The sequence below is a fragment of the Escherichia sp. KTE172 genome (assembly GCF_000408845.1).
GTDB classification, from domain to species: domain Bacteria; phylum Pseudomonadota; class Gammaproteobacteria; order Enterobacterales; family Enterobacteriaceae; genus Escherichia; species Escherichia coli.
The window spans coordinates 380,605-438,275 of sequence record NZ_KE137316.1 but is presented as its reverse complement, the minus strand read 5'-3'; the positions used below and the strand labels follow the sequence as shown (position 1 = coordinate 438,275).

The 57,671-nt window shown below is 47.8% G+C and carries 48 protein-coding genes and 2 pseudogenes (2 of these 50 only partly in view); 38 read left to right on the top strand and 12 right to left on the bottom strand.

Annotation, left to right across the window (positions count from 1 at the left end; all coding sequences use genetic code 11):
• The 3 genes from ydeA to ptrR all read right to left on the bottom strand — a co-directional run.
• On the bottom strand, positions 1-660 hold the 5' portion of the coding sequence (ydeA, locus tag G434_RS21550) for an L-arabinose MFS transporter (RefSeq protein WP_000210785.1). It extends 531 nt beyond the left edge of the window; only the first 660 of its 1,191 coding nucleotides appear in the window; the start codon lies at positions 658-660; the stop codon falls past the left edge of the window.
• A 149-nt stretch (positions 661-809) separates the two neighbouring features.
• Positions 810-1,925 carry a putative protein YneK gene (gene yneK / locus G434_RS21555; protein ID WP_000258569.1) on the bottom strand — a complete coding sequence of 372 codons (1,116 nt, stop codon included), beginning with the start codon at positions 1,923-1,925 and terminating at the stop codon, positions 810-812.
• A gap of 83 nt (positions 1,926-2,008) precedes the next feature.
• A complete protein-coding gene (gene ptrR / locus G434_RS21560) occupies positions 2,009-2,884 on the bottom strand; it encodes a putrescine utilization regulator PtrR (RefSeq protein WP_000366511.1) in 876 nt (291 codons plus the stop codon).
• A gap of 100 nt (positions 2,885-2,984) precedes the next feature.
• On the opposite strand from ptrR, the gene sad reads away from it, so the two are divergent.
• From sad to G434_RS21590, 6 genes are all read left to right on the top strand, one after another.
• Entirely contained in the window at positions 2,985-4,373 is a 1,389-nt protein-coding gene (gene sad / locus G434_RS21565) for a succinate-semialdehyde dehydrogenase (RefSeq protein ID WP_000156616.1), read from the top strand.
• 63 nt (positions 4,374-4,436) lie between these two features.
• A complete protein-coding gene (gene glsB / locus G434_RS21570) occupies positions 4,437-5,363 on the top strand; it encodes a glutaminase B (protein WP_000257423.1) in 927 nt (308 codons plus the stop codon).
• A complete protein-coding gene (locus G434_RS21575) occupies positions 5,363-5,722 on the top strand; it encodes a DUF4186 domain-containing protein (RefSeq protein WP_001191015.1) in 360 nt (119 codons plus the stop codon). The genes glsB and G434_RS21575 overlap by 1 nt, the downstream gene beginning before the upstream one ends.
• A gap of 138 nt (positions 5,723-5,860) precedes the next feature.
• A complete protein-coding gene (locus G434_RS21580) occupies positions 5,861-7,279 on the top strand; it encodes a sensor domain-containing diguanylate cyclase (protein WP_000558436.1) in 1,419 nt (472 codons plus the stop codon).
• Between the two features lie 226 nt (positions 7,280-7,505).
• Entirely contained in the window at positions 7,506-8,957 is a 1,452-nt protein-coding gene (gene uxaB, locus G434_RS21585) for a tagaturonate reductase (RefSeq protein ID WP_000854634.1), read from the top strand.
• Between the two features lie 196 nt (positions 8,958-9,153).
• Positions 9,154-10,068, top strand: a complete 915-nt coding sequence (locus tag G434_RS21590; RefSeq protein ID WP_001376869.1) for a bestrophin family protein — start codon at positions 9,154-9,156, stop codon at positions 10,066-10,068.
• 3 nt (positions 10,069-10,071) lie between these two features.
• Here the strand turns inward: G434_RS21590 and tam are convergent, their stop codons facing one another.
• From tam to lsrA, 7 genes are read right to left on the bottom strand one after another with little or no spacing between them, the layout of a single operon-like run.
• Positions 10,072-10,830: a trans-aconitate 2-methyltransferase gene (gene tam, locus G434_RS21595; RefSeq protein WP_001286583.1), complete on the bottom strand. Its 759-nt coding sequence runs from the start codon at positions 10,828-10,830 to the stop codon at positions 10,072-10,074.
• A 56-nt stretch (positions 10,831-10,886) separates the two neighbouring features.
• Entirely contained in the window at positions 10,887-11,177 is a 291-nt protein-coding gene (lsrG, locus tag G434_RS21600) for a (4S)-4-hydroxy-5-phosphonooxypentane-2,3-dione isomerase (RefSeq protein WP_000558527.1), read from the bottom strand.
• Positions 11,178-11,200: 23 nt separating this feature from the next.
• Positions 11,201-12,076 carry a 3-hydroxy-5-phosphonooxypentane-2,4-dione thiolase gene (gene lsrF / locus G434_RS21605; RefSeq protein WP_000774174.1) on the bottom strand — a complete coding sequence of 292 codons (876 nt, stop codon included), beginning with the start codon at positions 12,074-12,076 and terminating at the stop codon, positions 11,201-11,203.
• Between the two features lie 26 nt (positions 12,077-12,102).
• Positions 12,103-13,125, bottom strand: a complete 1,023-nt coding sequence (gene lsrB / locus G434_RS21610) for an autoinducer 2 ABC transporter substrate-binding protein LsrB (protein ID WP_000172457.1) — start codon at positions 13,123-13,125, stop codon at positions 12,103-12,105.
• Positions 13,126-13,136: 11 nt separating this feature from the next.
• Positions 13,137-14,129: an autoinducer 2 ABC transporter permease LsrD gene (lsrD, locus tag G434_RS21615; protein WP_001222725.1), complete on the bottom strand. Its 993-nt coding sequence runs from the start codon at positions 14,127-14,129 to the stop codon at positions 13,137-13,139.
• Positions 14,129-15,157: an autoinducer 2 ABC transporter permease LsrC gene (lsrC, locus tag G434_RS21620; RefSeq protein ID WP_000911170.1), complete on the bottom strand. Its 1,029-nt coding sequence runs from the start codon at positions 15,155-15,157 to the stop codon at positions 14,129-14,131. Before lsrC ends, lsrD begins: the two co-directional genes overlap by 1 nt.
• Complete coding sequence (gene lsrA, locus G434_RS21625) at positions 15,151-16,686, bottom strand: autoinducer 2 ABC transporter ATP-binding protein LsrA (RefSeq protein WP_001194898.1); 1,536 nt, start codon at positions 16,684-16,686, stop codon at positions 15,151-15,153. The genes lsrC and lsrA overlap by 7 nt, the downstream gene beginning before the upstream one ends.
• A gap of 248 nt (positions 16,687-16,934) precedes the next feature.
• On the opposite strand from lsrA, the gene lsrR reads away from it, so the two are divergent.
• The 5 genes from lsrR to hipA all read left to right on the top strand — a co-directional run bounded on the left by lsrR (position 16,935) and on the right by hipA (position 27,300).
• Positions 16,935-17,888 carry a transcriptional regulator LsrR gene (lsrR, locus tag G434_RS21630; RefSeq protein ID WP_000154352.1) on the top strand — a complete coding sequence of 318 codons (954 nt, stop codon included), beginning with the start codon at positions 16,935-16,937 and terminating at the stop codon, positions 17,886-17,888.
• A gap of 78 nt (positions 17,889-17,966) precedes the next feature.
• A complete protein-coding gene (gene lsrK, locus G434_RS21635; RefSeq protein WP_000113145.1) occupies positions 17,967-19,559 on the top strand; it encodes an autoinducer-2 kinase in 1,593 nt (530 codons plus the stop codon).
• 521 nt (positions 19,560-20,080) lie between these two features.
• Entirely contained in the window at positions 20,081-25,501 is a 5,421-nt protein-coding gene (locus G434_RS21640; RefSeq protein WP_001309508.1) for an ECSE_1600 family autotransporter, read from the top strand.
• Between the two features lie 210 nt (positions 25,502-25,711).
• Positions 25,712-25,978, top strand: coding sequence for a type II toxin-antitoxin system antitoxin HipB (hipB, locus tag G434_RS21645; protein WP_001296726.1), 267 nt, complete (start codon positions 25,712-25,714; stop codon positions 25,976-25,978).
• A complete protein-coding gene (gene hipA / locus G434_RS21650) occupies positions 25,978-27,300 on the top strand; it encodes a type II toxin-antitoxin system serine/threonine protein kinase toxin HipA (protein WP_001125415.1) in 1,323 nt (440 codons plus the stop codon). The genes hipB and hipA overlap by 1 nt, the downstream gene beginning before the upstream one ends.
• Positions 27,301-27,697: 397 nt before the next feature.
• Here hipA and G434_RS21655 read toward each other — a convergent pair whose 3' ends face one another.
• Entirely contained in the window at positions 27,698-28,597 is a 900-nt protein-coding gene (locus tag G434_RS21655; RefSeq protein WP_001057776.1) for a LysR family transcriptional regulator, read from the bottom strand.
• A gap of 139 nt (positions 28,598-28,736) precedes the next feature.
• Here G434_RS21655 and G434_RS21660 point away from each other — a divergent pair, with 139 nt between their 5' ends.
• The 22 genes and pseudogenes from G434_RS21660 to G434_RS21755 all read left to right on the top strand — a co-directional run bounded on the left by G434_RS21660 (position 28,737) and on the right by G434_RS21755 (position 49,600).
• Positions 28,737-29,045 carry a hypothetical protein gene (locus G434_RS21660; RefSeq protein WP_001221046.1) on the top strand — a complete coding sequence of 103 codons (309 nt, stop codon included), beginning with the start codon at positions 28,737-28,739 and terminating at the stop codon, positions 29,043-29,045.
• A gap of 8 nt (positions 29,046-29,053) precedes the next feature.
• Positions 29,054-29,743 carry a type 1 glutamine amidotransferase domain-containing protein gene (locus G434_RS21665; RefSeq protein WP_000801313.1) on the top strand — a complete coding sequence of 230 codons (690 nt, stop codon included), beginning with the start codon at positions 29,054-29,056 and terminating at the stop codon, positions 29,741-29,743.
• A 73-nt stretch (positions 29,744-29,816) separates the two neighbouring features.
• Positions 29,817-30,764, top strand: a complete 948-nt coding sequence (locus tag G434_RS21670) for an aldo/keto reductase (protein WP_000854796.1) — start codon at positions 29,817-29,819, stop codon at positions 30,762-30,764.
• Positions 30,765-30,866: 102 nt separating this feature from the next.
• Complete coding sequence (locus G434_RS30250; protein ID WP_001322415.1) at positions 30,867-31,022, top strand: hypothetical protein; 156 nt, start codon at positions 30,867-30,869, stop codon at positions 31,020-31,022.
• Positions 30,982-31,401 (top strand): amidohydrolase family protein, encoded by a 420-nt coding sequence (locus tag G434_RS21675; RefSeq protein WP_001322416.1) that lies wholly within the window; start codon positions 30,982-30,984, stop codon positions 31,399-31,401. The genes G434_RS30250 and G434_RS21675 overlap by 41 nt, the downstream gene beginning before the upstream one ends.
• Complete coding sequence (locus G434_RS21680) at positions 31,352-31,543, top strand: amidohydrolase family protein (RefSeq protein WP_001469139.1); 192 nt, start codon at positions 31,352-31,354, stop codon at positions 31,541-31,543. The genes G434_RS21675 and G434_RS21680 overlap by 50 nt, the downstream gene beginning before the upstream one ends.
• Before the next feature lie 150 nt (positions 31,544-31,693).
• Positions 31,694-32,266 (top strand): NAD(P)H-dependent oxidoreductase, encoded by a 573-nt coding sequence (locus G434_RS21685; protein ID WP_000789913.1) that lies wholly within the window; start codon positions 31,694-31,696, stop codon positions 32,264-32,266.
• Between the two features lie 2 nt (positions 32,267-32,268).
• Positions 32,269-33,288, top strand: coding sequence for an aldo/keto reductase (locus tag G434_RS21690; protein ID WP_001200459.1), 1,020 nt, complete (start codon positions 32,269-32,271; stop codon positions 33,286-33,288).
• Positions 33,289-33,433: 145 nt separating this feature from the next.
• Positions 33,434-34,129, top strand: coding sequence for a putative quinol monooxygenase (locus tag G434_RS21695; protein ID WP_000909117.1), 696 nt, complete (start codon positions 33,434-33,436; stop codon positions 34,127-34,129).
• A gap of 15 nt (positions 34,130-34,144) precedes the next feature.
• Positions 34,145-34,948: a carboxymuconolactone decarboxylase family protein gene (locus G434_RS21700; protein ID WP_000843779.1), complete on the top strand. Its 804-nt coding sequence runs from the start codon at positions 34,145-34,147 to the stop codon at positions 34,946-34,948.
• A 402-nt stretch (positions 34,949-35,350) separates the two neighbouring features.
• Positions 35,351-35,617 (top strand): annotated as a pseudogene (locus G434_RS26920) (helix-turn-helix domain-containing protein); the annotation flags it as partial.
• 433 nt (positions 35,618-36,050) lie between these two features.
• Entirely contained in the window at positions 36,051-36,614 is a 564-nt protein-coding gene (gene fimA, locus G434_RS21705) for a type 1 fimbrial major subunit FimA (protein WP_001296758.1), read from the top strand.
• Between the two features lie 362 nt (positions 36,615-36,976).
• Positions 36,977-37,687 carry a fimbria/pilus periplasmic chaperone gene (locus tag G434_RS21710; RefSeq protein ID WP_001195159.1) on the top strand — a complete coding sequence of 237 codons (711 nt, stop codon included), beginning with the start codon at positions 36,977-36,979 and terminating at the stop codon, positions 37,685-37,687.
• Positions 37,688-37,728: 41 nt separating this feature from the next.
• Entirely contained in the window at positions 37,729-40,380 is a 2,652-nt protein-coding gene (locus G434_RS21715; RefSeq protein WP_001310032.1) for a fimbria/pilus outer membrane usher protein, read from the top strand.
• Between the two features lie 13 nt (positions 40,381-40,393).
• Positions 40,394-40,924 carry a type 1 fimbrial adaptor subunit FimF gene (locus tag G434_RS21720; RefSeq protein ID WP_000876770.1) on the top strand — a complete coding sequence of 177 codons (531 nt, stop codon included), beginning with the start codon at positions 40,394-40,396 and terminating at the stop codon, positions 40,922-40,924.
• Positions 40,925-40,936: 12 nt separating this feature from the next.
• Positions 40,937-41,440, top strand: coding sequence for a type 1 fimbrial minor subunit FimG (locus G434_RS21725; RefSeq protein ID WP_000825458.1), 504 nt, complete (start codon positions 40,937-40,939; stop codon positions 41,438-41,440).
• Between the two features lie 58 nt (positions 41,441-41,498).
• Positions 41,499-42,413, top strand: a complete 915-nt coding sequence (locus tag G434_RS21730) for a fimbrial protein (RefSeq protein ID WP_000520696.1) — start codon at positions 41,499-41,501, stop codon at positions 42,411-42,413.
• Between the two features lie 332 nt (positions 42,414-42,745).
• Positions 42,746-45,025: an acid resistance putative oxidoreductase YdeP gene (gene ydeP / locus G434_RS21735; RefSeq protein WP_000726672.1), complete on the top strand. Its 2,280-nt coding sequence runs from the start codon at positions 42,746-42,748 to the stop codon at positions 45,023-45,025.
• Between the two features lie 247 nt (positions 45,026-45,272).
• Positions 45,273-45,470, top strand: coding sequence for a two-component system connector SafA (gene safA, locus G434_RS21740; protein ID WP_001309504.1), 198 nt, complete (start codon positions 45,273-45,275; stop codon positions 45,468-45,470).
• A gap of 74 nt (positions 45,471-45,544) precedes the next feature.
• Positions 45,545-46,306 (top strand): acid stress response transcriptional regulator YdeO, encoded by a 762-nt coding sequence (gene ydeO, locus G434_RS21745; protein WP_000060481.1) that lies wholly within the window; start codon positions 45,545-45,547, stop codon positions 46,304-46,306.
• 402 nt (positions 46,307-46,708) lie between these two features.
• Positions 46,709-48,391 (top strand): sulfatase-like hydrolase/transferase, encoded by a 1,683-nt coding sequence (locus tag G434_RS21750; protein WP_001306050.1) that lies wholly within the window; start codon positions 46,709-46,711, stop codon positions 48,389-48,391.
• A gap of 51 nt (positions 48,392-48,442) precedes the next feature.
• The gene (locus G434_RS21755) at positions 48,443-49,600 is read left to right on the top strand and encodes an anaerobic sulfatase maturase (RefSeq protein WP_001299007.1); all 1,158 of its coding nucleotides are present in this window, start codon (positions 48,443-48,445) and stop codon (positions 49,598-49,600) included.
• On the opposite strand, the gene G434_RS29590 is transcribed toward G434_RS21755, so the two are convergent.
• Complete coding sequence (locus G434_RS29590) at positions 49,566-49,688, bottom strand: hypothetical protein (protein WP_122134692.1); 123 nt, start codon at positions 49,686-49,688, stop codon at positions 49,566-49,568. The two genes, G434_RS21755 and G434_RS29590, sit on opposite strands and share 35 nt — an antisense overlap.
• A gap of 87 nt (positions 49,689-49,775) precedes the next feature.
• Between G434_RS29590 and G434_RS21760 the strand changes: the two genes are divergently transcribed.
• The 5 genes and pseudogenes from G434_RS21760 to gadC all read left to right on the top strand — a co-directional run.
• The gene (locus G434_RS21760) at positions 49,776-50,744 is read left to right on the top strand and encodes an IS5 family transposase (protein WP_073970534.1); all 969 of its coding nucleotides are present in this window, start codon (positions 49,776-49,778) and stop codon (positions 50,742-50,744) included.
• A 56-nt stretch (positions 50,745-50,800) separates the two neighbouring features.
• Positions 50,801-52,030, top strand: a pseudogene (locus G434_RS21765) (TonB-dependent receptor); the annotation flags it as partial.
• Between the two features lie 56 nt (positions 52,031-52,086).
• On the top strand, positions 52,087-54,870 hold the full coding sequence (locus G434_RS21770; RefSeq protein ID WP_001376860.1) for a M16 family metallopeptidase: 2,784 nt from the start codon (positions 52,087-52,089) through the stop codon (positions 54,868-54,870).
• Positions 54,871-55,232: 362 nt separating this feature from the next.
• Positions 55,233-56,633, top strand: coding sequence for a glutamate decarboxylase (locus G434_RS21775; protein WP_001532368.1), 1,401 nt, complete (start codon positions 55,233-55,235; stop codon positions 56,631-56,633).
• 155 nt (positions 56,634-56,788) lie between these two features.
• On the top strand, positions 56,789-57,671 hold the 5' portion of the coding sequence (gadC, locus tag G434_RS21780) for an acid resistance gamma-aminobutyrate antiporter GadC (RefSeq protein WP_000246013.1). Its footprint extends 653 nt past the window's final position; 883 of the gene's 1,536 nt are visible here — the first part of the coding sequence; the start codon lies at positions 56,789-56,791; its stop codon lies off the right edge, out of view.

The following is a 57,671-nucleotide window of genomic DNA, read 5'->3' as shown; positions in this document are numbered from 1 at the left end:
CACCACAGTTAACAAATAAATGCTCATCAATGCCGGGCGGCGGAATAATAGCGGTAGGCTTTTCAGCGAACCGGAATGCTCACTGGGCAGTAAGGGAAGTAACTTAATCAGGCACAAAAGGGTAATAAACGCCCCGATACCAATCGCGAAGAAGGTCATTCGCCAGCCAAAATACTGCCCCACAATGCGCCCGAGAGGTAAACCTAATACCATTGCCAGTGCTGTACCGGTGGCAATTAAACTCAATGCCTGCGCTCGCTTTCCGGCCGGAGCCATACGGATCGCCAGAGACGCCGTAATCGACCAGAAAATCGCATGTGCAAAAGCCACACCAATGCGACTGATCACTAGAACGGTAAAGCTCCACGACAAAAACGACAGTACGTGGCTGGCAATAAACACCACAAACAGGCAGATCAGTAATTTGCGCCGTTCAACCTGGCTGGTCATTAACATAAAAGGCAATGACATTAGCGCTACTACCCATGCGTAAATGGTCAACATAATGCCGACCTGAGCGGTTTGCATGTGAAAACTTTGCGCAATGTCAGAGAGCAGGCCAACTGGGACAAATTCGGTGGTGTTGAAGATGAAGGCGGCGACTGCCAGCGTAACGACCCGTAGCCACGCCACTTTGCGGGAAACAGTGTTTGTTGTCATAACAGATTATCGGGTGAGTTGCGAAAAAGTGATGAAATGATCTTAAAACGGTTAATGATGTGAATACAATGCATTTGTGATCTGGATCGCGTTTTCCGTTTCTCTGACGCTGATTCGTTCACGCGTCAGAGAGTCGGTCACATCACGGTTTAATGACGTTCAGGGAGGTCTGGCGTTTTGGAGGTTGCGGGTATAGGTGGTCTGACAGGGGAGCGAGGCCTGTTTTTCACCAGGTCTTCATGAGTAACTTTTGGCGGCGTTTCATTTTTTACAAAAAGTTTGAGGGTCTTGCGCGCCATATGTTTGATAATTTTATCATCACTTAATGATGCTGGCATCAACACGTCAATCAAATCACTTTCATTGGGATTCATAAATTGGTGATAGTGCAATAACATATTGGCGAAAAATAAAAACAAGTCCTGAAAATGTGGAAAATCTTGTTCTGCTAAAAGGGATAAAAAGCAGATGCAGACTTCGGGTAGTACATGTTTGTTAGAACCTAGTGAATCCATCAGACTTTGCAATAAATCCTCTTTTAATTCGCTGTCCGTTATGTCGAGAATAGCGGTGAGCAAGTTAGGTTCTTTATTCCCGAACCATCTGTGAACCTCAGAGTTATTCCATAATCGGGGGAGTATGACAAAATTACCGCGAGAGATAAAATTCAGGACAAGCAAATCAAACTGGCGTAAGTAATCTGCAGCGGTATGGTGATCCGGATGCAGGGGTTCAATATGTGGCGTATGCGCTCTTTTGATAGGAACGCCAGGGTTGATTATTGGAAATTGTTCTATAAAGTCATTCAGGAACAGAAAGAGTACACGCTCGACGCCGGTCTGAAATACGCGCCCCATAGTGACAGGCTTTGGGTTGGGAGCGCAAAAAATATTAATTTCCCCATCATGGCGGAAATTATCTAAATAAATAGGGCTTAAATTTATTACTACCTGAAATTCAATATTTTCTTTGTGTCTTCCATTCTTGACGGGATAAGTGAGTTTAAACTGAACCTTTTCATTGTATAGCGTGTCGTTACCCCGAAAAGAAGTCCTCTGAATATATGATAAGTTGTCAAGGTTATTAAATATCTTTTTTGTGGCTGAGTTGATGTTTAAAGACGTACGCCACTCTTCATCACATATTATTGTACTGAGTGCATCAATGAAATCCTTTAAAACTTCTTTTACCTGTGGTGCAATATTACGTACGGGAAAATCATCAGGAAGAGATATGTAATTGCTGATGCTTACTGGCGTAACCATATTTGCCCCATATAGTCATAAGTCATCGGAACATCACTATATAGAGCATATTAGCCGCAAGAACTATCAAAAATAGCTCATTGCTAACTCTGTTTTGCCGAGTCAGACACATCCAGTAGTTGAATAAATGCCTCAAGCGGACGCGTTTTCGCACCGCGACGCCAGACCAGCCAGGTTGTTAACCAACGCCATTGCTCAGCTAACGGCCACGCCTCAACCTGGTGATGCCCCGGCATACTTTCCAGCATAGAGCGCGGAATAAGCGCAATACCTGCTCCTGCGACCACACAGGCCAACATTCCGTGATAAGACTCCATCTCATGGATAGTTCCCGGAGCGGCACCGTCAGCATGAAACCAGCTCTCGAAGTGGCGACGATACGAACAATTGGCGCGGAAGGCATAAATGTTACTGCCATTAACCTGACTGGCGCGGGTTACTGGCGCATGTCCTTGTGGCGTGACGATCATCAGCTCCTCGCGGTACACCGGTATCCCGTCAATGGCAGTATGGTTAATGGGCCCATCAATAAACGCTGCATTCAGTTTTCCCTCCAGCACACCTTCCAGCATAGTGCCGGAAGGGCCGGTGGAAAGTGAAAACTGAATTTTGGGATAACGACGGTTAAATTGCGCCAGCGTGGCCGGAATGCGCACCGCTGCGGTGCTTTCCAGCGAACCAAGAGAAAATAAACCTTGCGGCTCATCGCCAGCGACAACGCTCCGCGCTTCATCCACTAACGCGAGAATTTGTTGGCTATAGCGTAAAAAGTTATGCCCGGCAGGCGAGAGACGTAAACGCTGATTCTCGCGAATAAACAGATCAACCCCCAGTTCTGTTTCCAGCTGGCGTAGACGGGTAGTGAGATTCGACGGCACGCGATGCACTTTTGCTGCAGCCTGGGTAATGCTGCCAGCTTCGGCAACCGCGTTGAACATCTCCAGTTGGGTCAGATCCATAATATTCTCGATTCATGAATAAGTGGCTTAATATTATTCATTTTCAAGCAAGAGTAAATCTGCGTATCTTTTTACCATAACTCATAAAGGAGATACCCCGATGACCATTACTCCGGCAACTCATGCAATTTCGATAAATCCTGCCACCGGTGAACAACTTTCTGTGCTGCCGTGGGCTGGCGCTGATGATATCGAAAACGCACTTCAGCTGGCGGCAGCAGGCTTTCGCGACTGGCGCGAGACAAATATAGATTATCGTGCTGAAAAACTGCGTGATATCGGTAAGGCTCTGCGCGCCCGTAGCGAAGAAATGGCGCAAATGATCACCCGTGAAATGGGCAAACCGATCAACCAGGCGCGTGCTGAAGTGGCGAAATCGGCGAATTTGTGTGACTGGTATGCAGAACATGGTCCGGCAATGCTGAAGGCGGAACCTACGCTGGTGGAAAATCAGCAGGCAGTTATTGAGTATCGACCGTTGGGGACAATTCTGGCGATTATGCCGTGGAATTTTCCATTATGGCAGGTGATGCGTGGCGCGGTTCCCATCATTCTTGCAGGTAACGGCTACTTACTTAAACATGCGCCGAATGTGATGGGCTGTGCACAGCTCATTGCCCAGGTGTTTAAAGATGCGGGTATCCCACAAGGCGTATATGGCTGGCTGAATGCCGACAACGACGGCGTCAGTCAGATGATTAAAGACTCGCGCATTGCTGCTGTCACGGTGACCGGAAGTGTTCGTGCGGGAGCGGCTATTGGCGCACAGGCTGGAGCGGCACTGAAAAAATGCGTACTGGAACTGGGCGGTTCGGATCCATTTATTGTGCTTAACGATGCCGATCTGGAACTGGCGGTTAAAGCGGCGGTAGCCGGACGTTATCAGAATACCGGACAGGTTTGTGCAGCGGCAAAACGCTTTATCATCGAAGAGGGAATTGCTTCGGCATTTACCGAACGTTTTGTGGCAGCTGCGGCAGCCTTGAAAATGGGCGATCCACGTGACGAAGAGAACACTCTCGGACCAATGGCTCGTTTTGATTTACGTGATGAGCTGCATCATCAGGTGGAGAAAACCCTGGCGCAGGGTGCGCGTTTGTTACTGGGCGGGGAAAAGATGGCTGGGGCAGGTAACTACTATCCGCCAACGGTTCTGGCGAATGTTACCCCAGAAATGACCGCGTTTCGGGAAGAAATGTTTGGCCCCGTTGCGGCAATCACCATTGCGAAAGATGCAGAACATGCACTGGAACTGGCTAATAATAGCGAGTTCGGCCTTTCAGCGACCATTTTCACCACCGACGAAACCCGGGCCAGACAGATGGCGGCACGTCTGGAATGCGGTGGGGTGTTTATCAATGGTTATTGTGCCAGCGACGCGCGAGTGGCCTTTGGTGGCGTGAAAAAGAGTGGCTTTGGTCGTGAGCTTTCCCATTTCGGCTTACACGAATTCTGTAATATCCAGACGGTGTGGAAAGACCGGATCTGACGCTACATATTCAGCTCTGATATACTCGCAGGTCTTTTCAGACCTGCGGTCCAGGAGTAGAAAGTGGCAGTCGCCATGGATAATGCAATTTTAGAAAACATCTTGCGGCAAGTACGGCCGCTCATTGGTCAGGGTAAAGTCGCGAATTATATTCCGGCGCTGGCTACAGTAGACGGTTCCCGATTGGGCATTGCTATCTGTACCGTTGACGGACAGCTTTTTCAGGCCGGAGACGCACAAGAACGTTTTTCCATTCAGTCTATTTCCAAAGTGCTGAGTCTCGTTGTCGCCATGCGTCATTACTCCGAAGAGGAAATCTGGCAACGCGTCGGCAAAGATCCGTCTGGATCACCGTTCAATTCTTTAGTGCAACTGGAAATGGAGCAGGGTATTCCGCGTAATCCGTTTATTAATGCCGGTGCGCTGGTGGTCTGCGATATGTTGCAAGGGCGATTAAGCGCTCCTCGGCAACGTATGCTGGAAGTCGTGCGCGGCTTAAGCGGTGTGTCTGATATTTCCTACGATACGGTGGTAGCGCGTTCCGAATTTGAACACTCCGCGCGAAATGCGGCTATCGCCTGGCTGATGAAGTCGTTTGGCAATTTCCATCATGACGTGACAACCGTTCTGCAAAACTACTTTCATTACTGCGCTCTGAAAATGAGCTGTGTAGAGCTGGCCCGGACGTTTGTCTTTCTGGCTAATCAGGGGAAAGCTATTCATATTGATGAACCTGTGGTGACGCCAATGCAGGCGCGGCAAATTAATGCGCTGATGGCGACCAGTGGTATGTACCAGAACGCGGGGGAGTTTGCCTGGCGGGTGGGACTACCGGCGAAATCTGGCGTTGGTGGCGGTATTGTGGCGATTGTTCCGCATGAAATGGCCATCGCAGTCTGGAGTCCGGAACTGGATGATGCAGGTAACTCGCTCGCGGGTATCGCCGTCCTTGAACAATTGACGAAACAGTTAGGGCGTTCGGTTTATTAATGCAGTCTCTCGATCCACTCTTCGCGCGTTTATTCCGTTCAAAATTTCGCTCTCGCTTTCGTTTGGGGGTGAAAGAGCGTCAGTATTGTCTGGAGAAAGGCGCGCCAGTCATCGAACAACATGCGGCGGATTTTGTCGCTAAACGTCTTGCTCCGGCATTACCGGCTAACGACGGTAAGCAAACCCCCATGCGCGGGCATCCGGTGTTTATCGCTCAGCACGCCACTGCAACCTGTTGTCGCGGTTGTCTGGCTAAGTGGCATAACATTCCGCAGGGTGTTTCGTTAAGCGAGGAACAACAACGTTATATCGTGGCGGTAATCTATCACTGGTTGGTTATACAGATGAATCAGCCATGATAATTGCGGAAAACGATAAAATAGCATTCCCAGGATATCTTTATTTGCCGCCGCTGTCAGCGAACATGCTATCCTTTATAAGAATTTACTTATTACGTTGAGATAATTGCCACCCGCAATTGTATGGACAGATAATTAATGCATGTACAGCCCATTTCAACTTTCCGTTTGTTCCAGGAAGGTCATCTGCTACGTAATAGCATCGCTATTTTTGCGCTAACCACGCTGTTCTATTTTATTGGTGCAGAGTTACGGTTGGTTCACGAACTTTCTCTTTTCTGGCCGCTGAATGGCGTAATGGCGGGGGTGTTTGCCCGCTATGTCTGGCTTAATCGACTGCATTACTATGCGATCAGTTATGTGGCGATGCTGGTTTATGATGCCATAACCACCGAATGGGGGCTGGTTTCACTGGCTATCAATTTCTCCAATATGATGTTTATTGTTACCGTCGCCTTTCTGGTCGCGCGGGATAAGCGTCTGGGGAAAAATAAGTATGAGCCAGTAAGTGCCTTACGGCTATTTAATTACTGTCTGATTGCCGCATTATTATGCGCTATTGTCGGGGCGATTGGTTCGGTCAGTATTGATAGTCTGGATTTCTGGCCTTTGCTTGCGGACTGGTTCAGTGAGCAATTCTCAACGGGCGTGTTGATCGTGCCTTGTATGCTGACGTTGGCTATTCCGGGAGTGCTGCCGCGCTTTAAAGCAGAACAGATGATGCCCGCTATCGCGCTTATTGTGTCGGTTATTGCCTCGGTAGTCATTGGCGGAGCGGGGAGTCTGGCGTTCCCGCTGCCTGCATTAATCTGGTGTGCCGTGCGCTATACGCCGCAGGTAACATGTCTGTTGACCTTTGTCACCGGTGCGGTGGAAATCGTACTGGTGGCAAATTCGGTGATTGATATCTCGGTCGGTTCGCCGTTCTCCATTCCGCAAATGTTCTCCGCACGTCTCGGTATTGCTACGATGGCGATATGCCCAATTATGGTTTCTTTTAGCGTGGCAGCGATCAATTCGCTAATGAAGCAAGTTGCGCTGCGAGCCGACTTTGATTTTCTGACTCAGGTTTACTCACGGTCCGGTCTTTATGAGGCGCTGAAAAGTCCATCGCTGAAACAGACACAACATCTGACGGTCATGCTGCTTGATATTGACTATTTCAAAAGCATTAACGATAACTATGGACATGAATGTGGCGATAAAGTGTTAAGCGTGTTTGCCCGGCATATTCAGAAGATTGTCGGTGATAAGGGGCTGGTGGCGCGCATGGGCGGCGAAGAATTTGCTGTTGCAGTGCCGTCGGTGAATCCTGTCGATGGTCTGCTAATGGCGGAAAAAATCCGTAAAGGCGTTGAACTGCAACCGTTCACCTGGCAACAAAAAACGCTTTATCTCACGGTAAGTATTGGCGTCGGTAGTGGTCGCGCATCGTACCGAACGCTGACCGATGATTTTAATAAATTGATGGTCGAAGCCGATACGTGTCTGTATCGCTCGAAGAAAGATGGGCGCAACCGTACCAGCACTATGCGTTACGGTGAGGAAGTTGTCTGACATCTTTATTCATTCCGCGCGATTTGAATGCAATGTGTTCTACCACTTTATGATCCAGGAAAAGGCGTATTTCCTCGATTAAACCATGATCCGCGCCACACTTTTCTCATAAAACTGCTCATTAATCATCAGGAGTTGATCAAAACAGGGGTTCGGCGTATTAAAGTTTGCTAACCTGTCGTACCAATTCAAACAGGTTGTATGACTAATCAGAAGGGAACCCATTGTGAAAACACTAAATCGTCGCGATTTTCCCGGTGCACAGTATCCAGAACGTATCATTCAGTTTGGTGAAGGTAACTTCCTGCGCGCCTTTGTTGACTGGCAAATCGATCTCCTGAATGAGCACACCGATCTGAATTCTGGCGTGGTCGTTGTTCGTCCGATTGAAACTTCATTCCCGCCGTCACTGAGCACGCAGGATGGTCTGTACACCACCATTATCCGTGGCCTGAATGAGAAGGGGGAAGCGGTCAGCGACGCGCGTCTGATTCGCTCGGTTAATCGTGAAATCAGCGTCTACAGTGAATACGATGAATTCCTGAAACTGGCGCACAACCCGGAAATGCGCTTTGTTTTCTCTAACACCACCGAAGCGGGGATCAGCTACCATGCGGGCGATAAATTCGATGACGCACCAGCGGTAAGCTATCCGGCAAAACTGACCCGTCTGCTGTTCGAACGCTTTAGCCATTTCAACGGTGCGCTGGATAAAGGTTGGATCATCATTCCGTGTGAGTTGATTGACTACAATGGCGACGCGTTGCGTGAACTGGTGCTGCGCTATGCGCAAGAGTGGGCACTGCCAGAAGCATTTATTCAATGGCTGGATCAGGCTAACAGCTTCTGTTCTACGCTGGTGGACCGTATCGTTACCGGTTATCCGCGCGATGAAGTGGCTAAACTGGAAGAAGAACTGGGTTATCACGATGGTTTCCTCGACACCGCTGAACACTTTTACCTGTTTGTGATTCAGGGGCCGAAATCCTTAGCGACTGAGCTGCGCCTGGACAAATATCCGCTCAACGTGCTGATTGTTGACGATATTAAACCGTATAAAGAACGCAAAGTGGCAATCCTCAACGGTGCGCACACCGCGCTGGTGCCGGTGGCGTTCCAGGCAGGGCTGGATACCGTAGGTGAAGCGATGAACGATGCTGAAATTTGCGCATTCGTTGAAAAAGCCATCTACGAAGAAATTATTCCGGTACTGGATTTGCCTCGTGATGAACTGGAATCTTTCGCCAGTGCAGTCACCGGGCGTTTCCGTAACCCGTACATTAAGCATCAGCTGCTGTCTATCGCGCTCAACGGTATGACCAAGTTCCGCACCCGCATCCTGCCGCAGCTGCTGGCAGGGCAGAAGGCAAACGGCACACTTCCGGCGCGCCTTACTTTCGCATTAGCGGCATTGATTGCGTTCTATCGTGGTGAGCGTAACGGAGAAACATATCCGGTACAGGACGATGCACACTGGCTGGAACGTTATCAGCAACTCTGGAGTCAGCATCGTGACCGTGTTATCGGTACCCAGGAACTGGTAGCGATTGTTTTGGCAGAAAAAGACCACTGGGAGCAGGACCTGACGCAAGTGCCTGGTCTGGTCGAGCAGGTGGCTAATGACCTGGATGTGATTCTCGAAAAAGGAATGCGCGAAGCTGTACGTCCGTTGTGCTAATACTCTGAACCCGGTTTCGACCGGGTTTCTTATTTCACTATATTAGTTACAACATCCTATGTGCCTTTATCATTAACGGGTGCCATATGCCACACCTGTAAATGTTGTAAGCTTGTAGGTAATTTGTACGTAGCGTCTTGAGAATGTGATCGTAATCACGTTTAATAGGGCGACTTTTCCACGCCTGAAGATAACCATGATAGTTCGTCCACAACAACACTGGCTGCGCCGTATTTTTGTCTGGCATGGCTCAGTATTATCCAAGATATCCTCGCGCTTACTACTCAATTTTCTCTTTTCTATCGCTGTTATTTTCATGCTGCCTTGGTACACGCATCTGGGCATCAAATTCACCCTCGCACCGTTCAGCATTCTCGGTGTCGCCATCGCCATTTTTCTTGGTTTTCGTAATAATGCCGGGTACGCCCGTTACGTTGAAGCGCGAAAACTTTGGGGGCAGTTGATGATTGCCTCACGGTCGTTACTGCGGGAGGTAAAAACGACATTGCCAGATTCGGCAAGTGTAAGGGAATTTGCCCGGCTGCAAATCGCCTTCGCTCACTGTTTACGCATGACATTACGCAAACAACCACAGGCGGAAGTGCTGGCTCAATATCTCAAGACGGAAGATCTTCAGCGTGTACTGGCTTCGAACTCTCCAGCTAACCGTATCTTGTTAATAATGGGGGAGTGGTTGGCGGTTCAGCGCCGCAATGGACAGCTTTCAGATATCCTGTTTATTAGCCTCAACGATCGGCTTAATGATATTTCAGCGGTTCTGGCAGGCTGCGAGCGCATTGCCTATACGCCAATTCCCTTTGCCTACACCCTGATTTTGCATCGTACCGTTTATCTGTTTTGTATCATGCTGCCGTTCGCGCTGGTCGTGGATCTGCATTACATGACGCCTTTTATCTCTGTGCTGATTTCCTACACTTTTATTTCGCTGGATTGTCTGGCGGAAGAACTGGAAGATCCCTTCGGTACTGAAAACAATGATTTACCGCTGGATGCCATCTGCAACGCTATTGAAATTGACCTGTTACAGATGAACGATGAAACAGAAATTCCAGCGAAAATTCTTCCCGATCGCCATTACCAGCTGACGTGATAATTACTCCGTACGGCGGGCAACAATAAACAGACGCGGAAATGCCAGCAATATCTGTCCGTTCTCCTGGAGGGGATATTGCTCTTCCAGCATCTGATGGTAGCGCGTAAGAAAATGCTGCTGTTCGCTCTCGGTCAGATCCTGTAACCACGGACGTAATCCAGTGGCGGTCACCCAATTGATAATCGCCTGGTGCGACGGCATCTGGTGATAGTAAGTGGTTCGCCAGATATCGACCTCACATCCGGCTTCACTCAGAATATCGTAGTAAGCATGAACGCCAGCCAGCGGCTCACGCCCGCGATCCGGGTAGTTTTGTTCCCAGGCAACTTCGCGCATGAGCACATGGGTCGGCTCCAGCCAGTTATCTGGCATCTGTACTGCCAGCACGCCCAGCGGACTGAGTAACGAAACCAAATGAGGAAACAATTCGTAGTGGTCGGGCAGCCATTGCAGTGAGGCATTAGCAAAAATCAGATCGAGTGCCTGTTCCGGTTGCCAGTTGCGGATATCTGCTTCCACAAACAGGCAGTCCGGCAAAGCACTGCGTGCTTCGGCAACCATCGCCGGAGATGAGTCGATGCCCGTTATCCTGGCAGCAGGCCAACGTTGTTGTAGAAGGGCGGTGCTGTTACCTGGGCCACAGCCAAGATCGGCAACATATTCGACATTCTCCAGCGGCACTCTGGCAAGCAGCTCCACCGCCGGACGCGATCGTTCAGCGGCAAAGTGCAGATATAAAGAGGGGTTCCAGTCAGACATTTTTTTACTCCCGTCAGCGCGTTACCCCAATTGTAGATAAAATTGATAAATTCGCCTCACGGCATCAACCCATTGAACAGACGTTTTTTACGCGGCCCGGTCATTAAAGATTCCAGTTTCGCGACACAGGTTTTGTAGTGGGGCGTGGTTTTATGGAATGCCACTGCGTCTTCATCTTTATAGGCTTCGTAGATATAAAAGCGCGAATTCACTTCCGGGTCCTGTAAGACATCGAAGCGCAAATTGCCTTCTTCCTGTACAGAGCCCAGGTGGTTCTGGCGAAAAACTTCGATAAACTCGTCAACCTTGTCTTCATGAACGTTAATTTCAACCAGTGTGACGTGCATAATTCTTCTCCTTAAATCCGCAGTTACTGTTTTTCACTCAGATAGAGTTCATATGCCCGATCAGCCGTTTCGTTATGGTGAACCACCGCCTGTACGGCTTTCATCATCGCCACCGGATGGTCAGACTGGAAAATATTACGCCCCATATCCACACCAGAAGCGCCCTGATCGATAGCCTGCCAGCACATTTCAAGCGCCTCGCGCTCCGGTAGTTTTTTACCGCCAGCAATAACAATGGGTACCGGACATCCGGCAACAATCCGTTCAAAACCTTTTTCGACATAATAAGTTTTGATAATCTGCGCCCCCATTTCAGCGGCGATTCGAGTCGCGAGAGAGAAATAACGCTGATCGCGCACCATATCTTTGCCCACGCCTGTCACGGCCATGGTGGGCATTCCCGCTTTCATTCCGGCATCGACCAGTTGAATAATATTTTTGATCGACTGATGTTCATATTCGCTGCCGATATAAACCTGCGCCGCCACCGCGCAACTGTTCAGGCGCACGGCATCATCCATCGATAACGCCACGGCTTCATTACTTAATTCCGCCAGAATAGAGTTTGCACCTGACGCCCGTAGTACCACCGGCTTATTGGTCGCCGGGGGGACTACGCTGCGCAAAATGCCGCGCGTACACATTAATACATCGGCATGTTCAAACAGCGGGGCGATATTTATATCAATGCGTTCAAGTCCGGTAGTCGGCCCCTGAAAATAACCATGGTCAAAGGCCAGCATCACGGTTTTACCCGTTTTCGGATTAAATATCCGTGATAAGCGTGACTGCATTCCCCAATCCAGCGCACCGCAACCTTTCAGGGTAAAAGGGATATTTTGTTGCGGTTGATCGGTACGAAAATCTTTACCATCTTTAATATCGTCTAAATCTGCCATAACGTACTCCGGTTAAGTAATGCACATCAGAAATCGTATTTGCCGATATTCTCTTTGTTGAATATCACGCGCTCCGGTAACAGTACGATGCCATTACCATCCGCTTCGTAGTCATAGCCCTGAACGCTGTTTGGCGAGACTTCCACCTGACCTACGCCCTGGATATCCAGCTTGTCGCCCGTTTTCATTGATCCTTTTTTCAATAATGCATCCGCGACATAAACTGAAATTTTGCCTTGCTGAACCACATCCCACAGGCCAAATTCTTTCACCGTGCCGCGTTCCACATACGGACGCATCACGTTTGGCGTACTGAATCCGACAATCGCAACTTTGCCATTTTTCAGGTTTTCTGCGGCTTGTGCGGCAGCGGGCAGGGCGTTGGCGTCGGGGGCGATAATGGCGTCGAGATCGCTATAGGCTTTTAATATTCCTTCTGCGGTTTGTAACGATTTAGTGGCATCGTTATAGCCAAACTGCGTAGTGACAATTTCCCAGCCTGGATGCTCTTTGGCGATTTTCGCTTTCGCCTCTTTCACCCACTGGTTTTGGTCCGTAACGGTGGGGCTTGAGTAGAAAAACGCGATTTTGGCTTTGTCTTTATTCACCTGACGCGCCGCCATATCCACCAACATACCTCCCAACTGGGCGGGCGTTCCCTGATTAATGTAGTAAGAGCGGCACTCCGGTTTGGTATCAGAGTCCCAGGTCAGCACTCTCACACCACGTTGCATGGCGCGTTTCAGTGCAGGACACAAGCCATCAGGCGAAACCGCAGAAACGATAATGGCGTTATAGCCCTGATTGACGAAGTTATTAATCAACTGTACCTGACCAGAAACACTGGGTTCTGTCGGCCCGTCGTAGGTCACATCAACGCCCAGCTCTTTACCCGCTTGTTGTGCGCCGTTGCCACCGCTGGTAAAAAATCCCACGCCAACCAGTTTGGGAATAAATGCAATACGCTCTGCGGCCTGCACATTCATAGAGATTGCGGCAATGCCAAGCGCGCTAAGTAAGGCGATTTTCTTAAAGCGATGAAGTGTCATGAAGATATCCTTTATGGCAATGGGTTATTGGCCCGACGCGCCAGCCACTCTTTAATTTGCTGGCGATGCAGGCTAACGGAACGACCTACGACAACGACGATAAGTAGCGCACCGGAAAGGGCGCTGGACACCTGATTTGGCACTCCTGCCATTTGCAAACCTTGTTGCAAATATCCCACTAATAAAACCGCAATGGCGGTGCCGATAATGGAACCAGAACCACCATAAATATTGGCACCGCCGAGCACTACGGCGGTGATGGCGGGCATCAGAAACGACGCACCGAGATCGGAACGTGCTGAACCAAAATACGATACCAGCAGCACAGCGGCGACCGCAGACGCCAGCCCCGTCATGGCATAGAGCGCACACAAGGTGCGGTTAACTGGAATCGCGCTATAAACCGCCACACGCGGGCTTTGCCCAATTAAAAACACGTTACGTCCGGCATGGGTTTTATGCAGCCAGAGCCAGAAAACGAGGAGACATATCAGGAAGATAATCAGCGGAACGGGGAGTCCCAGTACATCCAGGTTAGCGAAATCTGTAAACGCCATCGGGAATCCACCAATACCTTCGTACCCCGTCGCTCCGGCCATCCCGGAAAGCAGCAGGGCGCTTCCGGCAAACAGATACAGCGTGCCAAGCGTAATCACCAGCGGGTTAACTTTGGTATAGATAATTAATCCGGCGTTGATCAGCCCGCACAATGCGCCGAGCAGTAAGGTCAGGAGAATCGCCAGCGGCATCGGCACACCACTTTGAAACAATACGCCCAATGCAATGGCGCAGAGGCCGATGGTCGAACCAAACGAAATATCGATCCCACCACTGACAATCACCATCGTCAGCGGTAGGGCGACAATGCCAATGCAGATAAAGTCACTGGTGCTGAACAGCAACATATTGAGATCTAACATCCGCGGGTTAATTGCACCAAATGCAACAATCTCAATAACGAGCAGTGCGGCAAGAGCCAGTTCCCAACCGTAGCGAATACGCATTACGCGGCCTCCCGTTTTTTACCTGACGAAGCGGGTTTAACGGATGGCGGTGGCATCATAAAGCGGGCATATTTTTGCCGCCGCAGATTACGTTCCAGCGCACAACGCAGGCGTCCATCAAACACCAGCACCGCCAGCAGAACCAGGCCCGCGATAAAATCATTCCACCATGCCGGAATGCGCAACAGCACCAGTACACTATCGATCTGCGTCAGGAACCATGCGCCGAGTACCGCACCGATGATCGCGCCGGAACCGCCGAGCAAACTAATGCCGCCCAGCACGCAGGCTGCAATTGCTTTCATCTCCAGCCCGGTACCGGTCTGGTTGGGGATAAAACCAATCTGCGAAGCAAACACAATCCCCGCCAGTGCCGCCATGCAGCCGTTCAACGAAAATGCCACAATGCGAATGGCTTCCGTACGAACGCCCAGTTGACGAGCGCCCTGCAAATTATCGCCCGTGGCATAAAAACTGCGTCCAAACGCCGTCTTCGCCAGCAGCCAGGCCATAAATGCCACCAGAATTATCGTCAACCAACCAATTGCTGAAACGCCAAACAGTAGCGGGGCGGAGAGTTGTTTCAGTTCGGCGGGTAACCCCTCAATCCATTTACCGCCAGTCCACAGCAACATGATGCCCCTGTACAATCCTAATGTACCGAGGGTGGCGACAATGGCAGGGATCTTTAGCCACGCGACCAGGACACCGTTGAAAAATCCCGCGAGCAAACCAAGCAGTAAAGTCGCGACACAAGCAACAGGTAGTGAATACCCCGCGTTCAGTAACATTCCCAACAGCACTGCGCACATTCCGGTAATCGAACCTACCGAAACATCGATATTGCGCGTGAGCATCACCAACGTCGCGCCCATTGCCAGCAGGATCAGGATTTGCGCGCTGCTATAAACCATGGTCAGCGTTTGCACACTTAAATACTGACGGTCGAGAAAACCGGGTAATACAAACAGCAGCACCACCGCCAGCAGTGCCGTGATTTCACGGTTGTTCTGAATAAATTTCAGCATGACGCCTCCTGACGCTGACTATCGCCGAAGGCAACGCGCATAATGGTCTCGACATTAATATCGCGCCCGGTCAGTGCAGAGTGGGCAATTTCGCCCTGATGCATCACATACACGCGATCTGCCATCAGTTCGATCTCTTCGAGATCAGAGGAGATAAGCAGCACAGCCACATTCTGTGCGGCGATGCTGCGCAACAGTTGGTAGATATCATTACGCGCCGAGACATCCACGCCGCGCGTCGGCTCATCGACAATCAATACTTGCGGCGAAGCTTCCAGGCATTTGGCAATCAGGATTTTTTGCTGGTTGCCGCCGGATAAGGTCCGTGCAGCTTGTTCTGGTTGGTTAAATTTAATATTCAGCGCCCGACGATAACGTTCCAGCGTGGCATTATCTTTCGCGGTTTTCGCCCAGAATCCACGAAGGTTATGAGTGAGGGCGCAGACGTTCCACGCCAGTGAAGCATCGAGATTCAGTCCGGATGACTGGCGATCTTCCGGCAGATAAACCAGACCGCGCAGTAAACGTTCTCCGATGGATAATCTATTGATCTCTTTACCATTCAGCATAATGCGTCCGCCACGCAAAGTACGCAGACCATAGAGCGTCTCGGCCAGTTCTGTGCGTCCGGCTCCCACCAGCCCAGCCAGGCCCAGAATTTCTCCGGCATTGAGCGTCAGGCTGACATTCCTGAAACCTTCGCCGGTCAGATTTTCCAGTGTCAGCACCTGCGTTCCGGCGGCATGTTGTGGGCGGTTGCCAGGTAATTCCAGCCATAATTTTTGGCTGGCAGAGAGCGATTTTTCCCGTAGCGCTGGCGTGATGGCCTGAATAATGTCGTCGGTAGACAGTTCGCTGGTTTTGCCGCTTAAGGCGATGGTTCCGTCGCGCATCACGCTAATTCGATCGGCAATCTGGCGAATTTCCGGCAGCTTATGCGAGATAAAAACAATACCCACGCCAGTAGCAAGCAGCTCTTGCAAGCGACGAAACAAACGTTCGGTTTCGGCGGGGGTAAGCGAGGCGGTAGGTTCATCGAGGATCAGAATCCGCGAGTCGCGCATCAGCCCGCGGAGGATTTCCACCATTTGGCGATCGGCAACATCCAGTGAGCCTGCCAGACTATGCAGATCAAACTGGCAGCCCAGCGCCGCCAGCAAGTTCTTCATTTTCTGCATGGAGAGCTGTTTTTTTGCCAGCCCAAACAAGATGTTTTCTTTTATCGACAGGCTTGGGAAAAGCAGCGGTTCCTGGGGAACGAGATAAATACCCAGCTGATGAGCATGAACTGGCGTTAATCTGGTGTAGTTGTTGCCCCCAATCTCCAGCGTACCGCTATCAGCAGGGGTAATACCGGCAATAATCTTCATTAACGTCGATTTACCGGCACCATTGCCGCCGAGCAGGGCGTGGACCTCCCCCTGATGCAACGTAAAATCGATGCCTTTCAGGACATTAACCCCTGAATACTGTTTATAAACCGAGCGGGCGCAAAGTAGCGGTAACGCGCGGGTATCACTCGTTTGCATATTTCCCCCGTTCAGTTTTGCAGGTGAGTTTTGAACAAATGTATTTCTGCTTTTAATTTGTTCATAACCTTAGGTGGACATTGCACATATTTCCGACGAATAGATCACAATTTATGCTATTTTGATTTTCACGGTTGCGTTTGTTCATGCTCGTAGAGTCAAACTGTGGTTGCCATCACAGATATAAATGCGCAAGAACTGAACAATTGCATTAAAGATTTAAGTATGTTCAAAGTGAAGAATGAATTATGACAATCAACGATTCGGTAATTTCAGAACAGGGAATGTGTGAAGAAGAACAGGTCGCGCGGATTGCGTGGTTTTACTACCACGACGGGCTGACCCAGAGTGAGATCAGCGATCGTCTCGGCCTGACCCGTTTGAAAGTGTCGCGATTACTGGAGAAAGGGCATCAATCCGGCATTATTCGCGTACAGATTAATTCTCGCTTTGAAGGCTGTCTGGAATATGAAACACAATTACGTCGTCAGTTTTCGCTGCAACATGTCCGGGTGATCCCAGGGCTTGCGGATGCTGATGTCGGCGGGCGACTAGGGATAGGCGCGGCGCATATGTTGATGAGTTTACTTCAACCACAACAGATGCTGGCGATTGGTTTTGGCGAGGCAACCATGAATACGCTGCAACGCTTAAGTGGTTTTATTTCGTCACAGCAAATTCGCCTGGTCACGCTCTCCGGTGGCGTCGGTTCTTATATGACGGGTATCGGGCAGCTTAACGCGGCGTGCAGTGTGAATATTATTCCGGCTCCGTTGCGGGCATCCTCCGCTGACATTGCCCGTACGCTAAAAAATGAAAATTGCGTCAAAGATGTTCTGCTAGCCGCGCAAGCAGCGGATGTGGCGATTGTCGGCATTGGGGCTGTGAGTCAACAAGACGACGCAACAATCATTCGCTCCGGCTATATCAGCCAGGGCGAACAGTTAATGATTGGTCGAAAAGGGGCTGTTGGCGACATTTTAGGCTACTTTTTTGATGCAAAAGGTGACGTTGTCACGGATATCAAAATACATAACGAACTGATTGGCTTACCTTTAAGCGCGCTGAAGACTATTCCCGTCCGGGTTGGCGTGGCAGGGGGAGAAAATAAAGCCGAAGCCATTGCCGCTGCAATGAAAGGCGGTTATATCAACGCACTGGTTACCGATCAGGATACTGCAGCGGCGATTTTACGTAGTTAAATTTGCATGACCTTATTACCGGGAATGATGGAGAACGTACAGAGGAACAGACAGAACGCATAAGCCGAGGATAATCTAATGGCTCGACTCTTTACCCCTTCAGAATCAAAGTACTACCTGATGGCGCTGGATGCAGGCACCGGAAGTATTCGGGCTGTGATATTCGACCTGGAAGGCAATCAAATAGCAGTGGGACAGGCGGAGTGGCGGCACCTGGCAGTACCGGACGTTCCTGGTTCTATGGAGTTTGATCTCAACAAAAACTGGCAACTGGCGTGTGAGTGTATGCGCCAGGCGCTGCACAACGCCGGCATAGCCCCGGAGTATATCGCTGCCGTTTCGGCATGTTCGATGCGCGAAGGCATTGTTTTATATAACAATGAAGGAACACCGATCTGGGCCTGCGCCAATGTGGATGCCAGAGCGGCGCGCGAAGTTAGCGAACTTAAAGAACTGCACAACAATACCTTTGAAAACGAAGTTTATCGCGCCACCGGACAAACGCTGGCTTTAAGCGCTATTCCCAGATTACTTTGGCTGGCGCACCATCGTTCTGATATCTACCGACAGGCGTCGACCATCACCATGATCAGCGACTGGCTGGCCTATATGCTCAGCGGCGAACTGGCGGTGGATCCCTCTAACGCTGGCACCACGGGACTTCTTGACCTAACCACCCGTGACTGGAAACCTGCATTGCTGGATATGGCCGGACTGCGGGCCGATATTCTTTCTCCTGTCAAAGAAACCGGCACATTGCTGGGCGTGGTAAGTTCACAAGCGGCGGAACTCTGCGGTCTGAAGGCGGGCACTCCGGTGGTCGTTGGAGGAGGCGACGTGCAACTTGGTTGCCTGGGGTTAGGCGTTGTGCGTCCGGCACAAACCGCTGTTCTTGGCGGCACATTCTGGCAGCAAGTTGTAAACTTAGCCGCGCCGGTGACAGACCCAGAAATGAACGTGCGCGTTAATCCTCATGTTATTCCTGGCATGGTACAAGCTGAATCTATAAGCTTTTTTACCGGACTCACCATGCGCTGGTTCCGCGATGCTTTCTGTGCCGAAGAAAAACTGATTGCCGAACGTTTAGGCATCGACACCTATACGCTGCTGGAAGAGATGGCAAGTCGGGTGCCGCCTGGGTCGTGGGGCGTAATGCCGATATTCTCCGACAGAATGCGCTTTAAAACCTGGTATCACGCTGCGCCTTCCTTTATTAATTTGTCTATTGATCCGGATAAATGTAACAAAGCGACGTTGTTCCGTGCGCTGGAAGAAAATGCGGCGATTGTATCAGCGTGTAATTTGCAACAAATCGCTGATTTCTCGAATATTCATCCTTCATCGTTAGTCTTTGCAGGCGGAGGTTCAAAAGGGAAATTATGGAGTCAAATTCTCGCTGATGTCTCGGGATTACCCGTCAATATTCCGGTGGTCAAAGAAGCCACCGCATTAGGATGTGCCATTGCAGCTGGCGTCGGTGCCGGAATTTTTTCATCAATGGCAGAAACCGGAGAACGCCTGGTTCGCTGGGAACGGACGCACACACCAGACCCGGAAAAGCATGAACTTTATCAGGATTCACGGGATAAGTGGCAGGCAGTTTATCAGGATCAGCTGGGGCTGGTTGATCATGGACTGACGACGTCGTTATGGAAAGCGCCTGGGTTATAGTTTCATTGACAGCCACATCATGATGACCGTGGCTGTTTTTTGAGTATTCTTATTTCCCTTCTTTTAGAGCTGGTTTGTTAAATGCCAGCTTGCAGATTCATCGTTCCATCGCCCGTAATATATTCAAGGGGAAATTGCTATTTTTCTTAAAGCATTAAGCATAACCCTTATTTTATATCGAATATTCCTAAAGGCATTAATGGATGAAAAAGGGGTTTAATAAACTTCTTTTTTTAGCAATTAGTGCTATTCTTTGTTAAATATGATGATGGTAATTTTCTTATTGAAAGAAACATTTTTCTTATTAAGCAACAATAACTCATGGTTCATTTTTAAATAAAATAAGAACTATGCAATTTTTAATCTATCGCTTCGAAAGTATTAGCAAATTAGCCAAATTGACACCTTCCCACCTCCAACCAACACTCAATACAGACCTCTGACAATTTAATAAGTTTCATTTTTAATGTCTGACGACTCATCTCTTTCGTGGCTGTATTGTTTGTATATGGAGCGTTTATATGAATAGAATCTATCGCGTGATATGGAATTGCACCCTACAGGTATTTCAGGCCTGCTCGGAATTAACTCGCAGGGTAGGTAAAACATCAACGGTTAATTTGCGTAAATCCTCTGGACTGACAACGAAATTCAGTAGATTGACGCTGGGTGTTTTGCTGGCACTAAGCGGTTCAGCGTGTGGTGCGAGTCTGGAAGTTGATAATGGTCAGATTACCAATATTAATACTGATATTGCTTACGATGCCTACCTGGTTGGGTGGTATGGCACTGGAGTGCTTAATATTTTGGCTGGCGGTAATGCTTCCTTAACCACTATTACTACCAGCGTCATTGGCGCTAATGAGGACTCGGAGGGTACCGTTAATGTTTTGGGTGGCACCTGGCGATTGTATGATAGCGGAAATAATGCAAGGCCTTTAAATGTGGGTCAATCCGGTACGGGGACGCTGAATATTAAACAGAAGGGTCACGTTGACGGAGGATATTTAAGGATAGGTTCTTCGACAGGAGGCGTCGGGACGGTCAATGTTGAGGGAGAGTACTCGGTTCTGACGACCGAATTATTCGAAATAGGGAGTTACGGTACAGGCTCATTAAATATTACGGATAAGGGTTACGTCACGAGTTCAATCGTCGCCATTGTAGGATATCAGGCGAACAGCAATGGTAAGGTTGTCGTTGAAAAGGGTGGCGAGTGGCTAATAAAAAATAATGATTCCTCAATTGAATTTCAAATTGGCAATCAAGGCACGGGGGAAGCGACTATTCGCGAGGGGGGGCTGATTACGGCTGAAAATACGATTATCGGTGGCAATGCCACCGGTATCGGAACCCTGAATGTGCAGGATCAAGACTCTGTTATCACGGTACGCAGACTCTATAATGGATATTTCGGTAATGGCAAAGTCAATATTTCCAATAATGGACTGATTAATAACAAAGAATATTCATTTGTGGGCGTTCAGGACGGGTCCCACGGTGTCGTCAACGTGACCGATAAAGGGCATTGGAATTTCCTCGGAACGGGCGAAGCTTTCCGCTATATCTATATCGGTGATGCTGGCGACGGTGAACTTAATGTCTCGAGTGAAGGAAAAGTAGATTCGGGAATTATCACTGCGGGGATGAAAGAAACAGGCACAGGCAACATTACTATTAAGGATAAGAACTCCGTTATCACTAATCTCGGAACTAATCTTGGTTATGACGGCCACGGCGAAATGAATATCAGTAATGAGGGGCTTGTTGTCAGCAACGGAGGAAGCTCACTCGGTTATGGAGAAACCGGCGTCGGGAATGTCAGCATCACCACGGGGGGGATGTGGGAGGTCAATAAGAATGTCTATACCACCATTGGTGTTGCGGGTGTCGGAAACCTCAATATCAGCGATGGCGGTAAGTTCGTATCGCAAAATATTACTTTTTTGGGCGATAAAGCAAGCGGTATCGGCACACTGAACCTGATGGATGCGACATCATCGTTCGATACTGTAGGTATCAATGTCGGTAATTTTGGTAGCGGCATCGTAAATGTCAGTAATGGTGCCACTCTTAATTCAACGGGCTATGGATTTATCGGAGGAAATGCCTCCGGTAAGGGGATAGTTAATATTTCAACGGATAGTCTCTGGAATTTAAAGACATCATCTACTAACGCCCAATTACTACAGGTCGGTGTATTAGGCGCGGGTGAACTGAATATTACCACCGGAGGTATAGTTAAAGCGCGTGATACACAAATAGCTCTCAATGACAAAAGTAAGGGCGACGTGCGGGTGGATGGGCAGAACTCTCTTCTTGAAACATTCAATATGAACGTAGGGACGACTGGCACAGGTACGTTAACCCTGACGAATAACGGTACGCTGAATGTCGAAGGTGGAGAAGTTTACTTAGGTGTTTTTGCGCCTGCTGTAGGAACGCTAAACATTGGTGCTGCTCACGGTGAGGCGGCGGCAGATGCCGGATTTATCACCAATGCGACGAAAGTGGAGTTTGGTCTTGGCGAAGGCGTTTTTGTCTTTAATCATACCAATAACAGTGATGCCGGCTACCAGGTCGATATGCTGATTACGGGTGACGATAAAGACGGAAAAGTGATGCATGATGCAGGCCATACGGTGTTCAATGCAGGGAATACTTATAGCGGTAAAACGTTGGTCAATGGCGGCCTCCTGACCATTGCGTCACATACGGCAGATGGGGTAACTGGCATGGGTTCGAGTGAAGTAACCATTGCAAGCCCCGGTACGCTCGACATTCTCGCATCAACGAACAGTGCGGGAGATTACACGCTGACCAATGCGCTCAAAGGCGATGGCTTGATGCGAGTGCAGCTGTCATCCTCCGACAAAATGTTTGGCTTTACCCATGCAGCAGGGACTGAATTCGCCGGTGTTGCCCAACTGAAAGACAGTACCTTCGCACTGGAACGCGACAACACCGCTGCGCTTACTCACGCGATGCTGCAGTCTGACAGTGAAAATACCACATCGGTAAAAGTGGGAGAGCAATCCATTGGTGGACTAGCCATGAATGGCGGTACGCTCACTTTCGATACGGATATACCTGCTGCGACGCTTGCGGAGGGATATATCAGCGTCGATACACTGGTTGTCGGCGCGGGTGACTACACCTGGAAAGGCCGTAACTATCAGGTAAACGGGACGGGCGACGTGCTTATCGACGTGCCTAAACCGTGGAATGATCCCATGGCGAATAACCCTCTGACGACGCTCAATTTGCTGGAACACGATGATAGCCATGTCGGCGTTCAACTGGTGAAGGCGCAAACGGTTATTGGGTCGGGTGGCTCATTAACGTTACGTGATTTACAGGGCGACGAGGTGGAAGCGGACAAAACGTTACACATTGCACAAAACGGAATAGTGGTCGCCGAGGGTGATTATGGATTCCGCCTCACGACCGCACCAGGTGATGGTTTGTACGTTAACTATGGGCTGAAAGCGCTGAACATCCATGGTGGGCAAAAGCTGACGTTAGCCGAACATGGCGGAGCCTATGGCGCAACGGCCGATATGTCGGCAAAAATCGGTGGTGAAGGGGATCTGGCAATCAATACGGTGCGACAGGTTTCGCTTTCTAACGGTCAGAACGACTATCAGGGGGCAACCTACGTTCAGATGGGGACATTACGTACCGATGCGGATGGCGCGCTGGGCAATACTCGGGAACTGAACATCAGCAACGCGGCCATCGTCGATCTTAATGGATCGGCCCAGACGGTAGAGACATTCACCGGGCTGATGGGTTCGACTGTTTTGTTTAAAGAGGGGTCGCTGACGGTGAATAAAGGTGGGATCAGTCAGGGCGAACTGACAGGTGGCGGAAACCTGAATGTTACAGGGGGAACACTGGCTATCGAGGGGCTTAATGCACGCTACAATGCGTTAACCAGCATTAGCCCAAATGCCGAAGTCAGCCTCGATAATACGCAGGGGTTAGGCAGAGGAAATATTGCCAATGACGGTCTGTTAACGCTAAAAAATGTGACCGGCGAACTGCGTAATAGCATAAGCGGGAAGGGTATCGTGAGCGCAACCGCCAGGACAGATGTAGAGCTGGATGGCGATAATAGCCGCTTTGTGGGGCAATTCAACATTGATACAGGCAGCGCGCTCAGCGTCAACGAGCAGAAAAACCTGGGTGATGCTTCCGTTATCAATAATGGCCTGCTCACCATCTCCACTGAGCGTAGCTGGGCGATGACGCACAGTATCAGCGGTAGCGGTGATGTGACAAAACTGGGGACCGGGATCCTGACTCTTAACAAAGATTCCGCGGCGTATCAGGGTACGACGGATATCGTGGGTGGTGAAATTGCTTTCGGTTCCGACTCTGCCATTAATATGGCAAGTCAGCACATTAATATCCATAACAGCGGTGTGATGTCGGGAAATGTCACCACTGCAGGTGATGTGAACGTTATGCCAGGGGGGACACTGCGTGTCGCTAAAACCACTGTCGGCGGTAACCTGGAGAATGGTGGCACGGTTCAAATGAACAGCGAAGGAGGAAAACCGGGGAATGTACTGACCGTTAACGGTAACTATACCGGAAACAATGGCCTGATGACGTTCAACGCGACGCTGGGCGGCGATAATTCGCCCACCGATAAGATGAACGTGAAAGGCGATACCCAAGGGAATACTCGCGTTCGGGTTGATAACATTGGCGGCGTCGGTGCACAAACTGTCAACGGTATTGAACTCATTGAGGTCGGCGGTAATTCTGCAGGTAACTTCGCGCTGACCACCGGAACTGTCGAAGCTGGGGCTTACGTCTACACGCTGGCTAAAGGGAAGGGGAATGACGAGAAAAACTGGTATCTGACCAGTAAATGGGACGGCGTAACGCCAGCGGATACACCCGATCCCATCAATAATCCTCCTGTTGTGGATCCGGAAGGCCCATCAGTTTATCGCCCGGAGGCCGGAAGCTATATCAGCAACATTGCCGCAGCCAACTCGCTGTTTAGCCATCGTTTACACGACCGTCTGGGTGAGCCGCAGTATACAGATTCACTGCATTCTCAGGGTTCGGCAAGCAGTATGTGGATGCGTCATGTCGGAGGGCACGAACGTTCAAGGGCCGGTGACGGTCAGCTAAATACTCAGGCTAACCGCTATGTATTGCAGCTAGGCGGCGATTTGGCGCAGTGGAGTAGCAACGCGCAGGATCGCTGGCATCTCGGCGTCATGGCAGGCTATGCCAATCAGCACAGTAATACTCAGAGTAATCGTGTGGGTTATAAATCGGATGGGCGCATCAGCGGGTACAGCGCTGGGATTTACGCGACCTGGTATCAGAACGATGCGAATAAGACCGGCGCTTATGTTGACAGCTGGGCGCTGTATAACTGGTTTGATAACAGCGTCAGTTCCGATAACCGTTCTGCTGACGACTATGATTCTCGCGGTGTGACGGCCTCTGTTGAGGGTGGGTATACCTTTGAAGCGGGAACATTTAGCGGCAGCGAAGGGACGCTGAATACCTGGTACGTCCAGCCACAGGTGCAAATCACCTGGATGGGTGTGAAAGATTCTGACCATATCCGGAAGGACGGAACACGCATTGAAACGGAAGGTGACGGAAACGTGCAAACGCGACTTGGGGTGAAAACCTACCTGAACAGTCATCACCAGCGTGACAATGGTAAACAGCGTGAGTTCCAGCCTTACATTGAAGCGAACTGGATCAACAACAGCAAAGTCTACGCCGTGAAGATGAATGGTCAAACCGTAAGCCGTGATGGTGCGCGTAATCTCGGTGAAGTACGTACCGGGGTTGAGGCGAAAGTAAATAACAACCTTAGCCTGTGGGGGAATGTCGGTGTGCAACTAGGTGATAAAGGCTATAGCGATACTCAGGGCATGCTGGGTGTGAAATATAGCTGGTAAACCGTATAAGCCGCATGTCGAAGATGCATGCGGCTTAATATTGCCGACTTCAAACGACTTTTAAATCCTCCTTTTTATCCGCGATCGCGGATATCGCAGCGTTTATCCCGTAGAGCGGATAAGATGTGTTTCCAGATTGACTTTATCCTCACTAAAGGATAAAACTGATAATATCCCCTTGAGCGGATAAATATGCTGTGGACGTATGACATGATGAGCTTTCAGAAGATCTATAGCCCAACGCAATTAGCGAATGCAATGAAACTGGTTCGTCAGCAAAATGGCTGGACGCAGAGCGAGCTGGCGAAAAAAATCGGTATTAAGCAGGCGACAATTTCCAATTTCGAAAACAATCCTGACAATACCACGCTGACGACATTTTTTAAGATTTTACAGTCGCTTGAACTCTCAATGACGCTATGCGACACGAAAAATGCCTCGCCAGAATCAACAGAACAGCAAGATCTGGAGTGGTAATGCCTAAACTTGTCACTTGGATGAACAACCAGCGGGTAGGCGAGTTAACGAAGTTAGCCAATGGCGCGCACACCTTTAAGTATGCACCGGAGTGGTTAGCCAACCGTTATGCCAGACCGTTATCACTTTCGCTGCCATTGCAGAGGGGGAATATCACCTCTGATGCCGTATTTAACTTCTTCGATAACCTGTTACCCGATAGCCCGATTGTACGTGACCGGATCGTTAAACGTTATCATGCCAAATCCAGACAACCGTTTGATTTATTGTCAGAAATAGGGCGAGACAGCGTTGGTGCCGTGACGTTAATACCCGAAGACGAAACCGTAACGCATCCGATAATGGCATGGGAAAAGCTTACTGAAGCCAGACTTGAAGAAGTATTAACGGCTTATAAAGCAGATATCCCTCTGGGCATGATTAGAGAAGAAAATGACTTTCGCATCTCGGTTGCTGGCGCGCAGGAGAAGACAGCGCTGCTCAGAATAGGCAATGACTGGTGCATTCCGAAAGGAATAACGCCGACGACGCACATCATTAAATTACCGATTGGCGAAATCAGGCAGCCCAATGCGACGCTCGATCTCAGCCAAAGCGTTGATAATGAGTATTACTGTCTGCTGCTGGCGAAAGAACTTGGGTTGAATGTGCCGGACGCAGAAATCATTAAAGCGGGAAATGTGCGCGCGTTAGCGGTCGAACGTTTTGACAGGCGTTGGAATGCTGAGCGAACGGTTTTACTTCGCTTGCCACAGGAGGATATGTGTCAGACATTCGGTTTACCTTCATCGGTGAAATATGAATCAGATGGAGGCCCAGGCATCGCGCGGATCATGGCTTTTTTGATGGGGTCCAGCGAGGCGCTGAAAGATCGCTATGATTTTATGAAGTTTCAGGTGTTCCAGTGGTTGATTGGCGCAACGGATGGCCATGCAAAAAACTTCTCCGTATTTATTCAGGCTGGCGGCAGTTATCGACTCACGCCATTTTACGACATCATTTCAGCATTTCCGGTATTGGGTGGCGCAGGAATACACATCAGCGATCTCAAACTGGCAATGGGGCTTAACGCATCCAAAGGCAAAAAAACGGCAATCGATAAAATTTATCCGCGACATTTTCTGGCGACAGCAAAGGTGCTGAAATTTCCGGAAGTGCAGATGCATGAAATCCTGAGTGACTTTGCCAGAATGATTCCGGCAGCACTGGATAACGTGAAGACTTCATTACCGACAGATTTTCCGGAGAACGTGGTGACGGCAGTTGAAACCAATGTGTTGAGGTTGCACCGTCGCTTAAGCCGAGAATACGGTATTAAGTAAGATATGGGGTTTGGCCGTTGTTAATGAGCAGGACAATCATGACCGCCAACGACTGGATTCTCCCTTGGTTTATGTTGGTGCGCATAATGTATATTATGTTAAATATGGTGGGTTTGTTCTTAAGTTCATGTGTTCCGCTCTTTCAGTAGCTTAACTGATGAATCAGTCAGCAGCTTTTGCCGTGCAAGCTACGCGGCGGTTCGTACCAGATTGGCCACCTCCATCTCCTGGTTCGCTTTCCCCTCCCCCCGGTAAACCTCACCCAACGTTAATTAATGATGTCAGTATGTGGGCGCTATCCTTGTATGTAAAATCCACTGACGATTACGCCCATCTGTGAAAAAAAACTCACAATGCCATTCGATGCATCTCCATACCGAACGAGGCGTTATCGTCTTTATCGCCCCGTAGTGGATATCAGAAAATCAATCAGGGCCTTCACTCTTTTCGTTTTACCCGCGTTTTTGGGGTAATAGAGATACACTGGCGGGTAGGTTTTCCAGTAGCTCTCCATCACCGGAATAAAGCGCTCCCTGTCCGGCTGTAACTGCCAGACAGGCTCAAACAAGCGCCCAATTCCCAGCCCGTTACGGATCCCGTCTGCCATAACGTCAATATCGTTGCTGATTAACTGCCCCGGCATCTCAACGGTCAACTGCTCACCGCGATCGTTCAGGAGCAGCGGAAGGATGCGGTTGTTGGTGATAAAACGGTAACCAATCAGCTGGTGATGACAGAGATCTGCCGGCACTTCAGGCGTTCCATGTCGGGAGAGATACGCTGAGGATGCATATAATCCTTCACGAAACGGTTTCATTAACGGTCGGGCCACCACCCCTCCCTCAAGAATATCGCCAAAACGGATCCCCAGATCAAAACGCTCTTTGATGATATTCACGGTACCGTCGTAGACCGAAATTTCTAACTGTATACCCGGATATTGCTGACAGAATTCTGCCATCGCAGGCTTAAGAATTAACAGGTAGGCAAAACGCGAGAGCGTAATTCGCACCATCCCTGAGGGCTCCTGATGCTGGTCGCGAATGCTTTCAAGTGAGTTTTCCAGCGACTCCACCGCCGCAGCGGTCTGTTCCAGCAATAATTGACCGGTTTCCGTCAGCTCTATACGGCGGGTCGTACGCACAAAAAGCGGATGACCGATATACTCTTCCAGCAGCTTTAGTGCATTGCTGACGGAGGGAGGCGTAATTTCCAGTTTCCTTGCGGCTGCCGAAATATTGCCCTCCCGCGCAATGCTCTGGAAGATGCGAATCTGGTTATAAAGAGCGTTATTCATAATGTTTTCCTAAAGCAATTCTCGCCTGATTATTAAGTACAGTCTAAAAATGCTTAAGTCAATGACCCTCTAATCTTCCTGAAATACGCCTCTTATACTTTAGTCTCTTTCTACTACGACCTGAGTTCAGGAGACTATGATGCGAATTTTATGTCTGGATATCCCTGCCCCTGGAGCATCGCTGGAGAAATATGCTCCGCACCTCAACGCTGAAGCGCTGCACGCCTGGGGATTGTATAAATCAGGCTTCATCCGCGACATCTACTTCCGTCAGGACAGACCTGGCGTCGCTATTTTTCTTGAATGTGACTCTGTCGATGAAGCGATGAACGTTATGGCCGAATTCCCGTTGGCAAAAGCAGGCTTACTAAGCTTCGAGTGTATACCGCTTGGCTCCTTTATTAACTGGGAAAATCTCTTCGCCGATGAATTTAAAAATAAAGAGTGAGGACCGATATGAAACCTGCATATAAACCAGTGCTATGTGTCGTTTCCAGCCATCCGATTAAAGGCGCATCCGGTGTACCAACCGGTTTTTTCCTGGCCGAGCTGACTCATCCGCTGAAAGTACTGGAAGATGCCGGAATAAAAACAACAATAGCCAGTATTCGCGGGGGGCAGCCACCGGTGGATGGATTTGACCTCAGCGACCCTGTTAACGCCTGGTACTGGAACGAAACCGATTTTCAGCAGCGCCTGGCAACAACACCTGCGTTATCCGAGCTGAAAGGTGCCGATTACAGCGCAGTTTTCTTTGCAGGTGGTCATGGGACCATGTGGGATTTCCGTGATAATCAGGATGCCCAGCGTATTATCCGCGAAGTGTATGAAAGTGATGGGATTGTCTCAGCCGTCTGCCACGGGCCTGCGGCATTGGTTGACGCAAAACTCAGTAGCGGCGAATACCTGATAAAAGGGAAAAATGTGGCGGCCTTTACCAACAAGGAAGAGGAAGAAGTTCACACAACAGATGTGGTTCCCTTCCTGCTTGAAACCGCACTTCGCGAGCATGGTGCGCTTTATCATGAAGCTCCAAACTGGTCTGAAAACGTGGTTACCGACGATCGCCTTATCACGGGGCAGAATCCCGCTTCAGCACATGGGGTTGGTGTGGCGCTGTTAAATGCACTCCGCCGGACAGCTTAATTAATTCATCGTTACTCACCTTACTTGGCCGGTTTAAGTCAGCCACGATCCGGCCTTTTTTCAGGAGCTGAATATGAAAACACTACCTCCAGTCGCACTAGGTACATGGTCCTGGGGCACAGGCTTTGCCGGCGGCGACACCGTCTTTGGTAATCATCTTTCTGATACTCAGATGGCAGAAGTGTTCACTGCGGCCATGAGTAAGGGCCTCAATCTCTGGGATACCGCAGCAGTATATGGTATGGGGAGTTCCGAGACTGCGCTGGGAGCATTAGTCCGTCAGTTTCCCCGCGAGAACATAATTTTATCCACCAAATTCACGCCGCAGATTGCGGACAAGCAGTCTGCGCAGCCTGTCAGCGATATGCTTGAGGCCAGCCTTGGGCGCCTGGGCGTGGACGCGATTGATATCTACTGGATCCATAATCCCCTCGACGTCGAAAAATGGACACCAGGACTGATCCCACTTTTACAAAGCGGTAAGGTAAAACGCGTAGGTGTTTCCAACCACAATCTGGCACAAATCAGACGCGCCAATGAAATCCTTAACGCTTCCGGTTATTCCCTCAGTGCAGTACAAAATCACTACAGCCTGCTCTATCGCGCTTCTGAAGAGGCCGGGATCCTTGATTATTGCCGACAAAATAACATCACGTTCTTTGCTTACATGGTCCTGGAGCAAGGCGCGCTCAGTGGTCGTTATGATTCAAATCATCCCATGCCTGCCGGGAGTGGCCGGGCCGAAAGTTATAACGCAGTACTGCCGCAGATAGAAAGACTAACCGCCGCCATGAAAAAAATGGGAGCCGAAAGGAATGCCAGCGTGGCACAGATAGCCATCGCATGGGCTATTGCGAAAGGTACCCTTCCCCTCGTTGGTGCGACTAAAGTCCATCACGTTCTGGACGCCGCCTGCGCTTCAGACATCCAGTTACGCGATGAGGAAATCATCCTGCTGGAACAACTCGCCGCAGAGACCAGAGTGGATACACGAGGCGCCTGGGAAAAACCGATGGTGTAAAGCCCGTCCGGAACAGACTGTCATGAATGACACACACGAACGGGCTGTTCCGGGTGATTCTAATCTGTATCACTTTTACTGCTTTGTATGAATGGTGAGAATATGAAAATCATTTGCCTCGAAGAAAATTATCTCGACAGCGAGTTAGGGCGAGCGTGTATGCCTGTTGCGCTTGAGCAGGCACCTTTCCTTGGCGACTGGGGGAAAACCGTCGCTGATGGTCATAATCCTGACCGACTCCCTGCTTTCCCGCTTTAATAAACTGAATGTGCCACTCTATCTTCATCCCGGGTTACCGCTTAAAAGCGTACAGCAGGCCTACTTCACGGGCTTCAGCGCAGAGGTCAACTCCAGGCTTTCTATGTTTGCCTGGGGCTGGCATCACGAAGCGGGGATCCATTTGTTGCGGCTGATGTTATCGGGTGCATTTGATAAATATCCCCACTTGCAGGTAATCAGTGGCCACTGGGGTGAGATGTTACCCTTCTGGCTCCAGCGTCTTGATGACAGCCTGCCACTGGCTGCAACGGGTCTGTCACGCACGCTAACGAGAACCTTCCAGGAACACGTTTACGTTACCCCGTCATATGCTAACACTGCCGCACTTCCAGTTTATCTACGCGTTAATGGGTGCTGAAAGGATCCTGTTCTCCGTCGATTATCCCTATCAGACCCTGGACGGTGTAAAAACCTTTATAGACAGTCTGCCCGTCAACAAGGCTGAAAAAGAGGCCATCGCGTTTCGCAATGCAGAACGTTTACTGGGCATCACGGTTTAGTTCACCGTTTCATGATGACTGAGCACATTGTGATCAGCCGACAATTATTAGTTTTTGCCTAAAAGTGAATGAGCCTTTACTGCTCTAAAAAAATAATGTTGTCACTCTATACTGGATTTAATATTCACCAAAGATGTTTAACTGATTGAAATGAAAAATATCCTTGTTATTTCAGGTCATCCTGAGCTTACCCATTCCGTCGCCAATGCCACTATTCTTGATGAAGTGGAGACCGCCCTTCCTGATGTTGAGATTCGTCGTCTGGACAGGCTCTATCCGGATGGCAAATTCAACATCGCGGCGGAGCAGGAAAGCCTGCTCAGGGCCGATGTGATTGTCTGGCAGTTCCCTTTTTCCTGGTATGGGCTGCCAGGATTAATGAAAAAATGGCTGGACGAGGTCTTTGTTCACGGCTTCGCGCATGGCTCAACGGCGAAACTGGGCGGTAAAAAGCTGATCCTCTCCTTTACAACGGGAGCGCCAGAGGAGCTCTATACCGTCGACAGTTTCTTTGGCCATACCATTGAAGAGTATCTTATTCCGTTCGAAACCACGGCAAGGCTGTGCAATCTTGAGCTGCTGGCGCCGGTTTATACCTGCGGTATCAGCTATGCCGACCGGGATGCCGACAAAATCGCGCAGCAAAAAACGCTTGCCCGGGAACACGCTTCAAGGCTTGTCGAACTGCTCAATTCCGTCGTGAATAATCCAGAGGGAGAATAACAATGCAGTATACCCGGCTCGGTAAAAGTGACTTACTTGTTTCCCGCATCTGCATGGGATGCATGGGGTTTGGCGATCCGTCGACGGGTCAGCATAGCTGGACGCTGGACGAAACAGCAAGCCGCGACATCATTCGCTATGGCCTTGAAAAGGGCATCAACTTTTACGATACCGCTATAGCCTACCAGAATGGCTCCAGTGAGCGATACGTTGGCCGGGCATTACGGGAGATGGCGAAACGCGATGATATCGTCCTGGCCACCAAGTTTCTGCCGCGAACCCCCGCACAAATTGCCGGAGGGATCAGCGGAAAAGAGGCAATCGCTCAATCCCTTGACCAGAGCCTGAAGAATCTGGGGATGGACTATATCGACCTCTACATCTACCACATCTGGGATTACAACACGCCCATTATCGACGTGCTTGAAGCGTTACATACCGCTGTTACTGCTGGCAAAGTACGAGCTGTTGGTATTTCAAACTGCTATGCCTGGCAGCTGGCGAAGGCGAACGCCCTTGCTGAACGCGAAGGGCTGACGCCCTTTGTTTCCGTACAGAGCCACTACAATCTAATTATGCGCGAAGATGAACGGGAGCTCTTCGGCCTGTGCACTGAGGATAATATCGCAATGACCCCCTATAGCGCGCTGGCCAGCGGCCGCCTCTCTCGTAAAGAAGGCTATACACGGCGAGCCACAGAGGATGACTATGCGCGTGGAAAATATGACAGCACGGCTGAACAGGATCGCAGCATTATTGAGCGTGTAGCCGAACTGGCCGAACGCCATCTGGTGTCAATGACGGAAATATCTCTCGCTTGGCTGCTGACAAAAGTCACATCACCTGTCGTAGGGGCTACAAAAAAAGCTCATGTCGATGGCGCGGTAAACGCAGTAAATCTTCAACTAAGTCCGGAGGAAATTCAGTTTCTGGAAGAAACCTACCAGCCGCATGTTCTGACGGGGATCATGGCGCAAAATACGCCGCAAACGAAAGATGTTAAGCAGGTCTGGATGCGATAGCCCTTATTCACTTTTCCTCCTCTCGTCTTTGAGAGCGCCAGTAGCGGTCGGTTACGTTCTTACCAGCACCAGTTGATCGAACGTCTTAAACAGTAATGTCAGTAAAAAGATCATCGTGAAAAAGACTTTTATGCTTTTAATTTGCATGCTAATAAGCAGCCCTGTCTTTGCAACAAAACCGGACGCGCCGAATAAGCCGGAGATGAATATCTTCGAGCTCGGCATCAGACCCGATCGGGACAACGACTTTGCAGACGTGGCCAGACAGACGATTTCCGCTTCGGTTGATCATGAAGCAGGTACACTGGCGATGTATGCCCTGCAACGCAGCGACAATTCAGGTCAGGCATTCATGTTCGAACTCTATGAAAATGAGCGTGCTTATCGCAAACATCTCAATGCCGCCCCATACAAAGCATTCGCTGCTCGTGCACCTGACATTATTGACAGTAAGAAGAAAATTACCCTGGAGCCACAGTTTCTGGGCGACAAACACATCATACCGAATGAACGAACTATCAATAATCTGGTGATCGTCGAAGTAAAGCCTGAATTTCAGAGCGAATTTAGAAACATCGTCCTTCCTGAAATGGTCGAGTCGCTCAAAGTAGAGAAAGGCGTGTTAGCCATGTATGCCGGTACAGATTCAGAGACTCCAAAACGCTGGTATTTCTATGAGATTTACGCCAGTGAGGAGGATTATCAACTGCACCGACAAACGCTGCACTTCCTGGATTACCTCAGGCAAACGGCGCATATGAGCGCCAGGAAGGACGCAATCCCGGTAAAACCGGTATTTCTTCGTAACAAAGGCGGAATCAAACAGGAGCCGCAACGTTGACCAGTAAGGATTAACATGAAAAGCGTACTTGCAGCAGCGGCTATGTCGCTTGTTATTTCTGATTTTGCCAATGCTGAGGAAACAAGAGGTAAAGCTATGATGAAAATAGAACCGTCAGCGATTTCGGAAGCTGATATTCGTTCCGTCTCACCGGCTCTCGCGCGCTTTGGTCGCGAAGCTATTACTGAAGATCTGTGGACACGCGACGCCCTCTCACCGAGGGATCGTAGTGTGGTGACCGTCGCCATGCTGATTGCCCGCAACCAGCCTGCCGAGCTTAAGCACTATATTGACGTCGCTCTCGATAGCGGCGTGACGCCAGCGGAATTATCAGAAATCATTACCCATCTGGCGTTCTACTCAGGTTGGCCAAATGCAATGTCAGCCGTCAGCGTGACCAAAGCAGTATTTGAAACTCGTGGCGTCACGCCAGATGCGCTTCCTGACGCTTCTCCGGACCTGCTTCCTCTCAATCAGGAAGCAGAAAAGCAGCGTTCAGAGACAGTGGAAAAAAATGTTGGCCGAATATCTCCAGGCTTGGTTAAATTTACTGCTGACCCACTGTTCCTGGATCTCTGGCAAAGACCCGCGCTAACCCCCCGTGATAGAAGCCTGATTACGGTCAGCGCGTTAATCGCATCTGGACAGAGCGCGCAGATTGGCTATCACCTTAACAGAGCGATGGATAATGGACTTTCTGCTGAGGAAGCTGGGGAGATCGTTACCCAAGCCGCGTTTTACGCTGGCTGGCCAAACGCATTTACCGCTGCTCCTGTTGTCGGAGAGGTATTAATCAATCGCTCATCGAGTAAAACGTAATATTACTGAACACCAAAACCTGACGCACATCACAACATTAGAACGAACAGTTCATGAACCAACAGACGTGACATCGAGTGATTTATGGACAGCGTTTAACACAGTTATGAACCAAAACTGAGTTCATAACTGTGAGTTTGAATCGTCATTTGATTAATATCCATTTAAAACAGTTTGTTATGCTGTTTCTGGTGCTGAAGTCAATTATGTATATCCCTCAAACCCAGAATAGTTAAATGGAATTTGAGTGATGCGAAGCGATTTTACGGTCGTCGTTATTACTTCAGGGTTCCAGAACATAAAGCCTCTCCTCTTTCATGATTGGCCTGTGCATACCGGATATAGGCTGGCTGGTATGCAGGTTTGCCGTTTGCCGCATCTTCCCTGCGTTGAAGAGTCAGGCTGGCAAACCGCGTGCAAATGAACACACCCTCTTTCCATCAACACTTCAGACAGCTTGCGGGAATGAGTCCACTCCGGTATCAGAAATGGCTACGCCTCAATGAAGCCAGGCGACTGATGCTGAATGAACATTACGATGTCACCACTGCAGCCTATGCTGTCGGTTACGAAAGCTTATCCCATTTCAGTCGGGAATATTCGCGGATGTTTGGAGAGTCACCTAAGAGAGATATTGCCAGGTTAAGAAAGTCTGTCGATCAGCTTTAATAAACCCTGCATTTATCTGGTTAGAGCAATTTGGCGTTAGTTTCAGAAAGCAAACATTAACCATAGCTAATGATTTTTAGCCATATAAACCATTAGTAACTCTTGACCTTTCCTGACACTTCCCTTGTTCGCAATAATATTCTGTTTAGTCGCTGTTTATAAATAACATGCATAATGAAATCGTAATGTTATTTAGCGACATAAAATGTCTTTGCAAATACTCTCTACAACAAGTGCTGCAATAAACTTGTTGTGATTAGGTGTCCTTGTAATTTAAAGATATTATCGTTCTTCGTGAAATGTAATAACCCTGGAAACTATATTCTCAGGGCAATATCCCATCAAGAATGATTCTTGTTTTATAAGCAATAACAGAATGACTTGATTGTTAACTTTCTTTATTAAGCTACTTAAATATAAATTTTGGAGAATTATGAAACTCAAACATGTCGGTATGATTGTCGTTTCTGTGTTGGCGATGTCGTCTGCTGCGGTAAGCGCAGCCGAGGGTGATGAATCAGTAACGACCACTGTTAATGGCGGTGTTATTCATTTTAAAGGTGAAGTGGTAAATGCCGCTTGTGCGATTGATTCAGAATCAATGAACCAAACGGTTGAGCTGGGTCAGGTCCGTTCTTCTCGTCTGGCTAAAGCGGGTGACCTCAGCTCCGCCGTTGGCTTCAATATCAAGCTGAATGATTGTGATACCAATGTTTCCAGTAATGCAGCTGTTGCATTCCTGGGTACTACTGTCACCAGTAATGACGATACGTTAGCGCTGCAGAGTTCAGCGGCAGGCTCTGCCCAAAATGTCGGTATTCAAATTTTGGACCGTACGGGTGAGGTATTAATACTTGATGGTGCCACTTTTAGTGCTAAAACTGACTTGATTGATGGCACGAATATATTGCCGTTCCAGGCTCGATATATTGCTCTCGGGCAGTCAGTAGCTGGTACTGCAAACGCTGATGCGACCTTCAAAGTTCAATATCTATAATTCAATCTTAAGGTGGCTATACGTCATCTGAAATTGAAACAGGGTGTGTGTGGCATGGCTACGCACACCCGAGCAATTCACCAATGTTCATCTCATTATTAATGAGGAATAGTTTGTGTTTTGGAGCGGTATGAAAAAATCACATAATATCTAAACGATCAATAAACAACAGTAGTTAAACTTACTGTTATTTAAAATATTTACTTTGTAGCAAGGTTTTCCTATTAAAAGAGAACCAACATTTATTACAAACGCATTAAGTCTGGAAACCCGGCGAGTCGCCAATGTATTAGCAATATTTACTGATTGTCTGATGTAACGGTTTTCCCGCTTATCCTCTTAACACATGGAGAATGCATCAGATGCAAACTACGCGTACCCCCTACTCTATTTCCTTTATGGCGACAGTGTTACTTTTATTGCTCTTTGCTTGCCATAGCACCATTGCCAACGCAGCTGTCGCACTGGGTGCGACGCGGGTAATTTATCCGGCAAACCAGAAACAGGTTTTATTGCCTGTCACGAATAATGATCCTGCCAGTGTCTATCTCATTCAGTCATGGATAGAAAATGCAGGTGACCAAAAAGACACCCAGTTTGTCATTACGCCACCGCTTTTTTCCATGCAAGGTAAAAAAGAGAATACGCTGCGGATAATCAACGCCACTAATCATCAGTTACCAGGCGACCGTGAAAGCCTGTTCTGGGTTAATGTTAAAGCTATTCCTGCTATGGAAAAAGATCAGAAGAATGAGAATACATTACAGCTGGCAATTATTAGCCGCATAAAAATGTTTTATCGCCCCACGAACCTGGCAATGGCACCTGAAGAAGCGCCTGCAATGCTTCGGTTTCGTCGCAGCGGCAGCAAACTCACTCTTATTAATCCAACGCCCTACTTCATTACCGTAACAAATATGAAAGCAGGAAATAGCAATCTCCCAAACACCATGGTGCCGCCAAAAGGTGAAGTATCGGTGGATATCCCGCATGCTGCAACCGGGGATATCAGTTTTCAGACGATCAATGATTACGGTGCATTAACTCCGCGTATTAAGGCAACCATGCAGTAAGCCAGTGACCTAATTAATAATAAACTCAATCGGAATTAATAATGACAGCCTTTCGTGCCGCATTTAAGGCATATCGTATGCATCAGGTGTTACTACTGCCTCGCTTTGCACGGCTTACCATTGCCCTTGGCTTAGCAACTGCGGTATTTCCCGTTGACGCAGAGTATTATTTTAATCCACGGTTTTTAAGCAATGATCTTGCTGAATCTGTCGATTTATCCGCCTTTACTAAGGGACGCGAGGCACCACCTGGTACATATCGGGTCGACATTTATTTGAACGACGAATTTATTACTAGTCGGGATATTACTTTTATTGCAGATGATAATAACGCAGATCTCATCCCATGCCTGAGTACAGATCTTCTAGTCAGTCTTGGCATAAAAAAATCAGCGTTATTAGACAATAAAGAACATTCGGCAGAAAAACATGTGCCGGACAACAGCGCATGCACACCACTTCAGGATCGTTTGGCCGACGCATCAACTGAGTTTGATGTTGGTCAGCAACATCTGTCACTCTCCGTTCCGCAAATTTATGTTGGCAGAATGGCTCGCGGCTATGTTTCTCCTGATCTGTGGGAAGAAGGAATAAATGCTGGGCTTCTAAACTATAGTTTTAATGGTAATTCTATTAATAATCGTAGTAACCATAATGCAGGAAAATCCAACTATGCATATTTGAATTTACAGAGTGGCATCAACATTGGTAGTTGGCGACTGCGCGATAACTCAACGTGGAGTTATAACAGTGGGAGTAGCAATTCATCTGACAGCAATAAATGGCAGCATATCAATACGTCGGCTGAACGTGACATTATTCCCTTACGCTCACGCTTAACGGTAGGTGATAGTTATACCGATGGCGATATTTTTGATAGTGTGAACTTTCGTGGCCTCAAAATAAATTCAACAGAAGCGATGTTGCCCGATAGCCAACATGGTTTCGCTCCGGTGATTCATGGTATTGCCCGCGGCACCGCACAAGTGAGTGTAAAACAGAATGGATACGATGTTTATCAGACTACTGTCCCACCCGGCCCTTTTACTATTGATGATATCAACTCTGCGGCCAATGGTGGTGATCTGCAAGTAACCATAAAAGAGGCAGACGGCAGTATTCAGACATTATATGTTCCTTATTCGTCTGTTCCGGTTCTCCAACGTGCTGGATATACGCGTTATGCGCTTGCCATGGGGGAATATCGTAGTGGAAATAACCTGCAAAGCTCCCCCAAGTTCATACAAGGTAGCTTGATGCATGGACTGGAAGGAAACTGGACACCTTATGGCGGAATGCAAATTGCAGAAGATTATCAGGCCTTCAACCTTGGTATTGGTAAAGATTTAGGACTTTTTGGTGCCTTTTCTTTCGATATCACGCAGGCCAATACGACACTTGCAGATGGCACCCGTCACAGCGGGCAATCGATTAAATCCGTCTACAGCAAATCCTTCTACCAGACGGGAACCAATATCCAGGTCGCAGGATATCGCTATTCTACGCAAGGTTTTTATAACTTATCCGACAGTGCCTACAGTCGAATGAGTGGTTACACCGTCAAGCCTCCTACCGGAGACAGCAACGAGCAGACACAATTTATTGATTATTTTAATCTGTTCTACAGTAAGCGTGGTCAGGAACAAATAAGCATCTCTCAGCAGCTTGGAAATTACGGTACGACATTTTTTAGTGCCAGTCGCCAAAGTTACTGGAACACGTCACGCAGCGACCAGCAAATATCATTTGGATTAAATGTGCCGTTTGGTGATATTACGACTTCGCTGAATTACAGCTATTCCAATAATATATGGCAAAACGATCGGGATCATTTACTTGCTTTTACGCTTAATGTTCCCTTCAGTCATTGGATGCGTACAGACAGTCAGTCGGCATTTCGTAATTCAAACGCCAGTTACAGTATGTCAAACGATTTGAAAGGCGGCATGACCAATCTATCGGGAGTTTATGGCACTCTGCTGCCGGATAATAACCTGAATTATAGTGTTCAGGTCGGTAACACCCACGGGGGTAATACATCGTCTGGCACCAGTGGTTACAGTTCTCTTAATTATCGTGGAGCTTACGGTAATACGAATGTCGGTTACAGTCGGAGTGGTGACAGCAGCCAGATTTATTACGGAATGAGTGGTGGCATTATTGCTCATGCTGATGGCATCACCTTTGGACAGCCGCTGGGCGACACAATGGTTCTGGTTAAGGCTCCTGGCGCTGATAATGTCAAAATAGAGAACCAGACCGGTATTCATACCGACTGGCGTGGCTATGCCATATTACCATTTGCGACAGAATATAGAGAAAATCGTGTCGCTCTTAACGCGAATTCCCTTGCAGATAATGTTGAACTGGATGAAACCGTGGTCACTGTCATCCCAACTCACGGTGCTATTGCCAGAGCAACATTTAATGCACAAATCGGCGGGAAAGTATTAATGACGTTGAAGTACGGTAATAAGAGCGTTCCATTCGGTGCAATTGTCACTCACGGAAAGAATAAAAATGGCAGCATTGTCGCGGAAAACGGTCAGGTTTATCTGACTGGACTTCCACAGTCAGGGAAATTACAGGTTTCATGGGGCAAAGATAAAAACTCAAACTGTATTGTCGAGTACAAGCTTCCTGAAGTTTCTCCTGGTACCTTACTGAACCAGCAGACAGCAATCTGTCGCTAAGGAACAATAGATTATGAAATACAATAACATTATTTTCCTCGGTTTATGTCTGGGGTTAACCACCTATTCTGCTTTATCCGCAGATAGCGTTATTAAAATTAGCGGGCGCGTCCTCGATTATGGCTGCACAGTCTCATCGGATTCGCTTAATTTTACCGTAGATCTCCAAAAAAACAGTGCCAGACAATTTCCAACGACCGGTAGCACAAGTCCAGCCGTCCCTTTTCAGATTACGTTAAGTGAATGCAGTAAAGGGACAACGGGGGTTCGGGTTGCATTTAACGGGATTGAGGATGCAGAAAATAATACTCTGTTGAAACTGGATGAAGGAAGCAATACGGCCTCCGGTTTGGGTATAGAAATACTGGACGGAAATATGCGTCCGGTGAAATTGAATGACCTTCATGCCGGGATGCAGTGGATCCCACTGGTACCAGAACAGAACAATATTTTGCCTTACTCCGCTCGTCTGAAGTCAACTCAGAAGTCCGTCAATCCGGGACTGGTGAGGGCTTCGGCAACCTTTACCCTTGAATTTCAATAATCAGAGTCAGATATGAAAAGACTTCACAAGAGGTTCCTGTTAGCTACGTTTTGCGCGTTATTCACAGCAACTCTCCAGGCCGCCGATGTCACTATCACTGTTAATGGTCGGGTAGTCGCTAAACCCTGCACTATTCAAACCAAAGAAGCTAACGTTAATCTCGGGGATCTTTATACGCGCAATCTGCAACAACCTGGTTCTGCATCAGGCTGGCACAATATTACTTTGTCATTAACCGATTGTCCGGTTGAAACAAGTGCAGTGACGGCAATCGTGACAGGTTCAACTGACAATACGGGTTATTACAAAAATGAAGGTACTGCCGAAAATATTCAGATAGAGCTAAGGGATGACCAGGATGCGACGTTAAAAAATGGCGATAGCAAAACGGTTATTGTTGATGAGATCACTCGTAATGCACAGTTTCCACTTAAGGCAAGAGCTATCACGGTGAATGGAAACGCAAGCCAGGGAACGATCGAGGCGCTAATCAATGTGATCTACACCTGGCAATAACGTCGATTCGATTTTCTTAGCCTCTTTTTAAATCAATTTTTTAACCTTAGGATATATCATGGGTAAAACAATAAGTATGAAGCTTCTGTTCGGTATTTATCTTCTATTAATGGCAGGCAAAGTTTTTGCCTTCAGTTGTAATGTCGATGGCGGGTCAAGTATTGGAGCAGGTACAACCTCTGTTTATGTTAATCTCGACCCTGTAATACAACCGGGCCAGAATCTGGTTGTAGACTTGTCTCAGCATATAAGTTGCTGGAATGATTACGGCGGCTGGTACGACACTGATCATATAAACCTGGTACAAGGCTCAGCTTTCGCAGGCTCTCTACAGTCATATAAAGGATCGCTGTACTGGAATAATGTGACCTACCCCTTCCCGTTGACGACAAATACTAATGTATTAGATATTGGTGATAAGACACCGATGCCATTACCGTTAAAACTCTATATTACCCCAGTCGGTGCGGCCGGTGGAGTTGTCATAAAAGCCGGGGAAGTTATTGCCCGTATTCATATGTATAAAATTGCCACGTTAGGAAGTGGAAATCCGCGTAATTTTACGTGGAATATTATTTCAAATAACAGTGTTGTTATGCCAACAGGCGGCTGCACCGTTGATAGTCGTAATGTCAACGTGAATCTCCCGGACTTTCCTGGAAGCGCAGAAATACCCCTTGGCGTATATTGCTCAAGTGAACAAAAGCTCTCATTTTATCTTTCGGGTGCTACCACTGACAGTGCCAGACAAGTGTTTGCTAACACAGCACCAGATGCAACAAAAGCATCGGGAGTGGGTGTCTCTCTGATGCGTAATGGAAAAATACTGGCTACGGGAGAAAACGTCTCCCTGGGGACAGTAAATAAAAGCAAAGTACCTCTGGGTTTAAGCGCAACCTATGGACAAACAGGAAACAAGGTTGCAGCCGGAACCGTCCAGTCAGTCATTGGTGTCACTTTTATCTATGAATAATTGTGATTTTGACATTGGTCTATGCGCTCCATTCACGAAGATTGCGCGGATAATTATTTTGTGAAGGCTATTATCCTACATCTGTAAGAAAATCCGCGCACAATTGAAGCCAGAGTCTTATTTTTTATATTGAAAAATATGTTAATTTAAACACTATGAGAGATGATGCTTAATTTATCGTATTTAATCTTTTGTTTAACGATAATAGATTAAAATAGAAAGAGAGTAGTCCCCTACTCTTATATATCCATGTTGACGATAATCCCTTTGTATATACTGTGCATCATCGCTATTACAAATCCTAATAATTCATTTCCACACAGGATAAGCAAATGAAGAAAAAAATTGAATCCTACCAGGGAGCTGCCGGTGGTTGGGGTGCTGTTAAATCCGTAGCGAATGCAGTACGTAAGCAGATGGATATACGCCAGGATGTTATTGCCATGTTTGACATGAATAAGCCAGAGGGCTTTGACTGTCCGGGATGTGCATGGCCAGATCCTAAGCACAGTGCGTCATTCGACATTTGTGAAAACGGCGCAAAAGCAATCGCCTGGGAAGTCACGGATAAGCAGGTAAATGCCTCTTTCTTTGCTGAGAATACGGTTCAATCATTACTTAACTGGGGAGATCACGAGCTTGAGGCTGCGGGGCGTCTCACCCAGCCTTTGAAATATGATGCCGTCAGCGACTGTTACAAGCCATTAAGCTGGCAACAAGCTTTCGACGAAATTGGCGAACGCCTTCAAAGCTATAGTGATCCCAATCAGGTTGAATTCTATACTTCGGGCCGCACTTCCAATGAAGCTGCCTTTCTTTATCAGCTTTTTGCTCGTGAATACGGGAGCAATAACTTCCCCGACTGCTCCAACATGTGCCATGAACCGACCAGTGTGGGTTTGGCAGCGAGTATCGGTGTAGGTAAAGGGACCGTGTTGCTGGAAGACTTTGAGAAATGCGATTTAGTCATTTGCATTGGGCATAACCCTGGTACAAACCACCCTCGCATGTTGACTTCGTTGCGCGCTTTAGTGAAACGGGGAGCGAAAATGATCGCCATCAATCCTCTACAGGAACGTGGCCTGGAGCGATTTACCGCACCGCAAAACCCGTTTGAAATGCTGACGAACTCTGAGACTCAGTTGGCCAGTGCCTACTACAACGTGCGCATTGGTGGTGATATGGCGTTGCTCAAGGGGATGATGCGCCTGTTAATTGAGCGCGATGATGCTGCAAGCGCCGCAGGTCGGCCCTCATTGCTGGATGACGAATTTATTCAAACGCATACCGTCGGCTTTGACGAGCTACGCCGTGACGTTCTCAATTCCGAGTGGAAAGATATCGAGCGTATTTCTGGACTAAGTCAGACTCAAATCGCCGAACTGGCTGATGCATATGCCGCTGCCGAACGCACCATTATCTGTTACGGAATGGGGATCACTCAGCACGAACATGGTACCCAGAATGTACAGCAACTGGTCAATCTGCTGTTGATGAAAGGTAACATTGGCAAGCCTGGTGCGGGTATCTGCCCACTACGAGGTCACTCTAATGTACAGGGCGACCGAACCGTCGGTATCACCGAGAAACCGTCTGCAGAGTTTCTGGCTCGCCTGGGTGAGCGCTATGGTTTCACCCCACCTCATGCACCTGGACATGCAGCAATTGCCAGCATGCAAGCAATATGTACGGGGCAGGCTCGAGCATTGATCTGCATGGGGGGCAACTTTGCACTGGCAATGCCAGATCGGGAAGCAAGCGCTGTACCGTTAACACAATTAGATCTGACGGTACACGTAGCCACTAAGCTTAACCGCTCTCATCTGCTGACCGCACGGCATAGCTATATTCTGCCGGTTCTGGGACGTAGCGAGATTGACATGCAAAAAAGCGGTGCGCAGGCGGTAACCGTTGAGGATTCAATGTCGATGATTCATGCCTCGCGTGGCGTGTTAAAACCCGCCGGTGTAATGCTGAAATCAGAGTGTGCAGTGGTCGCGGGTATCGCGCAGGCGGCACTACCCCAGAGCGTGGTAGCCTGGGAGTATCTGGTGGAAGATTATGATCGCATTCGCAATGACATTGAAGCTGTGCTGCCAGAGTTCGCCGACTATAACCAGCGCATCCGACATCCTGGAGGTTTTCACCTGATAAACGCAGCTGCTGAAAGGCGCTGGATGACGCCGTCAGGTAAGGCTAATTTCATTACCAGTAAAGGGCTGTTAGAAGATCCCTCTTCAGCGTTTAACAGTAAGCTAGTCATGGCGACAGTACGCAGTCACGATCAGTACAACACGACGATTTATGGTATGGATGATCGCTATCGAGGGGTATTCGGTCAACGAGATGTGGTCTTTATGAGTGCTAAACAAGCTAAAATTTGCCGTGTAAAAAACGGCGAAAGAGTTAATCTTATTGCGCTTACGCCAGACGGTAAGCGAAGCTCACGCCGCATGGATAGATTAAAAGTGGTCATTTACCCTATGGCTGACCGCTCACTGGTGACCTATTTTCCAGAATCGAATCACATGCTAACACTTGATAACCACGATCCATTAAGTGGCATTCCTGGCTATAAAAGTATTCCGGTTGAATTAGAACCATCAAATTAATTCGCCTCCTCATTTCTTCTGCTGTCATCCGCACAGCAGAAGAATTCCTCATTGACCATTGTCGCGCAATTTACTCACATGTGCTAAATTAAACTGCTCGTTATAAGATATATACCTCCGCCTACAGCTGTAAGAAACTCCGCTCAGTACTGAAGCGCCAGTCCTATTTCCTCTATTCTCCAGCCTGTTATATTAAGCATACTGATTAACGATGATTAACGTCATTCGTTTAATAAACACATTTGAAATGCATGCGACCATAGTGAAAAATAAAATCACGCAAAGAGACAACTATAAAGGGATCATGTCTGTAATTGTGGTTGTCTTATTACTGACCCTTACATTGATAGCCATTTTTTCGGCAATTGATCAGCTGGGTATTTCAGAAATGGGGCGCATTGCAAGGGATCTTACACATTTCATTATCAATAGTTTGCAAGACTGAAAATAAACAGCAAATTATAAATATGAAATGTTAAAAAAGTATCGATAAAAACTTTATTGTTTTAAGGAGATAAAATGTCGCTCGTTTGTTCTGTTATATTTATTCATCATGCCTTCAACGCTAACATTTTAGATAAAGATTACGCCTTCTCTGACGGCGAGATCCTGATGGTAGATAACGCTGTTCGTACGCATTTTGAACCTTATGAGCGGCATTTCAAAGAAATCGGATTTAATGAAAATACCATTAAAAAATATCTACAATGCACTAACATCCAGACAGTGACGGTGCCTGTTCCTGCGAAGTTTTTACGTGCTTCAAATGTACCGACTGGATTGCTTAATGAAATGATTGCTTATCTCAACTCGGAAGAACGCAATCATCATAATTTTTCAGAACTTTTGCTTTTTTCTTGCCTGTCTATTTTTGCCACATGCAAAGGTTTCATTACACTATTAACTAACGGTGTGCTATCCGTTTCCGGGAAAGTGAGAAATATTGTCAACATGAAGCTGGCGCACCCATGGAAGCTGAAAGATATTTGTGACTGCCTGTACATCAGTGAAAGCCTGTTGAAGAAAAAACTAAAGCAAGAGCAAACGACATTCTCACAGATTCTTTTAGATGCCAGAATGCAGCACGCAAAAAATTTGATACGCGTAGAAGGTTCAGTCAATAAAATTGCCGAACAATGTGGTTATGCGAGTACATCTTATTTTATTTATGCGTTCCGCAAACATTTTGGCAACAGTCCAAAGAGAGTTTCTAAGGAGTACCGTTGTCAAAGGCACACGGGTATGAATAAGGGCAACACGATGAATGCTTTAGCTATTTGATTATTTGCTAACGAGTAGTCAACCACGCACCCTACGTAAAAATTAAAATGGGGCAGCCATTCCCTGCCCCGCGTTGTTTTTAGGCGATATATTTATTGAAATAAATAAGTGACATTCATCACATATTTATGCATTTGCATAACCTGTTGCATGATTATTTATGATCTCAATTCGGCATTTTGTCAGTAAAATACAATAATTTATTAAATATCAATAGATTAGTTGTTTATCGTCGAGAAATTACTTAGTAGAATAGAAAGTAATGTCAACGCTTCATGGACTGTTATTTCCCTTTTTTTAGCTAAATCTGCTATCTCTTTATGTGACTAACTTCACTTACATTCACTTATTTCTCTTCGTAAAATTACTTTGGAATTAAGTACAATAAGAAGAGGAACATTTATGAAGTCTGCATTAAAGAAAAGTGTCGTAAGTACCTCGATATCTTTGATACTGGCATCTGGTATGGCTGCATTTGCTGCTCATGCGGCAGATGATGTAAAGCTGAAAGCAACCAAAACAAACGTTGCTTTCTCAGACTTTACGCCGACTGAATACAGTACCAAAGGAAAGCCAAATATTATCGTACTGACCATGGATGATCTTGGTTATGGACAACTTCCTTTTGATAAGGAATCTTTTGACCCAAAAACAATGGAAAATCGTGAAGTTGTCGATACCTACAAAATAGGGATAGATAAAGCCATTGAAGCTGCGCAAAAATCAACGCCGACGCTCCTTTCATTAATGGATGAAGGCGTACGTTTTACTAACGGCTATGTGGCGCACGGTGTTTCCGGCCCCTCCCGCGCCGCAATAATGACCGGTCGAGCGCCCGCCCGCTTTGGTGTCTATTCCAATACCGATGCTCAGGATGGTATTCCGCTAACAGAAACTTTCTTGCCTGAATTATTCCAGAATCATGGTTATTACACTGCAGCAGTAGGTAAATGGCACTTGTCAAAAATCAGTAATGTGCCAGTACCGGAAGATAAACAAACGCGTGACTATCATGACAACTTCACCACATTTTCTGCGGAAGAATGGCAACCTCAAAACCGTGGCTTTGATTACTTTATGGGATTCCACGCTGCAGGAACGGCATATTACAACTCCCCTTCACTGTTCAAAAATCGTGAACGCGTCCCCGCAAAAGGTTATATCAGCGATCAGTTAACCGATGAGGCAATTGGCGTTGTTGATCGTGCCAAAACACTTGACCAGCCTTTTATGCTTTACCTGGCTTATAATGCTCCGCACCTGCCAAATGATAATCCTGCACCGGAGCAATATCAGAAGCAATTTAATACCGGTAGTCAAACAGCAGATAACTACTACGCTTCCGTTTATTCTGTTGATCAGGGTGTAAAACGCATTCTCGAACAACTGAAGAAAAACGGACAGTATGACAATACTATTATTCTCTTTACCTCCGATAATGGTGCGGTTATCGATGGTCCTCTGCCGCTGAACGGGGCGCAAAAAGGCTATAAGAGTCAGACTTATCCTGGCGGTACTCACACCCCAATGTTTATGTGGTGGAAAGGAAAACTTCAACCAGGTAATTATGACAAGCTGATTTCCGCAATGGATTTCTACCCGACAGCTCTTGATGCAGCCGATATCAGCATTCCAAAAGACCTTAAGCTGGATGGCGTTTCCTTGCTGCCGTGGTTGCAAGATAAGAAACAAGGCGAGCCACATAAAAATCTGACCTGGATAACCTCTTATTCTCACTGGTTTGACGAGGAAAATATTCCATTCTGGGATAATTACCACAAATTTGTCCGCCATCAGTCAGACGATTACCCGCATAACCCCAATACCGAGGACTTAAGCCAATTCTCTTATACGGTGAGAAATAACGATTATTCGCTTGTCTATACAGTAGAAAACAATCAGTTAGGTCTATACAAACTGACGGATCTACAGCAAAAAGATAACCTTGCCGCCGCCAATCCACAGGTCGTTAAAGAGATGCAAGGCGTGGTAAGAGAGTTTATCGACAGCAGCCAGCCACCGCTTAGCGAGGTAAATCAGGAGAAGTTTAACAATATCAAGAAAGCACTAAGCGAAGCGAAATAACTAAACCTTCATGCGGCGGATTTTTCCGCCGCCTTATTGAGCGAGATAGCGATGCACGTTACAGCCAAGCCCTCCAGTTTTCAATGTAATCTCAAATGTGATTACTGTTTTTACCTTGAAAAAGAGTCGCAGTTTACTCATGAAAAATGGATGGATGACAGCACTCTGAAAGAGTTCATCAAACAATATATCGCAGCGTCTGGCAATCAGGTCTATTTTACGTGGCAAGGCGGTGAACCCACTCTGGCTGGTCTGGATTTTTTCCGTAAAGTTATTCACTATCAACAACGCTATGCAGGCCAAAAACGTATTTTTAATGCATTACAAACGAATGGCATTTTATTGAATAATGAATGGTGTGCCTTTCTCAAAGAACATGAGTTTCTGGTTGGTATCTCGATCGATGGACCCCAGGAGCTACATGACCGTTACAGACGCAGTAATTCTGGTAACGGTACTTTTGCAAAAGTGATAGCAGCCATCGAGCGTCTGAAATCATATCAAGTAGAGTTTAATACGTTAACCGTCATTAATAACGTTAATGTCCATTACCCTCTTGAGGTTTATCATTTTTTAAAATCTATCGGCAGTAAACATATGCAATTTATCGAATTGCTCGAAACCGGGACGCCGAATATTGATTTCAGTGGTCATAGTGAGAACACATTCCGTATCATTGATTTTTCTGTGCCTCCTACGGCTTATGGCAAGTTTATGTCGACCATTTTTATGCAATGGGTTAAAAACGATGTGGGTGAAATTTTCATCCGTCAGTTTGAAAGTTTTGTCAGCCGTTTTTTGGGGAATGGGCATACCAGTTGTATTTTCCAGGAGTCCTGCAAGGATAATCTGGTTGTTGAAAGTAATGGAGACATTTACGAATGCGACCATTTTGTCTATCCACAGTACAAAATTGGAAACATTAATAAATCTGAACTTAAAACGATGAACAGTGTACAACTGACAGCGCAAAAAAAACGGATTTCAGCGAAATGTCAGCAATGTGCATATAAACCTATCTGCAATGGCGGTTGCCCTAAGCATCGTATTACTAAAGTAAACAATGAGACTGTTTCCTATTTTTGCGAAGGTTATAAAATCCTTTTTTCAACCATGGTACCTTATATGAACGCCATGGTGGAGTTAGCCAAGAACAGAGTACCGCTTTACCACATTATGGATGTTGCAAAACAAATGGAGAATAATTAATAACGCTCCTTCTTTGCTCCAGTCTTAGCCTCCGTCTTATGACCTTAACAAAGCACCCGACATAAATTCCTGTTGGGTGTTTCGTCATCATCATCTTCCCTTGCGAAAATTCTGGCTTACGTGGCATGCGTCAGGGCATTAGCGGCTTTGTTGAATAAATCGAACTTTTGCTGAGTTGAAGGATCAGATCACGCATCTTCCCGACAACGCAGACCGTTCCGTGGCAAAGCAAAAGTTCAAAATCACCAACTGGCCCACCTACAATAAAGCCCTCATCAACCGTGGCTCCATAACTTTCTGGCTGGATGATGAAGCTATTCAGGCCTGGTATGAGTCGGCAACGCCTTCATCACGGGGAAGACCTCAGCGCTATTCTGATCTCGCCATCACCACCGTTCTGGTCATTAAACGCGTGTTCAGGTTGACCCTGCGGGCTGCACAGGGTTTTATTGATTCCATTTTTACACTGATGAATGTTCCGTTGCGCTGCCCGGATTACACCAGTGTCAGCAAGCGCGCAAAGTCGGTTAATGTCAGTTTCAAAACGTTCACCCGAGGTGAAATCGCGCATCTGGTGATTGATTCCACCGGGCTGAAGGTCTTTGGTGAAGGCGAATGGAAAGTCAAAAAACACGGCAAAGAACGCCGTCGTATATGGCGAAAGTTGCATCTGGCAGTTGACAGCAAAACACATGAAATCATCTGTGCAGACCTGTCGCTGAACAATGTGACGGACTCAGAAGCCTTCCCGGGTCTTATCCGGCAGACTCACAGAAAAATCAGGGCAGCATCGGCAGACGGCGCTTACGACACCCGGCTCTGTCACGATGAACTGCGGCGTAAGAAAATCAGCGCGCTTATCCCGCCCCGAAAAGGCGCGGGTTACTGGCCCGGTGAATATGCAGACCGTAACCGTGCTGTTGCGAATCAGCGGCTGACCGGGAGTAATGCGCGGTGGAAATGGACAACAGATTATAACCGTCGCTCGATAGCGGAAACGGCGATGTACCGGGTAAAACAGCTGTTCGGAGGTTCACTGACACTGCGTGACTACGATGGTCAGGTTGCAGAGGCTATGGCCCTGGTACGAGCGCTGAACAAAATGACGAAAGCAGGTATGCCTGAAAGCGTGCGTATTGCCTGAAAACACAACCCGCTACGGGGGAGACTTACCCGAAATCTGATTTATTCAACAAAGCCAATTACACCTTCAAAACACGCCTGGACTGGCAAAAATTCGCCGTGGGTAATGTTTCGCATCAACCCTACTTCGGCGCGGAATACATCTATTCCGATGCTTGGACTGAACGCCATAACCAGTCTGAATCCTATGTGATTAATGCTGCAGGAAAGAAAACTAACCATACCATTTACCATAAAGGTAAAGGCAGTCTGGGAATTGACAACTACACGCTGTATATGGCGGATCGCATTAGCTGGCGGAATGTGTCGTTAATGCCCGGTGTGCGGTATGACTATGACAACTATCTGTCAAACCACAATATCTCCCCGCGATTTATGACGGAATGGGATATTTTTGCTGATCAAACCTCAATGATTACCGCAGGTTATAACCGTTACTATGGCGGGAATATTCTTGATATGGGATTACGTGATATCCGCAATAGCTGGACGGAATCGGTATCAGGCAATAAAACCCTGACGCGTTATCAGGATTTGAAAACGCCTTATAACGATGAACTGGCAATGGGGTTGCAGCAGAAAATCGGTAAGAACGTTATTGCGCGTGCAAACTATGTTTATCGTGAAGCGCATGATCAAATCAGTAAAAGCAGTCGTACCGACAGCGCGACTAAAACCACCATTACTGAATATAACAACGACGGCAAAACCAAAACGCATTCGTTCAACCTCAGTTTTGAACTGGCCGAACCCCTGCATATCAGCCAGGTAGATATTAACCCGCAAATTGTCTTTAGCTATATCAAGAGCAAGGGCAACTTGTCGTTAAACAATGGTTATGAGGAGAGCAATACCGGTGATAACCGGGTGGTTTATAACGGTAATCTGGTCTCTTACGATAGCGTTCCAGTGGCGGATTTTAATAATCCACTAAAGATCTCCTTAAACATGGATTTCACGCATCAACCGAGCGGGTTGGTGTGGGCGAATACGCTGACCTGGCAAGAAGCGCGTAAAGCTCGCATTATCCTGGGTAAGACGAATGCGCAATACATCAGCGAATATTCAGATTACAAGCAGTATGTTGACGAAAAACTGGATAGCAGCCTGACCTGGGACACCCGCTTGTCCTGGACGCCACAATTTCTGAAACAACAAAACCTGACGATCAGTGCCGATATTCTCAATGTACTGGATAGCAAAACCGCGGTTGATACAACGAATACCGGTGTGGCGACCTACGCCAGTGGCCGTACTTTCTGGCTTGATGTCAGCATGAAATTTTAATAGTTCGGATTTTACTTAACCGGGTAAATTTGCCCGGTTTTCGCATGGAGATAATTATGAGAAACCTCTGTTTCTTACTGACGTTAGTGGCAACTCTGTTGCTCCCCGGGCGACTGATTGCCGCCGCCTTACCGCAGGATGAAAAGTTAATTACCGGGCAACTGGACAATGGCTTGCGATATATGATTTATCCGCATGCTCAACCAAAGGATCAGGTAAATTTATGGCTGCAAATTCATACCGGTTCATTGCAGGAAGAGGACAATGAGCGCGGCGTGGCTCATTTTGTAGAACATATGATGTTTAACGGCACAAAAACATGGCCGGGTAATAAAGTCATCGAAACATTTGAGTCAATGGGCCTGCGTTTTGGTCGCGATGTTAATGCCTATACCAGCTATGACGAAACGGTGTATCAGGTGAGTTTGCCGACTACGCAGAAACAAAATCTGCAACAAGTGATGGCAATCTTCAGTGAATGGAGTAATGCCGCAACCTTTGAAAAACTCGAAGTAGACGCTGAACGTGGCGTAATTACTGAGGAATGGCGTGCCCATCAGGATGCGAAATGGCGCACCTCTCAGGCGCGCCGCCCTTTCCTGCTGGCTAATACCCGTAATTTAGACCGTGAACCTATCGGCCTGATGGATACTGTCGCTACGGTCACACCGGCACAATTGCGCCAATTTTATCAACGCTGGTATCAACCAAATAATATGACCTTTATCGTGGTCGGCGATATCGACAGTAAAGAAGCGCTGGCGCTGATAAAGGACAATTTAAGTAAGCTTCCGGCTAACAAAGCAGCTGAAAATCGCGTCTGGCCGACAAAAGCCGAAAACCACCTGCGCTTTAATATCATTAAGGATAAAGAAAACCGGGTGAACGGCATCGCACTCTATTATCGCCTGCCAATGGTGCAAGTGAGCGATGAGCAAAGCTTTATCGAACAAGCTGAATGGAGCATGTTGGTTCAGCTGTTCAATCAGCGTCTGCAGGAACGCATACAGTCGGGCGAGTTGAAGACTATTTCTGGCGGCACTGCGCGCAGCGTTAAAATTGCACCCGATTATCAGTCGCTGTTTTTCCGTGTAAATGCACGAGACGATAATATGCAGGATGCTGCGAATGCATTAATGGCAGAGTTGGCAACTATTGATCAGCATGGTTTTTCTGCTGAAGAACTCGATGATGTCAAATCTACCCGCCTCACCTGGCTGAAAAATGCGGTTGATCAGCAAGCTGAACGTGATTTACGTATGCTGACCAGTCGCCTGGCATCCAGCTCATTAAATAATACGCCGTTCTTGTCGCCGGAAGAGACATATCAACTTTCGAAACGTCTGTGGCAGCAAATTACCGTGCAAAGTCTGGCGGAAAAATGGCAGCAGTTAAGAAAGAACCAGGATGCATTTTGGGAGCAAATGGTAAACAATGAGGTTGCTGCCAAAAAAGCATTGTCTCCTGCGGCTATCCTGGCGCTGGAAAAAGAGTACGCCAACAAAAAGCTGGCGGCTTACATCTTCCCAGGCAGAAATTTATCGTTAACAGTAGACGCTGACCCACAGGCGGAAATTAGCAGCAAAGAAACGCTGGCTGAGAATCTGACATCATTAACACTTTCCAATGGTGCCAGGGTTATTCTGGCAAAATCCGCGGGTGAAGAGCAAAAGCTACAAATTACTGCCGTATCGAATAAAGGCGATTTAAGTTTCCCTGCGCAGCAAAAATCACTTATCGCGCTGGCAAATAAAGCAGTAAGCGGAAGCGGCGTTGGTGAACTCTCCTCTTCCAGCCTGAAACGCTGGAGTGCGGAAAACTCGGTAACCATGAGCAGTAAAGTCAGTGGCATGAATACGTTGCTCTCCGTTAGCGCGCGGGCTAATAACCCTGAACCTGGTTTTCAGTTGATTAACCAGCGAATCACCCACAGCACGATTAACGATAATATTTGGGCATCGCTACAAAATGCTCAAATTCAGGCGTTGAAAACACTCGACCAGCGTCCAGCGGAGAAATTCGCCCAGCAGATGTATGAGACGCGCTATGCTGATGACCGCACGAAATTACTGCAAGAAAATCAGATTGCACAGTTTACTGCCGCAGATGCGCTGGCTGCCGATCGCAAGTTGTTTTCATCTCCAGCGGATATCACGTTTGTCATTGTCGGTAATGTCGCAGAAGACAAACTCGTGGCGTTAATTACGCGTTACTTAGGATCAATCAAACACTCTGATTCGCCATTAGCCGCAGGTAAACCATTAACTCGCGCGACGGACAACGCATCGGTTACTGTAAAAGAACAAAATGAACCTGTGGCACAGGTTTCACAGTGGAAGCGTTATGATTCCCGGACACCGGTTAATCTGGCGATGCGTATGGCGCTCGATGCTTTTAACGTCGCACTGGCAAAAGATCTACGCATTAATATTCGTGAACAGGCCTCTGGGGCATACAGCGTTTCTTCTCGCCTCTCGGTTGATCCTCAGGCCAAAGATATCAGTCATTTGCTGGCTTTTACTTGTCAACCGGAACGACATGATGAACTGTTAACGTTAGCGAATGAAGTGATGGTTAAGCGTCTGGCTAAAGGGATCAGTGAGCAAGAACTGAACGAATACCAGCAAAACGTTCAGCGCAGCCTCGATATCCAACAGCGTAGCGTTCAACAATTAGCGAACACCATTGTAAATAGTCTTATTCAATATGACGATCCTGCAGCATGGACTGAGCAGGAGCAATTGTTGAAACAAATGACGGTAGAGAATGTTAACACTGCCGTTAAACAATATCTTTCTCATCCGGTGAATACCTATACCGGAGTATTATTGCCAAAATAATAACAGCCCCGTCAACACCTCGTTGGCGGGGGATTTTAGCAATATTCGCTATTTTTATGTAATAATTTTATAAATGCGTTCAAAATAATAACCAAGTACTAATAGTGATATTTTAAGGACTGATTTTTACGTGATAATTCAGGAGGCGTAGAAAGCGCATAAAAATAACAACATAAAACACTTTACCACCACCAAAAAATTCTCTATTGCATTGTTTTTTAATGAAAAAACATTATTCTCGTAATATTTCACGATAAATAACATTAGGATTTTGTTATTTAAACCCGAGTCCTTTGCACTTGCTTACTTTATCGATAAATCCTACTTTTTTAATGCGATCCAATCATTTTAAGGAGTTTAAAATGGATAAGAAGCAAGTAACGGATTTAAGGTCGGAACTACTCGATTCACGTTTTGGTGCGAAGTCTATTTCCACTATCGCAGAATCAAAACGATTTCCGCTGCACGAAATGCGCGATGATGTCGCATTCCAGATTATCAATGACGAATTATATCTTGATGGCAACGCTCGTCAGAACCTGGCCACTTTCTGCCAGACCTGGGACGACGAAAATGTCCATAAGTTGATGGATTTATCCATTAACAAAAACTGGATCGACAAAGAAGAATATCCGCAATCTGCAGCCATCGACCTGCGTTGCGTAAACATGGTTGCCGATCTGTGGCATGCGCCTGCGCCGAAAAATGGTCAGGCCGTTGGCACCAACACCATTGGTTCTTCCGAGGCCTGTATGCTCGGCGGGATGGCGATGAAATGGCGTTGGCGCAAGCGTATGGAAGCTGCAGGCAAACCGACCAACAAACCAAACCTGGTGTGCGGTCCGGTGCAAATCTGCTGGCATAAATTCGCCCGCTACTGGGATGTGGAGCTGCGTGAGATCCCTATGCGCCCCGGTCAGTTGTTTATGGACCCGAAACGCATGATTGAAGCCTGCGACGAAAACACCATCGGTGTGGTGCCGACTTTTGGCGTGACCTACACCGGTAACTATGAGTTCCCGCAGCCGCTGCACGATGCGCTGGATAAATTCCAGGCCGACACCGGTATCGACATCGACATGCACATCGACGCTGCCAGCGGTGGCTTCCTGGCACCGTTCGTTGCCCCGGATATCGTCTGGGACTTCCGCCTGCCGCGTGTGAAATCGATCAGTGCTTCAGGCCATAAATTCGGTCTGGCTCCGCTGGGCTGCGGCTGGGTTATCTGGCGTGATGAAGAAGCGCTGCCGCAGGAACTGGTGTTCAACGTTGACTACCTCGGTGGTCAGATTGGGACTTTCGCCATCAACTTCTCCCGCCCGGCGGGTCAGGTAATTGCACAGTACTATGAATTCCTGCGCCTCGGTCGTGAAGGCTATACCAAAGTACAGAATGCTTCCTACCAGGTCGCTGCCTATCTGGCGGATGAAATCGCCAAACTGGGGCCGTATGAGTTCATCTGTACCGGTCGCCCGGACGAAGGCATCCCGGCGGTTTGCTTCAAACTGAAAGAGGGTGAAGATCCGGGATACACCCTGTACGACCTCTCTGAACGTCTGCGTCTGCGCGGCTGGCAGGTTCCGGCCTTCACTCTCGGCGGTGAAGCCACCGACATCGTGGTGATGCGCATTATGTGTCGTCGCGGCTTCGAAATGGACTTTGCTGAACTGTTGCTGGAAGACTACAAAGCCTCCCTGAAATATCTCAGCGATCACCCGAAACTGCAGGGTATTGCCCAGCAGAACAGCTTTAAACATACCTGATAACGTTTAACGGTAACGGTGTCCCGAAACGAACCCGTTTCGGGACAATTTCCAAAGTCTGTTCACTGGCATTAGCAACGGAAAATATTGTTCTGAATACGCTTCAGAACAAAACAGGTGCGGTTCCGACAGGAATACCGTTTTAGGGGGATAATATGGCTACATCAGTACAGACAGGTAAAGCTAAGCAGCTCACATTACTCGGATTCTTTGCCATAACGGCATCGATGGTAATGGCTGTTTATGAATACCCTACCTTCGCAACATCGGGCTTTTCATTAGTCTTCTTCCTGCTATTAGGCGGGATTTTATGGTTTATTCCCGTGGGACTTTGTGCTGCGGAAATGGCCACCGTCGACGGCTGGGAAGAAGGTGGTGTCTTCGCCTGGGTATCAAATACTCTGGGGCCGAGGTGGGGATTTGCAGCGATCTCATTTGGCTATCTGCAAATCGCCATTGGTTTTATTCCGATGCTCTATTTCGTGTTAGGGGCACTCTCCTACATCCTGAAATGGCCAGCGCTGAATGAAGACCCTATTACCAAAACTATTGCAGCACTCATCATTCTTTGGGCGCTGGCATTAACGCAGTTTGGTGGCACGAAATACACGGCGCGAATTGCTAAAGTTGGCTTCTTCGCCGGTATCCTGTTACCTGCATTTATTTTGATCGCATTAGCGGCTATTTATCTGCACTCCGGTGCCCCCGTTGCTATCGAAATGGATGCGAAGACCTTCTTCCCTGACTTCTCTAAAGTGGGCACCCTGGTTGTATTTGTTGCCTTCATTTTGAGTTATATGGGCGTTGAAGCTTCCGCAACCCACGTCAATGAAATGAGCAATCCAGGGCGCGACTATCCACTGGCTATGTTACTGCTGATGGTGGCGGCAATCTGCTTAAGCTCTGTTGGCGGTTTGTCTATTGCGATGGTCATTCCGGGTAATGAAATCAACCTCTCCGCAGGTGTAATGCAAACCTTTACCGTTCTGATGTCCCATGTGGCACCGGAAATTGAGTGGACGGTTCGCGTGATCTCCG

Bases quoted from the DNA above. Each gene is read 5' to 3' on its own strand.
- G434_RS21690 (WP_001200459.1), top strand. From the start codon at position 32,269: ATGCAGTATACCCGGCTCGGTAAAAGTGACTTACTTGTTTCCCGCATC.
- G434_RS21670 (WP_000854796.1), top strand. From the start codon at position 29,817: ATGAAAACACTACCTCCAGTCGCACTAGGTACATGGTCCTGGGGCACA.
- lsrB (WP_000172457.1), bottom strand. From the start codon at position 13,125: ATGACACTTCATCGCTTTAAGAAAATCGCCTTACTTAGCGCGCTTGGC.
- lsrG (WP_000558527.1), bottom strand. From the start codon at position 11,177: ATGCACGTCACACTGGTTGAAATTAACGTTCATGAAGACAAGGTTGAC.
- safA (WP_001309504.1), top strand. From the start codon at position 45,273: ATGCATGCGACCATAGTGAAAAATAAAATCACGCAAAGAGACAACTAT.
- G434_RS30250 (WP_001322415.1), top strand. From the start codon at position 30,867: ATGAAAATCATTTGCCTCGAAGAAAATTATCTCGACAGCGAGTTAGGG.
- G434_RS21725 (WP_000825458.1), top strand. From the start codon at position 40,937: ATGAAAAGACTTCACAAGAGGTTCCTGTTAGCTACGTTTTGCGCGTTA.
- G434_RS21675 (WP_001322416.1), top strand. From the start codon at position 30,982: ATGGTCATAATCCTGACCGACTCCCTGCTTTCCCGCTTTAATAAACTG.
- sad (WP_000156616.1), top strand. From the start codon at position 2,985: ATGACCATTACTCCGGCAACTCATGCAATTTCGATAAATCCTGCCACC.
- G434_RS21730 (WP_000520696.1), top strand. From the start codon at position 41,499: ATGGGTAAAACAATAAGTATGAAGCTTCTGTTCGGTATTTATCTTCTA.
- G434_RS21590 (WP_001376869.1), top strand. From the start codon at position 9,154: ATGATAGTTCGTCCACAACAACACTGGCTGCGCCGTATTTTTGTCTGG.
- ptrR (WP_000366511.1), bottom strand. From the start codon at position 2,884: ATGGATCTGACCCAACTGGAGATGTTCAACGCGGTTGCCGAAGCTGGC.
- lsrR (WP_000154352.1), top strand. From the start codon at position 16,935: ATGACAATCAACGATTCGGTAATTTCAGAACAGGGAATGTGTGAAGAA.
- tam (WP_001286583.1), bottom strand. From the start codon at position 10,830: ATGTCTGACTGGAACCCCTCTTTATATCTGCACTTTGCCGCTGAACGA.
- G434_RS21685 (WP_000789913.1), top strand. From the start codon at position 31,694: ATGAAAAATATCCTTGTTATTTCAGGTCATCCTGAGCTTACCCATTCC.
- G434_RS21775 (WP_001532368.1), top strand. From the start codon at position 55,233: ATGGATAAGAAGCAAGTAACGGATTTAAGGTCGGAACTACTCGATTCA.
- G434_RS21720 (WP_000876770.1), top strand. From the start codon at position 40,394: ATGAAATACAATAACATTATTTTCCTCGGTTTATGTCTGGGGTTAACC.
- G434_RS21640 (WP_001309508.1), top strand. From the start codon at position 20,081: ATGAATAGAATCTATCGCGTGATATGGAATTGCACCCTACAGGTATTT.
- ydeO (WP_000060481.1), top strand. From the start codon at position 45,545: ATGTCGCTCGTTTGTTCTGTTATATTTATTCATCATGCCTTCAACGCT.
- lsrK (WP_000113145.1), top strand. From the start codon at position 17,967: ATGGCTCGACTCTTTACCCCTTCAGAATCAAAGTACTACCTGATGGCG.
- G434_RS21680 (WP_001469139.1), top strand. From the start codon at position 31,352: ATGCTAACACTGCCGCACTTCCAGTTTATCTACGCGTTAATGGGTGCT.
- lsrA (WP_001194898.1), bottom strand. From the start codon at position 16,686: ATGCAAACGAGTGATACCCGCGCGTTACCGCTACTTTGCGCCCGCTCG.
- G434_RS21660 (WP_001221046.1), top strand. From the start codon at position 28,737: ATGCGAATTTTATGTCTGGATATCCCTGCCCCTGGAGCATCGCTGGAG.
- G434_RS21665 (WP_000801313.1), top strand. From the start codon at position 29,054: ATGAAACCTGCATATAAACCAGTGCTATGTGTCGTTTCCAGCCATCCG.
- G434_RS21755 (WP_001299007.1), top strand. From the start codon at position 48,443: ATGCACGTTACAGCCAAGCCCTCCAGTTTTCAATGTAATCTCAAATGT.
- hipA (WP_001125415.1), top strand. From the start codon at position 25,978: ATGCCTAAACTTGTCACTTGGATGAACAACCAGCGGGTAGGCGAGTTA.
- lsrD (WP_001222725.1), bottom strand. From the start codon at position 14,129: ATGCGTATTCGCTACGGTTGGGAACTGGCTCTTGCCGCACTGCTCGTT.
- fimA (WP_001296758.1), top strand. From the start codon at position 36,051: ATGAAACTCAAACATGTCGGTATGATTGTCGTTTCTGTGTTGGCGATG.
- G434_RS21580 (WP_000558436.1), top strand. From the start codon at position 5,861: ATGCATGTACAGCCCATTTCAACTTTCCGTTTGTTCCAGGAAGGTCAT.
- ydeP (WP_000726672.1), top strand. From the start codon at position 42,746: ATGAAGAAAAAAATTGAATCCTACCAGGGAGCTGCCGGTGGTTGGGGT.
- G434_RS21750 (WP_001306050.1), top strand. From the start codon at position 46,709: ATGAAGTCTGCATTAAAGAAAAGTGTCGTAAGTACCTCGATATCTTTG.
- G434_RS21655 (WP_001057776.1), bottom strand. From the start codon at position 28,597: ATGAATAACGCTCTTTATAACCAGATTCGCATCTTCCAGAGCATTGCG.
- G434_RS21715 (WP_001310032.1), top strand. From the start codon at position 37,729: ATGACAGCCTTTCGTGCCGCATTTAAGGCATATCGTATGCATCAGGTG.
- G434_RS21575 (WP_001191015.1), top strand. From the start codon at position 5,363: ATGCAGTCTCTCGATCCACTCTTCGCGCGTTTATTCCGTTCAAAATTT.
- G434_RS21710 (WP_001195159.1), top strand. From the start codon at position 36,977: ATGCAAACTACGCGTACCCCCTACTCTATTTCCTTTATGGCGACAGTG.
- G434_RS21695 (WP_000909117.1), top strand. From the start codon at position 33,434: ATGCTAATAAGCAGCCCTGTCTTTGCAACAAAACCGGACGCGCCGAAT.
- G434_RS21700 (WP_000843779.1), top strand. From the start codon at position 34,145: ATGAAAAGCGTACTTGCAGCAGCGGCTATGTCGCTTGTTATTTCTGAT.
- lsrF (WP_000774174.1), bottom strand. From the start codon at position 12,076: ATGGCAGATTTAGACGATATTAAAGATGGTAAAGATTTTCGTACCGAT.
- G434_RS29590 (WP_122134692.1), bottom strand. From the start codon at position 49,688: ATGACGAAACACCCAACAGGAATTTATGTCGGGTGCTTTGTTAAGGTC.
- hipB (WP_001296726.1), top strand. From the start codon at position 25,712: ATGATGAGCTTTCAGAAGATCTATAGCCCAACGCAATTAGCGAATGCA.
- lsrC (WP_000911170.1), bottom strand. From the start codon at position 15,157: ATGCTGAAATTTATTCAGAACAACCGTGAAATCACGGCACTGCTGGCG.
- yneK (WP_000258569.1), bottom strand. From the start codon at position 1,925: ATGGTTACGCCAGTAAGCATCAGCAATTACATATCTCTTCCTGATGAT.
- G434_RS21770 (WP_001376860.1), top strand. From the start codon at position 52,087: ATGAGAAACCTCTGTTTCTTACTGACGTTAGTGGCAACTCTGTTGCTC.